This is a genomic window from Exilispira thermophila, from assembly GCF_055389015.1.
Genome location: NZ_AP042476.1, coordinates 288,357 through 346,027, shown reverse-complemented (window position 1 = coordinate 346,027; position 57,671 = coordinate 288,357). Strand labels below are relative to the sequence as shown.

Below are 57,671 nucleotides of genomic sequence, written 5' to 3'. Positions count from 1 at the left end.
TTTTAATTTAATTTATTTCAAATAATAGTTCAACTTATAGTAATTATATTTAATTTAATTTAATTTAATTTAATTATTAATATTAATTTTTATTTAACTTAATTTTTTATTTAACTTATTTTCTACCTAAACTATTTTTACATTTTTATTCAATTTCAAAAATAGGATCTCCCTTTTTAACTTTTTGTCCATTTTCAATAAGTCTTTTTTTAATCTTTCCTTTTTTATTTGATTTAATCTCATTCATCACTTTCATAGATTCAATAATACATACTATAGTATTTTCATCAATTTCATCACCAACTTCAACAAAGGGTGGTTGGCCTGGAGCAGGAGAAGTATAAAAGGTACCTGTAATAGGGGCTAAAATTTTATTTGTTTTATCTTCGTCTAAATTTTTATTAGTTTCTTTAGTTTCATTAGCTTCATTTTTAAATTCTTTATAAACATATCTTGAATTTTCAATTTTGTCTTTATCAAATTTTTCTAAAGTAATAGAAAATTCACCACTTTTTAATCTAAATTGTTTTAAATTATTTGTATGAAATATTTTAAAAAATTCTTCTAAATCTTTTATTTTTATTCCTAATAATGATCTGGATTTTTCAAATTTTGGAAAGAATTTCATTCTTATTCCTTTTTATTTTTTTCTGCTTCTTTAACTTTATAAAATGTTTTATTAAATTTAATCTCTTTTTAATTTTCGTCAATTTATAATTAATAAGCTAAATACATCATTAAATAAAATATATCATTAAGTATATTTCAAAAATCTATTTAAAATCTGAAAAATATTAGAATGTTATTGAAATAAAATGTTTGCAAAGCTTTTTAATTGTATTTTTTTACTTTTTCTATCCACTTATTTTGAAATTGAAACCAATTGATTTTTTATTAATTTAATTTAAATTAAGAATGTATGAATGAAAATATTTCATTATTAATAAAGTCATTATATAATTATTTGCCTCCTTTAATTGTAGCATTATTTTTTTTGTTTCTGGGTATTTTTTTAAGAAAACTTATATTAAATAGAATTTTTAAAAAAGCTAAACAACCTTTAAAAAGATTTGAAAAATCCATAAAAGACCTTTTTGTTTTTCTCTTTTTTATTTTTGGGATATATATTTCTACATTAATTTTAACACTAAATCCAATTACAGTTAAATTTGTTAATTCTTTATTATCCTCTATAACTATTATTTTTATAACTATCTTTACTGCTAATTTTTCTACTTTTTTAATTAAAAATCAAAAAAGTAAACTTGCTGAAGTCTTACCCTCTACTTCAATTGTTTCAAATATTGTTAAAATAACAATTTTGATTTTTGGAGGTCTTTTACTTTTACAAAATCTTGGAATTTCAATTACTCCTATCCTTACAGCATTGGGAGTTGGTGGTCTTGCTATAGCTCTTGCATTACAGGATACCTTATCAAATCTTTTTGCTGGTATTCAGATTATGCTTTCTAAAAACATTCAGGTAAATGATTATGTTGAACTTTCCAGTGGTGAAAATGGTTTTGTTCAGGATATTAACTGGAGAAATACAATTATAAAAGATTATAGTAACAATTATATAATTATTCCTAATAACAAACTATCCTCAACAATAATAAAAAACAATACATACTTTGAAGCATTTGTAAATGTTTATATTGACATAGGAATAAGTTATGACTCTGATCTTGATAAGGTTGAAAAAATATGCATTGAAGAAGCTAATAAAATTATAAAAGATTATTCTGATATAGTTACAAATAACAAGCCAATAGTTAGATTTAAAGAATTTGGAGATTCAAGTATTAACCTATTTGTAAGAATTACAGCTAAAACTAAAGATACTTCTTTTGAAGTAAAGCATTTATTTATAAAAAATATTTATAAAAGGTTTGAAAAGGAAGGTATTGTAATTCCTTATCCCCATACTACTGTTGAGTTAAAAAATAATAAAAACAAGGAATAAATAAATGAAAACCAAAAGTACAAATAAAAAAAACAAAGAATTTAAAAAAGATTTAGGGTTACTTGTAGTTTTTAGTATAGCAAGTGGCGCAATGATATCTTCAGGTTTATTTGTACTTCCATCAATAATATATTTAAAAGCAGGTCCATCAATTATACTGGGATATATTTTTGCAAGTTTGCTTGTAGTTCCAGCAATGTTTGCTCAAACAGAACTTGCTACAGCTATGCCTAAAGCTGGAGGCACCTATTTTTTTATACATAGAAGTTTTGGATCTTTATTTGGAACTTTTGCAGGATTAGCTAACTGGTTTTCAATAAGCTTGAAAAGCGCTTTTGCATTAGTAGGAATAGGTATTTTTCTGGAACCTCTTGTAGGAATATATACTCAGGATACTATAAAAATAATTGCCCTTTCCTTTACAATTTTTTTTACAATACTAAATATTTTAAGTGTAAAAGAAAGTGGTAAATTTCAATTTATACTTGTTACATTTTTACTTTTTATCTTATCTGCATATATATTTCTGGGATTTAACCATATAGATATAAATAATTATACTCCATTCAAGATAGGTGGGTATAGAAGTATTTATACTATTACAGGAATGATTTTCATATCTTATGGTGGCCTTACAAAAATTGCATCAATTGCTGAAGAAGTTAAAAACCCTGGAAAAACTCTACCAAAAGGGATGTTTTTAGCTTTCTTTATTGTTTCAATAATTTATGTTCTTGTTGTTTTTGTAACTGTAGGGATATTAAATAAAACAGACTTTTCTTCTACTCTCACTCCAATTTCAGAAGGAGCATTAAGATTTTCAGGACAAATTGGTTATATACTTTTAATGGTAGCTGGTTTGCTTGCTTTTTTAACAACTGCAAATGCCGGGCTTCTTTCTGCTTCAAGAACACCTATGGCCATGGCAAAAGATAACCTTTTACCTGATTTTTTTTCAAAAATTTCTTCAAAATTTAGAACCCCTTATATTTCTATAATTTTCACATCTCTTTTTATGATACTTATTATAGTTTTTTTAGATACTGAATCACTGGTAAAAGTTGCTTCAACAATGATGTTGATCCTTTTTGCATTTGTAAATATCTCTGTAATTTTAATGCGCGAAAGCAAAATTGTTTCATATAAACCTTCTTACAAAGCTCCTTTATATCCTTACTTATACGTTTTAGGAACAATTTTTTATATTGCACTGATAATTGAAATGGGTAAAATACCATTAATTATTACTGGAATATTTTTTATTGGCTCTTTTCTATGGTATATTTTATATTCTAAATCCAGAAACACAAAAGAGTCTGCTTTAATCCATATAGTTGAAAGAATAACATCAAAAGAGATAAAGTCTGATAACTTAACAAGTGAATTAAGAAATATTTTAAGACAAAGGGATAACATAATTGAGGATAGATTTGATAAAATTATAAAACAAGCTCCAATTATTGATATTGAAAATGAAATTTCATTAGATGAACTTTTTAAATTAATTGCAAATACATTCGCAAAAAAATTTAACCTTCAAGAGGATGATATTTTAAATTTACTATATGAAAGAGAAAATGATTCAACAACTGCAATTCATGAAGGACTTGCTATTCCACATATAATAGTTCCAGGCAATAATAAATTTGATATAATATTAATAAGATCGAAAAAAGGGATCTTTTTTCCAAAAGCAAATAATAGAGTTAAAATTGTTTTTGCATTAGCTGGTACAAAAGATGAAAGAAATTTTCATTTACAATCTTTAATGGCAATTGCTCAAATTTTTCAAAATAAGGATTTTATTAAAAACTGGTTAAAAGCTGATACAAAAGAAGATTTAAGAAATTTAATTTTAATTGCTGAAAGGATTCGAGAAGGGAAAATATAAACCTTTATCAAAACTTAATTCTATTCTTACCTGTATAAATATTAAAACCTTTGTCTCTAAAAAATCCGATTAAAGTAACATTAAATCTTTTTGCTAAATCATATGCAAAAGTTGTTATTGAGGATATTGCAACAATCAACTCAATATTTGCTCTTATTGCCTTTGTTACCATTTCAAAACTAACCCTTGAAGACAAAAACAATATCAAACCACTTTTAATATTTACGCTATTCTCCTTATCTCTGATTATTTTTCCAATTGCTTTATCCAGAGCATTATGTCTTCCAATATCTTCTGAAAAAGAAAGCAACTTTAAATTTTTATCAAAAATTGATGCAGAATGCATACTTCCAGTTATTTTAAAAACTTTTTGATTCTTTTCAAATTTTTCTTTTAAGTAATATAGCCGCTCAATTTCTATTTTTATATTATTACTAACTTTTTTTAATATATTAATATTCGAATTTATATCAATTTTACCACATATTCCACAACTGGATTGATTTATTTTATATCTGGAGTCTTTTGTATTATTTATGTTATTTGAAAAATTTATATTTCTTAGTTTTTGTTTGGAAAGAAAGACATTTATTCTATTATCCTCATTCAAACAGAATTCAATTTTTTCAATATCATCTTTTGAATCAATTATCCCTTCTGTAAAAAGATATCCATAAACAAAATTAAAATCCTCTTCTTTATCTGGGGTTCTCATTGTAATTGAATGTAAATTACCATTAATATAAATTTTTAATGGTTCTTCTGTTGCAATAAAATCCTCTTTTTTAATTAAAGTTCTATTAAAATCATTATCTTCTAATTTATTTTTTAAATATTTGTAAATATATATATTTTTATATTTTTCCATATTTTTTCCATTTTATTTTTTAATTTCTATTTAATTAAAGCTATATATTTTATAAACAGGATTTTCAAACTTATAAAAAAAGATTATTATAATATATTAAATTATCAATTTTAAATTTTTTTAAAAGATTAAAATCTCTATTTTATTAATTATTTTAATAGTTTTTTATTTGAATTTACCTTTATATTACTTTAAAACAAACAACTCTTCCTTTCACATTTTTTTATAATATATATCATTTTTTCTTATTCATTTTTATCCAAATTTTTTAATCCTTTTTAATGTTTTTAGTTTATCTTTTTTCGTTTTTTCTTTATGCTTTTTCTTTATGTTTTTTTTATTTATGTTTTTTTTTATTTATGTTTTATTTCTTTTAATTGAACAATAATAGATTATTCCTTTAAAAAAATTTTAAAACAAAAAAGTATATTTTAAAAGTATATTTTATTTAAAAGAGATCTTCAGGAGTTTACTATCACTGAATATCAAAAAGGATGGCTTTATTTTTTTATAACAATCTTCTTTTTCAGTACAATAGAAGTTGTTACTAAACCATTTTCTTCTACATTTAATCCTTTTCAACTAACTTTTTTAAGATTCTTTTTTGGTGGAATTTTTCTTTTATTAATACTTGCTATTAAAAAAAAGTTATATTTATTAAAATTACCTTTCAAAACTATATTAATAATTAGTTCAATCGGAGCAATTAATTCTATTATTGCAATGTCCTTGTTACAGGTTTCAGTAAAATACTCAAGTTCTTCTACTTCTGCTATTTTAGTGAGTGCTAATCCAATTTTTGTTATTTTCCTTGCACCTATCATTTTGAAAGAAAAAATAACATTAAAAAAAATATTTGCTTTATTATCTGGAACTACTGGAATTATATTAATTCTTTTAGCAAATAATCCTGGAGATAGCATTAAAGGGATTGTTTTTGGAATTATAGCATCTTTTAGTTTTGCTTTGTATACAGTTTTAGTTAAAAAGATTTTATTTAAAATAGATACACTTGTCTTTCAAACAATATCATTTTTAGGTTCATCTATTATATTTTTTATAGTTCTAAATATTTTTAAAGTTCCAGTTTTTAATTTTACCATTAATTTTAATAATATTTTCTTATTAATTTACATTAGTTTTTTTATTACAGGTATAGCATATATTACCTTTTTTAAAGCTTTGAATATTCTTGAAGCATCATTAAGTTCATTTTCATATCTTTTAAAACCTGTAATATCTGCAACATTGGCATATATTTTTTTAAATGAAAAACCTAATTCTTTAAAAATATATGGGACAATTTTTATTTTAATGGCTATTGGTATAATTTTATTTAAAAAACCTGTAAAACAATTATCCATTACCTCTACAAAAAATGAAAAGACAAATTAAAACATTAAAAAAAATTAAATATTAATAAAATTGAAAAAGTCATAAAATAAAAAATTAAATATTAATAAAATGGTTCTCTTTCATAATGTATGGGTAATTATTCTAAGCCACTTGTAATTTGTTATATTTTTAACATAACCTAATCATTATCTTTAAAACTTTATCTTTTTTTAATTATGCTTTTATTATTGTTTTCATTAATTTTTTTATTATATTATTTAAACCTTGTTACTTTATTATTAGATATTGGGTATATCTTTTTTACAAATATTTTTAAATTTTTATATTCACTTAATAAAAACATATTCAATCGGTTTAATAGTATTTTTAATTTTTTTTTAATGTATATATTTTGTTAAAAAAAACTAAAAATTTATTTTATCCACACATTTTGAAATTGAACCAATAAAATTAAAAAAAATAAAGTAATAAAATTTTTTTATTTAAAAATTGTTATTTTCACATAAATATTCTTAATATTAAAATAATTTGAAATATAAATTAAAAGATAATTATATTTATTTTTTTATATTATTGTTAAATTTAAACTTTTTCTTTTTTTCTTTTAAAATTTCAATAATATTTATGGAAGGTAAAATAAATTTTCCATAATTGTAATTACCAGTAATTTGGGATATTATTCCTCTTGCAATACCATATAAAATTGAAGGAGCATTATATGAAATTGTTTTTTGAACATATTCTTCGTCTACTTCTTTTGGGTAACTAAAAATACCATTTAGTTTTATTATAATATAATAAGGATAATTATCTAATTTTTTATTACTCTCAATATTCATAACTATTTTAAATAATAATGGATTTTTATCATTTTTAAAAATATCAAAATCAATAAATAACTCACCTTCTATATTTTTTTCTATATTAAAATCTGGATTAGTTTTTATTAAAATTTCTTCAAGAAAATAATCTTCAATATTAAGCAATGCCTGCATAAACATCCTCATCTTCTATAGTTTTAATAGTAGTTTTAAAATCAGAATTATTAATATCATTTATTTTTGGTATATAATATTTTATAGAATTATAATCTAAAGGACATAAATCAATATCAAGTTTACAATCTAAAGCTTTAGCTAATGCAACCATTGTTTTTATTGTTAAGTTGGAATTACCATTCAATAATTTTGTAATAAATGCTTTTGAAACACCAAGTTTTTTTGCAAGTTCAACTCTTTTTAGATTCATTTTTTTCATTTGTTTTACAATTTGTTCATTAAATTCAATAATCAACTCTTCAGTTAAAAACTCTGTATCAAATTTAAATTCTTCTAAATTTTTAATAAACCATTCATTAGTTTTCATCTTTCCTGTCCTCATAATATTTTTTCAACAACCTTTTAGCTCTTTCTTTTTCTCTTTTTGGAATTTTATTGCTTTTTTTAACAAATCCACTAATTAATAAAATTACTTTATTATTTTCAAAAGTACAAAATAATCTAACCTGATATGATTTAAATTCATATAATTTATCTTCTATTTTTTTAAATTTTTCATGATTCTTTGGAATACCTTTATTTGCTGCTCTTTCTAATAAAGCAAATACCTTTTTTTTTGTTGATTTGTTAAGATTTTCAATAAAATCTTTAATATAACATTTTTTGTTTTCATTTAATGCATAAATTTTATAAACTTTTCCTTCATATAATTTTTCGGTTTCTATCATTTAAAAGTTAACCTTTAAGTTTACTTCTGTCAAGTTTTTTTTATAGTTTTTTGAATTTTTTAATAAATAAACCCTACAAAATTATATCAACATCTTTACCACATTTTGTACATTTTTTATTTTTAATCCCTGTAATTTCTATAGAATATCCATATCTTTTTATTAAAACATTTCCACAATATGGGCATAAGGTATTCTGACCATTAGTATAAATATTACCTGAATAAACATATTTTAAATGTTTTTTTGCAATTGCAACTAATTTTTTTATAGTAGAATCTTTAGTTGGTGCTACTGATAGTTTATATGCAGGAAAATATTTTGAAATATGGTATGGAATTTTATCTGAAAGAGTTTTTAAAAATAGTGCAATTTTTTCTATTTCTTCTTCTTTATCATTAAATCCAGGTATAACTAAAGTAGTTACTTCAAGGTGAATTTTATTATAAACATATTTAATAAAATTTTTAACAGGTTCTATTTTTCCCTTGCATAATTTATCATAAAAATCATTATAAAAAGCTTTTAAATCAACATTTGCTGCATCAATAAATTCAATTAATTGGGAAACAGGTTTTAAATTAATATAACCATTTGTAACTAAAACTGTTTTTATTGCAGGATCCATTTTTTTCAAATATTTTGAAACATCATAAACATATTCATACCAGACTAATGGTTCAGAATATGTATATGCAATCATTTTCAAATTTTTTGATTTCATATAATTATAGATCTCTTCTTTAGAAAGATATTCTGTATGAACATCTGTATATTGAGAAATTGAATAATTTTGACAAAAAAGACAATGGAAAGAACATCCAACTGTTCCTAAAGAAAGTATCCCTTTTCCTGGATAAAAATGGTATAAAGGTTTTTTTTCAACAGGATCAATAGCTAAAGCAGAAATAGCCCCATAAAAAGGAATTTCCAATTTCCCATTTTTATTAACTCTTACTTTACATGAACCAAACTCATTATCATCTAAAATACATAAATTTGGGCATAATAAACATTGAACTTTTTTACCATCAAGTTTTTTCCAGAATTCTGCATCTCTTTTCATATAATAATGCTACAATTATTATTAATTTTTTCAATATATATTAGTATATTTTTTTGAATTTTTATATTTATATTCTATTCTATTTAATTTTTATTTCTTTATTTTTTAAATATATATTAAACTTGCAAAAAATCATTAAAAATTTACTTTTTATACAGCAAACATAGTTTGCTCAAAATACTAATCATTTAAGCAGAGGAAGGTATTAAATATATTTATGATAATAAATAAAATCAGTATTATGATAATTGTTTTTACTGGAATTATAGTTGTTATTAGCATTATAATATCTGGATTAATAATCTGGCGAATTAATTCTTTTATAAATCAGATTACAAACATAAGAATCGAGAAGAACAGTGATTTAATACAGAAATATTATGACAAGCTTGATAGAATAGAAACAAAAACATCTGATGGGATAAAGATTAGTGCATGGAGATTTAAAGTACCTGAACCTAAGGGTATAGTGATTGTGCTACATGGGATGCATGGAATGGATGCTTCAACCTTATTAGACTTTGGCAACTTTTTCAAAGAATCTAATTATGAAGCTTTTTGCCTTGATATGAGAGCTCACGGATATAGTGAAGGGAAAAGAATTGGACTTGGATATACTGAAGTTAAAGATGTAAGTGCTTTATTAAATTGGATAAAGGAAAAACCAGAATATAAAGACAAAAAAATAATAATATATGGTATATCAATGGGAGGAGCTACTGCTATTAATACAGCTGTTGAACGCAAAGATATTGATATGATTATAAGTGTAAGTTCTTTTAAATCTGTTGAGAGTGTTTTTTTATATTATATGAAAAAAGAAAATACACCAGAATTAATATTAAAAATGTTTAAACCATGTATTAGACTTATACTATCATTGAAATACAAAACTAATTCTATAAAAAATTCTCCTATAAATAAAATTACAAAAATTACTAAAATACCAATATTATTAATACATGGTGATAAAGACGAGCAAATACCAGTTCAACATGCCGATGATTTAAAAAAGGCTGCAGGTGATAATGTTAATTTATGGATAGTTAAAGGAGCAAAACATATGGTAGTAACTGATATATTAGAACCAAATAAAAGCTGGTATAGAAAGAAAATATTAAATTTTATTAATAGTAATTTAAATTAGTATTTTTTGTTTTAATAATTTATGGTTCTACTGAAAAAGATATAATTAAAGCTTTCTTCTTTATGCAAAGTCCCCATGACCCTGATGCAACATATAGAAAAGAAGATAATATTAAAAGTAATGGGTATGCTATAACAGTTATAGAAATATCTCAAGATTTTGCAGCCTTTATATTCAACCACTTTTCGTTCCATTTTGCTTCTCTTTTTAATCGTCGCGTATATTCCTTGCTATATGATATTTCCTGCCATGCAGGGTAAACACCGCGAAATATTTTTTATCTCTACATGGTAAACCATTTAGGTACGACTGAATTAAAATATTCATAATCAGAAAATATCATTTCTGCTCGTTCCAACATTCCTTTAACTTCTTCTTCTCCAAAAGGAATAGCCCAAACAACTGAAAACAGTATCACATCTGCAATATATAATGCAAGTATCTCAAAAAAATCATCAGGAATTTTATCCTTAAAATACCCTTGAATTTGTCCAATTGCAAATGGTATGCTTAACTCCCTGCTAAATAGCATCATTTTGTAAAAATCCTCATATGGATCTCCAAAATCCCATCTATTAAAATCAATAATACCTGGTGTATTATCTGAAGTTACTATAAAATTTCCAATATGAAAGTCGCCATGATGAAAAGTCTGTGGACGATTTTTTAGCAAATGCAAGTTTTCGTTAATATACTTTATTGCTTGATTATCATTTGCTACTTTAATACCACAAGCTTTATATTTTTCTAAATGATAATCAAATTTTTTTAACATTCTTTGTTCCCAATCTTCTTGTTCATCAGGAGCAGAAATAGAATGTAACTTTTTAAGTATTAATCCTGCTTTAATTCCTAGATTATATTGTTCTTCTTCAGAAAATGTTGTAATTATCTCATCTGCTGCCGTTCCTTCAATCCAGGACAAAAGTAAATATACATATTTATCATTATTACATTTTCCAAAATCAATTGGTGCTGACATATTTATATCTAAATCAAAAATTTGTTTCATTATCATAAATTCTTTTTTCTTAACATCGTAATATTCTATATCACTAATCCTCAGTAAAAATTTTTCTCCAGCTTCATTCTCGATATAATATTTTTCATCTTTTGACCAGCCTTTATTCAACTTAAATACTTTTTTGTAATCACTAAGCAAAGGCACATCTTTAAGTAAATTTTTTACTTTGTCTATTTTCATATGTTACCACCTTTAAACAAATATAATAATATGCCCATTAAAACCCATTATCTCAACTAGATAAATTTTTTGCAGGAAATGTCATATAACCTTTTGCGGATATGTGTAGTTCACCTCAAGCAAATTTGAGTATGGCTGAGCGAACTACATACCCCCTGTTAATAGACCCGAAATGTGAGCAACTAAGTTGCGAAGAGTTCCTCACGATGCTTAATTTAATTAAAAAAAATTATGCTATGTCATGTACTACCTTCTTCTTTCTTTTCCTGCCAATTATCTGCAATTTTTTTCCAATTTATTTCTCTTTTTTCCTTATTAACCCAGACATCCCAGAACTCTGGGTCTTTTGATTTAGGTCTATGACTTTCAGGTAGTTCATTTATTTCTACTAATACTGGTATGGGGGTTGCCCAGCCCAATAAAATAGCCTTCCGCGAAGGTAATACGGGCAAATCATTAAGTATGCCTCCTATTGTATCAGGAACTAATTTTTTAACCATTTCCTGATCTCTATCACTTACAATCCTGTGTAATAAAAAAGTATTACATTGAGATAATACCGTTTGTGAAAGTTCTGAAGGCCTTTGAGAGGCCAAAACTAACCCTAAACCAAATTTCCTTCCTTCCTTGGCTATTTTTTCAAATATCTGAGTACATAACCTTTGTGATGAAATATTTTCATCTTCGGTGTTGTATCTCTTAATAAGATTATGCGCTTCATCAACAACCAGAACTGTTGGTAAAGTGTGATCAGTTTCTTTTTTATATCTATGATGAGCCTCAAAAATAATACGAGCCATTACAGAAATGACCAAGTAAAGAATTTCTGAAGGTAACAAAGATAAATCTATAATCGTTATTGAAGGATTGTTCTCTTTATCTCCGACATAGTCCTTAAGCCATTGCTCCAAGGTAAGTTCTTCCTCAGTCTCTATATTAATAACTGACGCTATTCTTTTATCTTTAAATAAGCTTTCCACTCTCATCAAAAAGAAATCGAAATATTGTTGTTGATTTTTTTCCTCTGCTAATCTTTTAATATGTGGTAAGAAATCCTCATTCTTAAAAAAGACCGGTGAATCTTCGTCTGGACCTTCATAAGGAGTTAATTGACCAATATTTTCTTCAGATCTTTCTAATTTTTGTAAAAGCGGATTTACTTCATCTAAAGAAAATGGTGGAAAATATTTACCATTGTCCTTAGGATGTGATTCTAAAAAATTATCAATTTTCTTTATTAAATCATTTCTTATATCTTCATAATTATTAGTTAACTCAGTAAAAGTTTCTAAAGATTTTTTAATATTTTCAAGAAATTCTCCATAATTTTGTTTTCCTGGCCATTCTGAAAGTTTTGCACCATCTTTCCGATAATTAATCAAGCTAATTTTTAAACTTACAAGAAAATTTTTAAATAAAATGTTAGCATTTTCCTCTTTTGATATTTCTGCATTTTTTATTTCCCTCAAAGCCCTTCTTAAAATGGGACGTTGTGTTCGAGCACTTGCCTGGGCAATAGAAATCCACTCCCAACTATTCCACATCCATGAAGGTACTTTAAGTTGTTTAATCATACCATCTTCCCTAATCTTTACTTCAAATTTTTTAATATTTCCAAGTCCTTCAAAACAACTACCATATTCTCCATTCGGATCCATAATAATAAATCTAGCATTGACTTCATCATCCTTTCTAGTTTCTTGTTTTGCAGATTCTATTGACCATCGAATAAGTCCGGCAACTGTGCAGGATTTACCACTGCCCGTGTTTCCAAGAATTGCTAAATGCCTACCGAATAGTTTATCCGGGTCAACATAAATAGGTGCATTAGCAGCCATAGGAGAATTACCTAATTTTACTCTGGCATTTTTATCTTTGTTTTGGACAATAGCTTTAAGTTGATCTTGCGATGGAACAATGACTACATCTCCAATGGATGGATAGCTATAAACACCTCTGTCAATTTCATATCCACTTTCTACTTTTTTCAGAATTCCTACTGGAGAAAGCGACAATTTTCTCAAGGGAAAGGGTAAATCTACCAGATCAAAATCTTTATATCCTTTTCTTTTAGGATAAGGAGAATACTCTATCCCTATCCATATTATCATCCCAATTAGAGACCCTAATTCATTAGGAATAAGTAAAAATCCATTTATACGAGGGAATTGTTGTGGAATACCACTATTGAGGGAAGTATTTAGCGGGGCATCAATATCCAATAAAACTTTAATTTCTTTAGGAGAAACAGATTCTACGGTTCCAACAGTGAGATGTCTGATTTCATCAAAATTATGGTTCATCATTTTTATCAAATCCCTCTTTTTGATTTTTTAATGGAGCCCTTTTTTCTTGTAATTTTGCCAGTCTGTCAGAAATTCTATCAATAGCAGGTTTTGGTAAATAATAATTAGTTAAATTCTCTATATTTCCAAGTTCACTTCCTATTATTAGGGTTAATTGGGACTCATTGCATTGTTCAACGAATTTTTTAATTCTACCGTCTGCCAAATTATATGAAATAATCACCATATGAGTTGAAGAAATAGTTAACATATCTTTAATTATTCTGTTAATATGAGAATCCCCAAAACCGTATCCATAGGTAACTAATACAGAATTAGGACGGCAAATAGCTGTTGAAAAATCTCTAAACAGTTCTGAATATGGGAAGAAACTTGTTTCTATTGCTTTAGAAGAATTAGGATAAATAACAACTTTATCAAAAGGGTCTTCAAAATATTTTTCCCCTATTTCTGCGCCGAATGGAATGGGCATTTTTATAATCCGTTCACCATCAAATTGCCAATCAATTGAACCATGTAACTTTGTAAAACGAACCACACTTTCAACATAGCGCGGTTCTCCCCTAATTCCAGGAGGATTATAATGATAATCCAGGTCAATTCTATGAAATCTCATAATAGGTTTAATTTTGCCAATAAATCTATCAAGGATTAATATCCCAGCCTCATCCAACCCAAATTCGATAAACCTATCGTAATTTGTAGTAAAAATATTTAATCTGTCTCTTGTGGCAGTTCTTGTTGAAAAACTAAGTAAGAATTGTTGAAGTATTAATAATGGAAATTCTCTTTCCTTAAGTGATTCACCTTCTTTACTGGTTGATTTACCTTCTTTATTTTTATTTAATTTATCTAAAAATTTCCTTTCGTTGTCGATTATATTATTTGCTAAATTTGTAAGGTTATTATTTATTTCTTCTCTTAGTCGTTTTGAATTTTCCTCATCACCAATAATGTCATATCCTTTTAACAATTCAATAGCAACTCTTAAATCATCTTCAAAGTTAGCTTTACCTCTACCTATATTTTTTGCTTCATTCTCTGCTGTTTTTTTAATTTTTTCTTTATAATCACCACTAAATTCAATCCTTGACATCATTGAACCATTATCAACTAACGCAATTGGTAATCCAGAACCGACAAGTAAAGATAGATGTTCGCTCTGAAAAACCGCAGTAAGCCACGGCTCAACTTTTTCCCTAATTTTCTGTCTGTCAAAATCATTATTTTTTTTGAATTCACTGGACTCAATATCTATATCTATTTGTTCATTTGAAATAAATAAAATATTATCGTTTTCAAAATTTATTTTTGTTTTCATCATACACCTTCTTTATTTGTTTTATTATCCACACACATCTTCTACATATATAAGGGTGGTGTACAGGATTTCTGTTAACGGGCAAGTGTATGAGCAGTGGCGAGATATTCAGCACTTTGTTTCATATTTACACTGCTGTTAATTTTATTCATATTCGTTTCATTTATTACACTTGACCCAATATTGCTTATATATAATGTTCTGCATAATTATTTTATCACTTCTTCAATTATTTTATCAATTTTATTTCTCTCTTTTTCAATTTCTTTTTCAATTTCTTTTTGATTATCTAATTCAGTTTTTATTTCGTTTACTATTCTTTTTTGTTCTGTTAAAGAAATATCTGGTATGTCAAGTTCAGAAATTTGGTTCCAATATAAATGTATTTGATTAGTTGCTCCTGTATAATCTCTTTCTATTTGAAAAAATCCCAAAATACTTCTGAAAAAATATGTAAAAAATAAAGGGTTGTATTTATTTTTATCTATTCTTAAAATATAGTTATCAACTGTTGTTATGGCTTCTTGTGTATCTTCAAAAATATCAATCTTACCAAGAGATATTTTACCTGTCGCACAAATAATTATATCATTTTTTTTCAATTTCTTTTTATCATCAAGTTTGTCAAAATATATACGTGTAACTTTTTCGTTTTCAGAGAAATCTATATGCCCATTTTTTAAATTTGCTATTTTTATAACTGGAATTTCACCGTCTGAATTATATATAGGTTGAACACCTTTTTCGTAAGTTTTAATAATATCTTTAACTTTCAGAGTTTTAATGTTATCCATAAAATCCATTAGCTCTTTTGTCGGTGGATTATGGAAACGGGTAGAAAAACGAAAAATACTACTCCGTGAAAAATCTTGAAAATCGGTCTCAAATACTCTTAATTTTTTGTTTTGTGCCATTTGTGTCCCTGCTGTCATTCCTTTGCCAAACTCATTGTATAAGTTTTCATCAAACCCAAATTCTCTTGCAAAAACTTTATTGATAATCTCTTGCGGTTGTTTAATTTGGCTTTTTAACTCTTTTATTTTCTTTTCAATCGGCTCTATTTTGGCAATTATCACGTTTTGTTTTTCTTCTAATTTTTTAATAATTGTTTTATCAAATTTTAGAGTATATAAATCATCTTCTTTTAATGTTGGATAGCCTTTACCTTGCCTTGAAATAGCCATCAAATTTTTGTAAAAAATTGTTCTAAATGAATAGTAAAAAACTTTATTCAGTTTTTTAGGCTTTAAATTAATGAAAGCAGTTGTATAAAAATATTTCTTTTTTTCATCGTCAATATATAAATATTTTTTTAAATTTGGTCTAACTTTTGCTAATAATATATTATTTAATACAACTTTTTGTATATCTCCCTTTTCAATTTTTTTAAAATAATTTTCGTTTAATTCATTTCTGTCATTGAAGTTTAATTTTAAAGGATTAACGTTTCCTTGTTTAGTGACATTTCCAATTTCTGAATAATAAAAATCATTGTCTCCAATTTCTTCTATAAATTTTAATCTTTCTTTTTTTTCAAAATTTTCTATATCAAAAAAATCTTTAAATGAATAAGCGGTCTTATTTTCAATTCGATTGAAATCAACAAAATCAACATCAAATCTAAATGTTATTTCTTTTGCTAATTCACTAAATTCTATTTCAAATATATTAAAAGCCATATTAAATATTTTCCCGTTGTATTTTTACAAGATATATTTTTTGAAAACCAAAGGCTTCAAGTAATTTTTTTTCATTTTTTAAATTTACCTTACTAAAAAACGGAAGATTTAAATCTCCCTTATATTCACTAATTATGCCATAAATTATTTGGTAATCATCAGGGTTCGGTTTATTGAGAGGATTAAATGGTAGTTTATTTTCCATATCTTTAACCTTTTGTCTAAATTTTTCATCGTTTAAAAATAATTGTCCTGAAACTCTTCCTTGTGCAAAAAGATGACTTAATGCACTGGAACCATAATAATTTTTTACGTGAATAAAACGATTGTTTTGTGTATCAAAAACGTCACAAAATTCAATGGCACTTGCACCACCACCATAACGAATATTCTTTCTATCCATTAAAATAGCACTTGGTAATGTATTTGCTAAACGCTTATTATATTCATTTTCTTTTTCATTTTTCTTTGCTGGTATTAATGTTAGAGTAGAAGAATTATTTTTTATTTCTGTAAAATTATTTTCAATTTCTTCTACAAAATCTTGTGCAATTTCATACCATTTACCATTAGTTAAGACATATGTTTTATTATGTTCTTTTATTTCACAATACAAACACTGAAAGGCTGACCAATTCTTGTATTCATTGTTATCTGTATTTTTAAAAGCAACTATTTTTTTAAGTCTTAAAAAATCTATATTAATATTTTCAATTTGTTCTACAGTTAATGAATTTTTAAAATCATTGTAAGTAATATCATTTGACAAATTTTCGTTTTTTCCCGTAAAAGAGAAACCTGAAATATTTTCCCATTTAATTATTTCAGGAATTGCCATCCATAATTTTACATCTGGGATATTATCATATTTTATTTTTTCTAATAATTTATCATTTAGAAATTCATTATCCTTAATTTCTTTCACTTGATCAATGAAAGAGAAATTGTTTTTATAGTTATCTTTTTGATAATACTCAAAACAAATTTTTAAAAATTCATCAATATTTTCAATATTTACTTTTTTTGAGATAGTAAAAGCTATTTTTCCAGTAACAAGACTTTCAGAAAATATATCTTTTAAATTATCTTTTGGTTTGCCGGTAATTTCTTCTACTAAATCTTGTTCTATATCAATACCAAAATCTGATATTTCACCGATTTTACTTAATTGTTCAATTGTATTTTTGGGTTCTGAAGATAAAGTTCTTTTTCCAATCTTTCGAATGCTATTTCTATCAACGATATTAAGAACTAATTTCAAACCAAAATCTTCAACACAATTTATTTTATTAATCATTGAATACCCATAGCCAAAAGGTATAGCGAAGATTTTTTCCTCGTCATCTATAATTATTTTACTAAATAATATTGCTTTTGATGACTGATTAAATAAATTTACACCATTTAGCTCATTATTAAAAAAATTATTAATCCATTTGGGTTGATAGCTATGAGAAGTTCCGTAATAGAAATATTTGTTTTTAAAATTATCTAATGTTATTACTTTGTAATTATCATTACGAAAAGTCTCTTTTATTGTCTTACCATTTTTCAAAAGATAAATTGTTATTTTATTTGTTTTAATATCTGTCATAACTTAGTCCCATTTAATTTTTCTCATATAATCAAGAGCTGTTTTATATACACCGTCTTCATCAGACAAAAGAACACCTATTTTTTTTGTTCCGTCCGGATATTCAATTTCACCTTCCCGATAAAGTTCGTTTGGCATTGGTTTTTCTCCTCGTTTGGTGCGTTTGTAACCAACATTTTCAACTTCTGCCATAAATATTTTGTAATTCAATTCTTTTGCAACTTCGCCAAAAACCCACCAAGTATTTACAAATCCGAAAACATCTTTTGTATCTTTGTCATATTTACAAAGGCCTTTTAATTCGTCTTGGTATTTTTCTGTTAATTTTTTTGCTGATAAATTTTTATCTTCATCTTCTTTGTAATCTTTAAGCATTCTCAACAAAATCTCTTTTTCTTCTTGTTTTGTTAGGTTTTTAATTGAAGGAAATTTGTTTTTTTCTTTTTCGTCAATATAAACTTTCAAAATGTTTTCAACTCTTGTTTTCAGTTTACTCCATTCATTAGAATATTTAGTCCAGTATTTATTCCATTCTTCAATTTCTTGTTTAGTTTTCTTTTGAGCAAAAAGCAAACTTGTTTTTGTAGATGTAAAAGGCTCAAATGTTAGTTGTGGTAAAGAAACAACTGCTTTAACTTTGAAATATTTATAAATAAATAAACGGATATATTTGTTTTCAGTTGTATCAAAAACGCTTTCGGGTAAAACAACGCCAAGTCTTCCGTTTGCTTTCAAAAGTTGATACCAGCGTTCAATAAATAAATTTTCAGAATTCTTTTTACCTCCGAAAATAAATTCTTTTGTTACATTCTTTTTTGTTTCATTATCCAAATCAACACTAAAAGGCGGATTTGTAATAATCACATCAAATTGTCCGTTTACTTCTTTTTCGGAATATAACGGGTCGTGTTCAAATTGTTTTAAAAAGTTTGGTGCTGTTTCTTTATCGTAAAATTTAAAAGGCAATAAACCATCTTTTACAAAAATGTTTGTAGAACCATCACCGTGTAAAATCATATTTACTTTTGTAGCAGTTCCAAGATTAAAATTTATTTCAATACCATAGATATAATCTTTTGCCCATTTATTTTCTCTGTGGTCAGGCAAAAACCATTGATAAAATTTGTCTTCAATATCTCTTGTGTCATCAAGTTTATCCCGGAAACGCCTTTTTAAGTTTTCCGTGATAAATTTCATATATTCTATTAGAAAAGTTCCGCTACCAGCACTTGAGTCAATCAAATAAGGGATTTCCAAATCTCGATTTACTCTTTCAATGGCAAGTTTGTCAAGTTGTAAACCCCATAAAATAAATTTTACAATGTTTATATGTGTAAAAAATTGGCCTTTTGATTGTTTAAAACCCTCTCGAATAATTCCTTCAAAAAAATCACCTAAGATATCTTTTCCGTCAAAACTATTTTTCCCATCAACAAATGAATAGCGTTCTAATTGAGCTACGGTGTATTTAAGTTTATTTAAAGAAAACTTGTTTTCGTCAATTACAAATGATTTTTTTAGCTTGTTTTCATCAATTATATTTAATCGCTTTTTTAAAGCTCTGCGGTATAATTTGTTTATTCTTTCAAAAAGTTCTTCGTTTGTCTCGAAACTTTCTCCATTTTTATATGTAAAAATTTGAAAATCGTATTTTTCACCTTTTTTCTTTTCGCTTTCGTCTTGAATTTTTGCTAAAATGATATTTACTAATGATGAAAAAACATCGTTATCGTCAGTTCCACCACCACCCCAAAGAACATTATGTAAATTTTTACGAAGTCCATATAATTGTTCATGTGTAAAATTGGTTTCTAAATCTTTTTTACCACCTTTTACAAATGGTTCTTTTTGAGCTTTTCCATATCGTGCAGGTAATTCGTCTGCGAAGTTTCTAACTTCTGCCCAACTATCAAACGAAGTGAATTTTTCGTAATCAATAACAATGCATTTATCTGTTATTTCTTTATCTAATTGTTCAATCGTATATAAAACAAGATATTTTACATTTTTTCCTTGTCCTTTTTCTTGACTTGCAAGATTAAAAAGTTGTTTCTCAATTACTTCGTCTTTATCTTTTTCATAATCTTGCGGACTTTTTAATTCAATATATAAAAATATGTTTTCAGTTTTTTCATCTCTTACAATTATGTCAATTCTTGGTTTGTTTACTTTTGGTCTGCCAATATCATATTGTTTTTCAAGTTCTATATTTTCAGGTTTGTAGCCAAGTTCATTAACAAGCTTTGCAAGAATGAAAGCTCTTACAACTTCTTCATCTCCTCTAAAATTTTCAATTTTCCAACCCTTTATTTTTTCAGAGTATTTTATTTTCTTTTTTGCAAAGTCGTATTCTTCTACAACTTTGATTTTTTGATTATCCAGATATTTCTTTATGTTGTTATATTCCATATTAGTTTGTTACTTCCTTTTCGTTTCTTCTAATTTCGCCTAACGTTTCCAGCGTATGCGACGTTTGCCGAAGTGCAACAGAGGCAAATATGGCTAAGCCCAAAGCGACCGACAAGGAGCGAAACACATACGCTGTATTTTGCGCCGTTTCCAAAATTAAATCACTGATATTTTATGGTTAATAAAAAATATAATAACGATTCCATTCTTTGCAACATTGATTTTAATTGCAATTCAGTATAAGACCCAATTAACGAGTGTGTACCTTCTTGAAATAAGTTTAAAAATTCAAGAGTTAATTTAATGTCCATTTCTACAAATTTTTTAAATGGTTTATTATTAATTGAGCTATATAAAAATTCTAGTCTTGCTCGTCTTGTTAGTTTGCCTTTATCATAATATTTTGGATCATTACTCCATTTCATTACTTCGGAATCTGGTGCGATATGATGAATTATATGAGTAAAAAGTTCTCTTAAAGAAACAGAAAAATGCCTTATTCTATCAATATTATCTGATTTTAACGCTTCTCTTGCTCCATACAACAGTTTTAATAAATTTTTATCAATTTTCACAAGAAGATCATCTAATGATATTTCATTTTCTGCTTTTATATCTTTTAGTAAATGTTCTTCTTCTCTGGAATACTCGATGCTTTCATCATGATAACTAAATGTTTTTGAAAGAAATGCAGAATTATAAAATTCAGTAGCAGGTATAATTGTTTGATTCGAAGGTAGAGTATAAAAGGAAATTGATTTATTATCATAATGCTTAAATAACATGGAAAAGGAATTCGAAAAGTTGAGTTGACTTGTTAATAGTTTTTTTCTTATTTTTGAGGATTCTACAAGTGAAGCAAAATGGTCATTACTTAAATGTTTTAAAATTGATGATGATAAATATATTCGTTCTGATATTTTTGAGAATTGTAATGCAAAATCATATTGGATTTTTAACAAAGGGCCAGCAGCACCCAAATATTTCTCTCGCCATTCTTTTGACATCTTATCAAATTCTAATGCTGTTTTTGTAAATGAATTTAAAGGCAAAGAAATATTTTTTAATGATTCTTGAATGCTTAACAATTGTGAATTAAATGGAAATAAAGAACTTTTTTTTATTTCTATTGGCAATTGAGAAAATTTATCAAAACCTACAAGAATATTTCTTAATTGCTCAATTGATTTTAACATAAAAGGAGAATTTAATGATTTAAAAATATTTTCATATTGCCCCATAATGCCTTTATTTATATGTTTGAATGATTCTAATGATTTAAACCAGTTTTCTAGTTGTTTATCGGAAGGCATAATCTTACTCCTTCGAAAAAGTTATTTTGATAATGGCACCTAACTCAGTTATATCCGAAGTTATTTCGGATATCATTCTAATTTGGTAATATATGTGAAACTGATTCAGATATAACTTCCTTTCTCTATAAGGGACTTCCCAAACCTTGATTGCATGAACTTTGTATTCTCCTGTCATCTTATAAACAATCTCCTCAAAAGTCATTATTTCTCTGAAACCTTCCATCAAAGATTTGCCTTATTTTGAGCTAATCAAAGTTTATAATTATTTATTATCACACAATTATTATATCAAATATAATAACAACAAAAAGAAAGTCAAGTTTCCCCAATGCTTTAAAAAAATAATGTAATAAAAACATTACCAAATAAATGATATGCTTATAAATTTATAACTATAAAGATAATGATAATTTTAAATTAAAAATATTACAAATTGCAGGCGATTTAGAATAAATATCCATACATTATGAAAGAGAACCATATTTAATTTACTTTAATTTTTTATTTTTATTTATTGGCATTATTTATTAATTTTATATATACTTTTTATTTACACCACACTTTTATATATGTCATTTATTAAGAAGTAAAAATTACTGATTCTAATTATTTGTTATTTTTTATCTTTCATAAATTGCAATCATATTATTTTTAAAAGTATCTTCACTAAAATTATTTTTCAATCTTTTATATCCATTTTTCCCCATTGTATTAATTTGTTCTCTATTTACATAAAATTTTTCAATATATTTACTTAATTTTTCAGGGTTATCATCATTATAAACAAACCCGGTAAGATTATGGATATTAATTTCTGGTAATGCTCCGCTTTCTGAAGTGATAACAGGTTTCTTATATTGAAAAGCTTCCAATACAATTAAACCAAATGCTTCTTGCCAGATATGTAGAGAAGGAACAACAAGAAAATCAATATTTTTATAAAATTCCGACTTGTTTTTAACAAACCCTTTAAAATAAATATATTTTCTTATTTCTGCTTTTTCAATCATCGCTTTTATATATTTTTCATATTTTTTATCACTAAAATTACCTGCAACTATAAGTTTTATATCTTCCTTATTATTAACCTGTATTTGATTTAAATCATTATGCAAATTATTGTCTTTTTCATTATTAATTTTACCTATATTATTAAGAAAAATTTCAAATCCTTTAATTAATATATGCAATCCTTTTTGATAGGTAATTCTTCCAATAAAACCAACATAAAATTTTTTAAAATTATTATTTAATATAATTTCATTATCATCTAATTTAATTTTATCTTGCTCCTTTGTATTCTCTAAATTTTCTGTTTTGTTTAAATTACTATTTACATTAAAACTATTATTATTGAAATCAATAATCTTTTTTTTTATTTTATTATTAGTGTTAAAACTATTATTAAAATCATAATTTTTACTTAATGAATTATAAACTACACTAATTTTGGGACTTAGAAACTTAAATTGATCTAATAAACTATTTTTAACATAATTTGAAATCGCAATTATTGTATCGCATCTTTTTAAAAAAATAGCATTAGGGATATAATTAAGTTTAAAACTATTATGCCTTGTAATTATAAGTTTTACATTTTTCTGAACAAATAAAGTTAAATAATAATCAGAAGCTGTATGAATATGAACAATATCTATATTATTTTTAACTAAAAACCTTTTGAATACTATTATATTTTTTATATAATTATTCAAAAAATATAACCTATTCTTTTCAGGAATCTTTTCCTCATTCAAAACATTTCTATCAAAATCTGAGCCTTTTCTAATAGCAAAGTAAAATTCAAATTTATCTTTTAAAAGATTATATAAAGTTAAGCAATATTCATCTACACCGCAATGAGTAAAAGAAGTGTTAACTATTAATATATGTTTTTTAATTTTCTCCATTTTTAAATCTCATGCACCCCATTTTATAATATAAGCTATTCACATTTTATAGATAAGATTAAAACATTGGACAAATTATTTTATAATATGGTTATATCCATTTTTTTATATAAATTTTATCTGCAAATATTTATTTTTTATATTCAATGCAATAAAACCTGTTATAAAACCTGTAATCAATGATAAAAGAAAGGTAATATATATTAATGAAACTACTGAAATATCATTAATTATTATAATAGCATAAGCAAACAATTGTAACAAATTTGAAAAATAAGCAATAATGATAGACTTTGTAACAATCGTTAACCCTTTTATCCTTTTTAATAAAATCATTATTAAAAAAGCCCCAAAATTTCCTGATAAAGACATTAATACAGTTGGTGAGAAAAGTAATCCTGAAAAAAATAAAGAGATAATAGATTTAAATAACACAATTAAAAATAGTTGTGAATTTCCTATATCTTCAAAAACTAACAGTATAGGAATATTACCAATACCAATTTTAAAAAAGATGAATATTCTGGGTAAAAAATTTTCAATAAAAGACAAAATTCCTGAAACAGATGCAAAAAAGTAGATAAATTTATTATCTTTTTTTTTAAATTCTATTATTTCCATAGTTCTTAAATTATTTGCTTATTGAATCGTATTTCACTTTCCTTCCAATTATCTTAACTATCAATTTATTTGGAATACAAACAATTATTTGATTTGGTTTAGAGATCCATCCTGTTAATACACAAATTTTTTCAGGGCAATCGCTTTTCTTTACCCTTACCCTATTTGATTTGATTTCAATTACAATATTTCCATTTTTTAAATTAACAATACGATCTTCGTTTAAAGGAAATCTATACACATTATTTTTATATTTAATATAAACAATAAGAAAGTTGCTTACCTTTGATGTTGAAAAATAAAAAATTAATGTTGACAATAAAAAAAGAATTAAAATTGCAAGAAGATCATTTTTTTTATATTTAATTAGATTTAAATATTTTTTCAAGATTATCCTCAAAAAATTCAATTTTCGAATTTTCCATAAGTTTTTCAACATAACTATAAAATTTATCCATATAAATCTGTTCTTTTAAAGATTCTTTAAGTTTTTCTTTGATCTCATCAAAACTTTTTTGTACATTAGTTTGAACATCTTCAAGTTTGTATAATAAGTATTTATTTTCAAATTTAATAAAATTCGAAATTTGCCCTATACCAAGCTTTAAAAGTTCTTTTTTTATATTTTCTTCAAAAGCATCAATTGGATAATAGCCAATATTTCCTCCATCATCTTTATATTGATCAATTGAATACTGCTTTGCTAAATTGCTAAATTTTGCACCTTTTTTAAGTTTATTCAAAATCATATTTGAAAATCGAGTAAATTTCTCTTCATCAAGAGTAATCTGGGAAAGTTTATAGAGCTTTTTAGGAGTTAAAAAATCTTTATTTGTTTCATAATACTTTTTTAAATCCTCTTCAGTAAAATCAATTGGTTCAATAACTTTTAATTTCAACATCTTTTTTAAAAGTAATTCTTCCCTTAATTTTTTAATAAAATCATCTTCATTTAAACCTTTATCATCCAGAGCAATTAAATATTCAGTTTCATGTTTAAACTTTTGCATAAAATTTTCTTTTTCCTTTTGCAATTCTTCATCACTAACAGTTAATCCTTCCTTTTTAGCCTGTTGAATAATTAATTTTTCATAAATAATTGAATAAAATGTTTCAAAAAATAACTCCTTTAACTCTTCAGAAGATATTTTATCTTCAGGGTAGTCCTTATAATAATTATCAATCTCAATATTATAAATTGCATCAAGTTCTGCATAATAAATTTTTTCTCCATTAACCTTACAAATTGGTAATTTTAACAAATCTTTTTTATTCATATCTACCTCATAAATTAAATTTTAATTTTTTATTAATTTATATTTTCTATATTTATTAATAATAATTTAGTTTCTCTATATTATTTTTTTCTTATATTTTTTTAATAATAATTTGATTTCTATATTATTATTCTTTCTTATATTTTTTAATATAAATGTAACTTCCATTTTATTATATATTCTTAATATCTTCTATTTATAAAATCATAATTGGGATTGTCTAATAATTCTATTATAGTTATTATGGTTACATTGATTGTAATAATATTTTATTATTAAAAAATTTATATATTACAATTTATTTTTATTAAAATATCTTCGCGCTATATCAATAATTGAACCTGCTCCTATAAAAAGTATAACACTTTCTGAAAATTTTTCTAAAAAATCAAATAACTGCTGTTCTATATCAAAACAATTCACTCTATCTCTCTTCTTTGAAATTTCAAAACATAAATTATTATGAGAAATCCTTTTAATATCCTCTTCAGTATCTCTTTGTTTATAGATAGGTAGAAAAATAACATGATCAGGTATATTAAAAGAGTTTATAAATCCTTTAAACAAATAATATGTTCTTGAATATTGGTGAGGTTGAAATATAGATATTGTTTTTTTATCTGGATATTTTTGTTTCACCATTTTTAAAAATGTTTTTATTTCTGAAGGATGATGAGCATAGTCATTAATAACAATATTTCTATTTTTATCAATTCCCATAATATCAAATCTACGTTCTATTCCTTTATATCCTTTAATTAAATCAAATATCTTTTTTTTTGAAAACCCCAATGTCTTTAAAAATATATAAACTGAGGTAATATTTGCTGCATATTCCTTAGATGGAAAAGGGAATAAAAGTTCTGTTTCTTTTTTATAAAATTCTTTATAATTAAATATTTTCTCTTTTTTTAATTCTTTTAAATTTTTTATATATTTTAATGCATTATTTACATTTTTTACCTTATAAACTTCTGTTAAAAATACTTTCTCACTATTAAAAATTTTACTTTTTCCTTTATAATTATAAAAATATAAATGTGATAGAATTTTTTTTAATATATCTATATTAACCTTTTTAGAAAGAATATTTATAAGTTCATGAATTTTCATAAAATCAGAATAAAAATAATAATTTTTTATAAATGGTAAAGAAACTATAAATTCTAATAATTGAATTTCTTCATAAGTAGAAACATGTAAAATTATTTTATTTTCCCCTTTTAAATGAAGAATAAAATCTTTAAAAGCATTTAAATAATTTTTTTTATTTTTATAGTAATCAACATGATCCATCTCAAGAGAAGGTATTATAATTGTATCTGGATAAAAATTTGAAAAGGTTTCTTTGTATTCACAGGCTTCCCCTATAAATAAAATCCCTTTAAAAGCTCCATTTTTTTTTGTCTTTTTTACATTGGTACCAACCAGATAACTTATCCTATCAGTATCCCACAATGAATCTACTAAAATACCTGAAACAGAACTTTTTCCATGAGTACCTGTAATAGCTACAGATTTAAATTTATTGAAAAAGAAAGATAATCCTTCTCCATAGGTAATTATAGGAATATTCAATTTTTCAGCAGTAATAATCTCAATATTATTATCAGGAATTGCTTCAGATTTAATAACCAGTTCAATGTCTTTACTTAAATTTTCTACTTTATGTCCAATAAAAACATTTACACCTTCACTTTTTAAACTCTTTGTCTGGTCATTTTCTAAATCAGAACTTCCAGAAACATGTTTTCCTATCCCTTTAAATAACCTTGCTAAAGCAGACATTCCAATCCCTGAGATTCCTATAAAATATATTTTGTGGCTTCTTTCAATTAAAGAAATTATTGAGAGGTTTTCATTTATCTTTTCAACTAAAGAAGAGCTAAATTTATAATTCATTTTTATTATCCATAAATAATTATTTTGCTCTCAAATATAAAGCACTTCCTATAAATTCTCTTAGAATTGAGGTTGTAGGAACAAAATCAGCAGGTATTGGTAAAAAATGTAAAATAAATTCTGATAAAAAATTAGCCATTGGATAGTTTGGAGAATCTTTCTTAATTGATTTCAATAATGGTTCTGCAAAAGGTCTTAAAACTGATAATTCATAAGGTAAAGCAGAATTAAAATATTGATCAGCTTCATTTTGAAATGGGAAAATATTTCTTTCCTCTCCTCTTCGAACAGAAGGCCATCTTGAAAGTGTTTCATCAGCAGATATCCCTCTATATCGATAATCCCTTACAAGTCTTCTAAATAATCTTGCTATTGTTGTTGGAATTCTAACACTATCAGTTATATTAACCTGAGTTAAAGGTGAAATATAAATTTTAAATTTAAATTTATTATCAACATCATAAGTTAATCGTGGATTTAATCCATGAATTCCTTCAATAATAATTATCTCATCACCTTTTGGTGTATATTCAATATATTCATTTGACCTTCTTCCGATTTTAAAATCAAAAATAGGTAATTTAGTTTTTTCTCCGTTTAAAATACTATTAAGATTTTTATTAAATAATTCAATATCAAGAGCTTCTAGTGCTTCAAAGTCATAATCTCCATTTTCATCTTTTGGAGTTTGTTCTCTATTTAAAAAATAATTATCTAGAGAAATTGCATATGAAGAGATTGATTCTGACCTTAAATAAACCATTAACTTTTTAGAAAAAGTAGTTTTTCCAGATGAGGAAGGCCCAGCAATTAAAACAATTCTTGCATTTTCTTTTTTCTTAATGTCATCAACAATCTTAACTATTTTTTTATTTTGTAATGCTTCAGAAATCAAAATAACTTCTAATGCTTTTTTATTAACAATCAATTTATTTAACTTCCCAAGGTTTTCAAACCCTAAGATTTTTCCCCAATCTTCCTGCTCTTTATATACATAAAATAATTTTTTTTGATCAACAAATTCTGAAAATTCAGGAAATTCATTTCTTTTAGGATACCTTAACAAGATTCCATCTTTATATAAAGAAAGTTTAAAATATTTCAAAACGCCAGTATTAACAACAAGAGGTGTTAAACTAATATCATAAAAATCTTTAATATGAGAAACCAAGACAGCATTTAATGAGGAATATTTTAAAAAGTTGTATTTATCTCTATATTTAATAAAATTATTTAAAGCTTCATCTTTTTCCCAGAATTCAATATCAATTGGTAAATGTATATCAACAACTTTTTTCATAAAAGATTCTATTTGATTTACCATCTCTTCTGTTACTTTTTCATCATTATATAAATAAAAGTATAAACCATCAGAAAGAGAATGTGAAATCACCAATCTCTTTTCAGGGTAAAAATGGTAAAAAGAATGGAAAAGTAAAAAAGTTAGAGAATTTACATAAATTCTAAATCCAAATTCATCTTTTGGAGTTATTAATTTTACAATACTATCTGCTTTCAATTTATAATTAAGAGAAACAACTTTATTATTTACTTTAGCAGCTACATAGTTATCTATCTTTTCAAGAGGAATATTTAATTCATCAGTTAACTCAATAACTTTTGTATTAGCTGGCACAACTAATTTTTTATCGCATATTTCAATATTAAGGTTTCTTAACATAAATAACTCCATAGAAAAATATACCCGGGTTAACGATCCGAAAGAGGGAATTGAACCGTTTAGGTTCAAGTGGGATCTCGCACCTCTGCTTCAGGAAGTTATTCACCTCTCATCCACAGAGGATATAAAAATCCCCTACTATAAAAGTGTCGGTTTCAATTATAGTCTTTCTTCCCGTTAACCCAGGCATAAATATAGTAAAACATTATGAAAAATTTACAAATAATTTTTTAGAACTTCCAAATTTAAAGCTTTATGTTAAAGCTTTTGGTGAAACTTTTTTTGGTGGAGAAGATAATTCATACAATTTTTTAAGTAAATCTTTCTCTTGATAAGATAAGTGTGCTGGTACATCTATTTCAACTTTTAAATATAGATCACCTTTTCTCATTTTATGTATATCATATATACCTTCACCTTTAATTCTTAACATTGTACCATTTTTAGTATGAGGGGGAATTCTAACTTTAACTTCCTTTCCCTCAATTGTTTCTATATAAATAGTATCTCCAAAAATTGCTTGATAAAAAGAGATTGGAACAATACTATATAAATCTGCACCTTCTCTTTTAAATTTTTTATTTGGTTTTATATTGATTATAATATACAAATCACCATTAATACCACCATTAATTGCTTCTTCACCTTCTCCAGAAATTTTTAATTTAGTATTGGTATCAACCCCTTTTGGAATTTTAACTTTTACTTTTTTATTTTGCTTAATTGTACCTTTACCTTTACATTTAGTACAAGGATGTCTGTTAATAGTTCCTGAACCATGGCATGTTGGACAGGTTGTAGATACAGTAAAAAATCCCTGTCTTGTAGTATATTGACCAGTACCATGACATGTTGGGCATGTTTCTAAAGTAAACCCTTTTTGTACACCTGTACCACCACATTGTGGACATTTTACATCTTTATAAAGCTGAATTTCAACTTCTTTTCCTTTTGCTGCATCCTCTAAATCTATAGAAAGTTCATAATAAAGATCAGCTCCTTTTTGTCTTCTATGAGTTCTTGTTCCACCCCTTCTTGATGAGGAAAAACCTCCACCAAAAAAAGATGAAAATATATCTGAAAAATCTCCAAATAAATCATCAAAATCAGAAAATCCTCTTCCTCCACCAGAAAAAGGATCATATCCAGCTCCATTAAAATCTACATGGCCATATCTATCATACATAGCTCTTTTTTCATCATTCGCTAAAACTTCATAGGCTTCAGTAATTTCTTTAAATTTTTCTTCAGCCTCTTTATTACCAGGATTTCTATCAGGATGATATTTCATTGCTAATTTCTTATATGCTTTCTTAATTTCCTCTTTAGAAGCAGTTCTTGATACCCCTAAAATTTCATAATAATCTTTTTTCGCAGCCATATATGGTTATCCCATCCATTTTTTATTCATAAATTTAGTAAATAATAAAGAGGGGAAAATTCCCCTCTTTTTAAAAGTATTAATGTTTATTTATCTTTCTTATCATCATCAACAACTTCATAATCTGCATCAACAACATTGTCATCTTTTGATTTTTCTTCAGTAGTTGCACCTTCTGCATTTGCTTGTTCATCAGGTTTAGTTTGTCCTTGAGTTCCAGTTCCAGCACCTGCTGTATTTGCATTTTGCCCCTGAGCTGATGCTTGTTGATACATCTTTTCAGTAATTGAATAACTTACTTTTTTTAATTCTTCCATTGCAGTTTTAATAGCCTGTACATCATTTTCATTCATTTTGGATTTTAAGTTGTCAATAGCTTTTTGTACTGGTTCTTTTTCAGCTGCAGTTATTTTATCACCATATTCCTTTAAAGTTTTTTCAATAGAATAAATTAAAGTATCAGCTTCATTTCTTGCTTCTATAAGCTCTTTTTTCTTTCTATCTTCTTCTTTATGGGCTTCAGCTTCTTTAATCATTTTTTCTATTTCTTCTTCTGTTAAACCTGATTTAGCTTCAATTTTAATTTTTTGTTCTTTACCAGTAGCTAAATCCTTTGCTGAAACATGCATGATACCATTTGCATCAATATCAAATGTAACCTCTATTTGTGGTACACCACGTGGTGCTGGAGGAATACCTACAAGATCAAACTGGCCAAGTAACTTGTTATCTCTAGCCATTGGTCTTTCGCCCTGGAAAACCCTTATAGATACAGCTGTTTGATTATCTTCTGCAGTGGAGAATATTTGAGATTTTTTAGTAGGTATTGTAGTATTTCTTTCTATAATTTTAGTAAATACTCCTCCTAATGTTTCAATACCCAATGATAAAGGTGTTACATCAAGTAAAAGAATATCTTTTACTTCACCTGCTAAAACACCTCCTTGAATTGCTGCTCCGACAGCAACAACTTCATCAGGATTAATTCCTTTATGAGGCTCTTTTCCAAAAATCTCTTTTACAATAGATTGAACTTTTGGAATTCTTGTTGAACCCCCAACTAAAATAACTTCATTAATATCAGAAGGAGATACACCTGCATCCTTCATTGCATTTTCACAAGGAATTCTAGTTCTTTCAACCAGGTCATCTATTAATTGTTCAAATTTAGCTCTTGTTAATTTTTTATTTAAATGTTTAGGGCCTGATTGATCAGCAGTAATATAAGGTAAAGTTATATCTGTTTCCATCGTAGATGATAACTCTTTTTTAGCTTTTTCAGCTGCTTCTTTTAATCTTTGTAAAGCCATTTTATCTTTAGATAAATCTATTCCTGTTTCAGATTTGAATTCATCAATTAACCAATTCATTATTCTCTGGTCAAAATCATCACCACCTAAGTGAGTATCACCATTTGTTGATTTTACTTCAAATACACCGTCACCTATTTCAAGAATTGATATATCAAAAGTTCCACCACCAAGGTCATAAACAGCAATAATTTCATTAGATTTTTTATCAAGACCATAAGCTAATGCTGCAGCAGTTGGTTCATTAATAATTCTTTCAACATTTAAACCTGCAATTTTTCCAGCATCTTTAGTTGCCTGTCTTTGTGAATCGTTAAAATATGCAGGTACTGTAATAACAGCTCTATTTACTTCTTCACCAAAATAATCTTCAGCAATTTTTTTCATTTTCATTAATACTCTTGCTGAAATTTCTGGGGGAGAATACTGTTTACCTTTAATATTAACTCTTACATCACCATTAGGACCCTGTTCTATTTTATATGGAACTGTTTTTATTTCTTCACCTACTTCAGCATATTTTCTTCCCATAAATCTTTTAATTGAGAAAATAGTATTTTCAGGATTAGTAATCATCTGGTTTTTTGCTGGAATACCAACTAAAATCTCACCATTATCTAAAAATCCTACTACTGAAGGGGTAGTTCTCAATCCCTGTTCATTGATAATTACAGTAGGTTCTCCACCTTCCATTACTGCAACACAAGAATTGGTAGTACCTAAATCAATTCCTATGATCTTATTTCCCATAAACTAACTCCTATTTTTTTTATATTTTATTTTACTTTGTTTTATTTATATTATTAAAATATTTTATTTTACAATATTATGTTTTATTAATATCTAGATTTATTCTAACTTTTAAACTTTTTTACTTTTTTTTTTCATAATCTTATTATTCTATAATTTCTTTAATTAAGTTTTTTTATATCTTTTTTAACTTATTATCTTTTTTTTATATAATTTTAGTTATAAACTTTTATTTTTTGTCTATATATCTTATTCCTTACTATTTCTATTCCTTAATTTTATAATTAAATTCTTAATTTTAATTAAATCTTTTTATTCTTATTTATAACTAATTATAAATTAATAAATTTTATTATAAAAATAAATAAAAATTTTTAATAATTTAGATTTTTTCCCATTTTCTCTTTATTAAAAATAAATTCTTCTTCCAATTAAAAATCCATTTTTTTAATAACAAATTTATAAAAATAGAATATATTTATTTGATCTCTTCTTTACTATCATTATCATTTTTATCATTATTATTAATATTATCTTTCTTTGTAGAATCTAAAGTACTGCTATTTTTACTACTATCTTCTGCTTTTTCTTTTTTTCCACCATTAGCGCCTTTCATCCCTTTTCGAACAACAACCTTAGCAGTTCTTATAACTCTATCTGCAAGTATATAACCTTTTTGTATAACTTCCTCTATAGAAAGACCATCAGAATTTTTATCTTCAACTATTGTAATAGCTTCATGATATATTGGATTAAATTTTTCACCTTTTTTTCCAACACTTTTTAGATTATATTTTTTTTCAAGTAGGTCATAAAAAGATCTCTCAATTAATTTTATCCCTTCAAAAAATGGATCATCTTTTTCTGATTCATTCCCACTTGCAATAGCTCTATCAAAATTATCAAGAATAGGTAAAAGATCTTCAATTAATTTTTGAGTAGAATATTTTGCAAACTCTTCTTTTTCTCTTCTCATTCTTTTTTTATAATTTTCAAATTCAGCTTTTAGTCTCAATAAAGATTCTTTGAAATCATCTCTTTCTTTACTAACTTTTTCTAACATTTCACTTTTCTCATCAAGAGCTTGTTTTAGCAAAATTAACTCCTCAATTGCATTATCATCTATATTTTTTGAAATTTCTTCTTTTAACTTCTTTTTCTTTAAAACTTCATCATTTGACTCAGTTTTAGAATTTTTAGTTTTTTCAATATCTTCTTTTTTTACATTTTCATTTTCTTTCTTCATTTTTCTCCTTCCATTTATAAATTTTTAATTTTAATTCATTTTCATTTTATTTATTTTCATTTAATTTTAGAATTAATTTTTATTATAGTTATATTATTTTTTTCTATACAATCTCTTCAATATACTACAAAAAAATATCTAATATTAAAAAATGCAGTAACAAAAAATCGAGATTAAATAATTTGCTTTAAATTAGATTTCTCCTGTGCTATCATAAGATAACAAAATTATATTTAATGGTCAATAATATTTGGCAAATATAATTAAAAAATAATTAAATTAATTTGCTGATAATATCATTAAAAAAAATAAAATATTCTGGGACAATTTTTAAATAATTATCTATTATTTTTACTTTTTTTTCTTCCAGTAACTCATTTAAAATAGTTGCTTTTTCTTTTATAAAATTTTGATGAAACCTTTTTTCATATTCTTTTAATGAAAGACCTTTATTTAATCTTAAAGAAAGCATGATAAATTCTTCTTCAACTTCAATTTTTGTAAGATTTTCAATTTCTGAAAAATAATTTCTATTTATATTATAAAAATTTAAAAATTCTTTTTTATCTTTACAACTATTTTTGAAACTATAATTTTCAATAATTTTGTTTTTTTTCTCATAAAATGAAATATATTTGTTTAGCAACCCATTTTTATATCTAATATTTTTAAAAAAACCAGATGCAGAAGGCCCAAATCCTAAATAAGGTTTTCTTTTCCAGTAAACAATATTATGTTTTGAAAAATAGTTTCTATTTTGTGCAAAATTTGAAATTTCATATTGTTTGTATCCATTTTCTTTACACCACTTCAATGCCAGTAAATAATCATTAACTGTTTTTTCCTCTATTTTATCTATTTTATTTTTTATCAAAGAGTATAATCTTAAATCTTTGTAAATAGTTAACATATAAATTGAAATATGCTGAATCTTAAAAGTTTTTAATATATCTAAGTTTTTTACAACTGAAGAATACGGTAATCCAGTAATTAAATCACACGAAATATTATCAAAATGTTTTGTTGCAATCTCAATTGCATGTAAATTTTTTTTATTATTTCCTCTTCTTTCAAGAAATTCTAAATCTTTGTTTTCAAATGATTGAATACCAATAGATATTCTATTTATACCTGATTTTTTATAAAATGAAATTTTTTGTTCTGTTAGATCTTCTGGATTTGCTTCAATTGTTATTTCACATTTTTTTTCAATTTTAAATCTTTTATTAATATGAAGCAGGATATGTTCAATAATATGAGGATCAAGTATTGAAGGTGTACCTCCTCCAAAATAAATTGTTTTTATTTTGTAATTTGAAAAAAAAATACTATAAAAATCTATTTCATTTTCTATAGCATTAACAAAAGATTTTATTATTTCATTTATTTTGTTATTTTGAAATTTTTTACTAGAATTGCTTTTTAATAAATTAAAAGGTTTTAACCCAATTGAATAAAAATCACAATAATTACATTTGTACAAACAAAACGGGATATGAATATATATAGATAAACTTTTATAATTATTTATTATTTTATTATCTGAGTTTATATTATCTTTCAATATACAATTTTACCTGTAATATTTTTTTTGGATAAAGAACCAATTACAAAAGAATCAAAGTAATCATTATTATCAATGGAAATACAAAAAAGCTCATTATCAAAAAGTTTAAATTTAATGTTTTCATAATAAATTGGTAATTTTATCTCTTTAATAAATTTATTATTTATAAATAACTTACCTTTTTGAATAGTGACTACATCTCCACTTTTCCCTACAATTTTGTATAAATTTAAATGATATTTTTCATCAAAATTTTTAATAAATAACCCAAATGATATTCTATTTAAAATTCTATCAAAATAATATTTTTCAAAAGAAAAAGATGAATTAGAATAGATTATAATGTCATTATATTTAGTTGTTAAGTTAACAAGACCATTATTATAAATTATAATAACTTTACCATTTAATTTACCAGTATTATTGTTTATAACTCCAAAATCCATGAAAAAGAAAACAATACAATATATTATGAAAAATAATAATAATGAAGATAAAATAAAAATAATTAAATTTGGCTTTTTTTTCGATTTATATACAAAACCTCTCTGAATATACCCCATAAATTTTATTTCTCTCTATCTTAATTTAATACATTTAAAATATATAAACTAATTACTACAATACTGATTACTTAAAATTATAAAAAAAGATTTAATTAAATATTTATAATATGAAATTTTTAATAATATTTCTAGAATATTTTTTTATATAATTTTTATATTACAATTTTTTGATTTAAAATTTATTATAAGAAGTTATTGTATAAAGTTTTTTTACATAATTTCTTTTAATAAATTACTTAATTTTGCCCTATCAATAATCTCAACTGGTCTTGACAAAGCAAGATTTTCAACTTCAGGTAAAGCAATGGTAGGAGCAATAATAAATGTTTTTGCTGCTTTTGCATATCTCATTTTTAAAAGAGCATCTTCAACTAAACGGGAATTAATAGGATTATTTAAATCTCTATAAATTATATAAAGTAGAGGTAATTTATCCATATTTTTCCATCCCGAAGGTGAACCTATTGCATTTGCTTCAATATATTTACCATCATCTTTAAATTCAATTTTGATAATTTTTGCTCCAAAATGGTGAATTAAATTTTTACAAATCTCCATAAAATCTTCATTTTTAGCTATAATAAACTCTTTGATACGATCATCATTTTTAAGATATTGGTAATTTGATAATTTTATAACCACATCTTTAAAACTTTTATTTACAGCATATATTTTTTCCCAGATATCTATAGCTTCTTCAATTTTATTAAAATTTTGATAAGCATCAGCTAAAAGATATAAAATATTCAATGCTGATTTAGATTTTTTATCAGGTACAAGAGCATATGCATTTTTAAGATATTTAATAGCGTTTTCAAAACTTTTTAATTTATAATATATCAATCCTAAATTAAAATTAGCATTTAACCCTAATTTTGGATGTTCAGTTGCTTTTGATAGATAAATAGTTGCTGATCTTAAATCACCCAATTCTTTCAATGTAAGACCATAAAAATAATTAGCTTCAGGTGAATTTGGAGCGATTTTACAGGCAGCTTGTAAATATTTTTTTGCTGTAGCAAATTGTTTTTTGTTATATAAAATTTCACCAATTGAATATATAGCATTTAAATTAGTATTTTTAATTTTTAGTGCTTTTTGATAAAATCCAAGTGCATGATCCCATTTTCCCTTTAGTTTAAAAAGATCTGCAATTCTTAAACAGGTATCTATATCATCAGGTTTCTTTTGATAAATTAACAATAATTCTTTTAATGCTTCATCAGTTTGCTTGTTGTTTAAATAAATTTCAGCCAATTTATACCTGACTTCAGTTTCATCTATATCATAATTTATTAAATTAAATTTAAAAAGTTGATTAAATTCACTTTTTGCTAAATTATAGTTTTTCAGATAAAAATATGCTAACCCAAGATAATAATGCGCTACAGGATCATCCGGTCTTTTTTCAATATATTTTTTTAACAAAGATATAGCCTCAGAAAACCTTTTCCCATCAATAAGAGTTTTTATTTTAGATAATTTAATAGGATTAAAAAAGATTTTAATTATAAAGAAAGTTGAAATAGTAATTATACCTGCTATTAAACCTATCATTATTGCAAAGTTTATACTCATAACAAGATAAAAATAATATTTTTTTTTTATTTGTAAAGACTTCAATTTTATTTAAAAGGTAAATAGATGTTGAGCCAGTATTTTTTATATTTTTTGGTTCATCTTTCATATTGTATTGATAATTATTCTAAATCCCCTGCAATTTGTAATATTTTTAATTTAAGATAATCATTATCTTTATAACCATATTCTCTTTTTAGTAATGTTTTTATTAGATTATATTAATATTTTTTATAACTTCATTTTTTCCCCCTGTACTTATTTTTTTAGTTTTTGGATAAATTATTTTTTTAAAGATTTTTTTATCCATTCATTTTGAAATTGAATCAAAATATGCAAAGTTAATTCACTTTAACTTTAAACTAAAATAAATATCAAAATATGGATTTAATACACCTTCAGTTAAACTGTTACTTATACTTAAAGTTATGCTGTTATCTTCACTTAACTTTATGCTAAATCCTGCTTTTAATATTATCTTAAATATATAAACCTCTTTATCTTTTACTTTAAATAATTCTTTGTATTCTGGTAATATGAAATTAAACTTTAAATGAATAAAATAACTTAAAATATAGTTTAATACTTCTGTGTAACCGATATTACCATTAAAGATTAAACTATAATAAAAATCATTTCCTTCTTTATACAATGAACAGGGTTTAAAGCTTAAATTTAATCCTGCTCCATAATTTAAAATTATTGGGTCTGTTATTTTGCTTGAATTTATACCCGATGATATATTAAAATAACCATTACTTATTGAATTATCCAAATTATTTCTATAATAAAACATTGGAAAATATCCTGATGGAATAGATAAATTGAAATAAATATCATTTATTGTGTTTGTGTAAAATGTATATTGTATTCCAATTGATGGACTTGATAATCCACCATAATAATTGAAAACAAAATATTGCCTTGTGAATTCATTAAAATTTTCATCATAATAAGTTTCAACTTTATATATTTTTTCAAAATTAACATCAAATGGTAAATATAAATTAAACTCAAAATCTTTTTTTAGTTGAAACATAAGATAAATATATGGAGTAAAATAATAATATGTAGAATAAGAATATTGATAAACATTAAAGTTAGTTCCTGTTAATAAAGATAAACTAAACTCCTTTCTTTTAACTCTGTTAAATTCTTCTGTTTTTACAATCTTATTAAAACTTAAAAAGAATAATAAAAATATTAAAAACAATAGTAAGCTATTTTTTTATATTTAATACTCAGAAATAAACCTCTTTAAACTACTTTACTTATATTTAAAATAATGATCATAATTAATATCTCTTAGTTTATTTAAAATCTTTGGTAGTTGCTCTATATTCCTAAAATATATAAATATCATTGAATCAAGATATGATAAAATTACATAATCAAGCTTATCAAATTCTTTTGTTAGATACATATCTCTTAATTTAACAAAATATTCTCTTGATTTATATTTTGATAAAAAAGTTAGTGTTGATATATCCTTAAATTCAGGATAATTTAATGAACACAATACTATTAATTTTGGATTTATTTTATATACTCCTTTTTCTAATTTAGTTATATTTATTCCATATGTTATTCTATCAAACCTATTAAGTATTTTTATATTACTATATTTTGTTTTTTTTAGATAGTTATTTATAATAGATTTTGTAATGGGATTCATTTCTTTATCTTTGAAAAGATTAACAAAATAACAATTTGATATATTATTAATAATTGAATTTATTGGAGTGTTAATGTTTTTGTATGCTTCTTTTATATCCTGTAGTTTTAAATTATAAACATATTTAATAAAATCCTTTATTACATTTTTACCCCTATATTCTGGAAAAAAATTATAACAATAATATCCAAATGATCTAAATCTTAATAAATTAAAATATAATATTGATAATACATCCCCTTTTCTATAAAAGTAATCTTGAATTTTACCTGTTTGTTTTAAATAATAAAAGAAAAATAGATTTCCAAATAATTCATCATAAAATTTATTTGTTTCATAAAAAATAGAATAATCTGATACTGTTGAAAAAATATCATCAAAAGTATTTGTAACTTTGATTTCTTTAAATTCAAAATTAAAAAGTTTTTTTAATATATCTTTACTGTCATATTTTTCTAAATATTTATCTCCATCATTTTTATAAAATTTTTCATTATATAAAATATGCATAAGTTCAATAACAAAGGAATAATCATATATATTGGAAAGTGTTATTGTTGAATATTTATATTCATGAACCGTAAATGAAATTGGTGTAAATAAAAATACATTACTATAAAAATTATAAAAGATTGAATAATAAATTTTTGTATTATTAATATTTATTGTCGTATTATATCTTTTTTTTAAAAAAGTATTTAAATCATTTAATCCTTTTATAAAAAAATTATTTGCATCTTTTTGAATAAAATTAATTAATTTTATATATTTTTTATCTTTTCTTATAATATTAAAATAGTTATATATTGGTAAATTTGAAGAATTTGTACTCTCTTCTAAATTTAAACGATGTAAATTATAATATGTAGAAATTATTCTATTATTTTTTAAATCTAAATTTCCCTTGTGTTTAATTAAAATGTTAAAGTTTTTACCATAATAAAGTTTGTTTATTTGCTCAATTTCAAATTTATATTTTTTATTTATATATTCAAAAAAATCTATTATTTTGTTTTTATAATATAAATGTTTTGTTTGCTTTATTAATTCATTTTCATTATAATAGAAATATGTTAAAAGTGAGAATAAAAAAAGATTTTTTTCAAAAAATAGATGATCTTTTAAATCTATGGAATTATTACATTTCCCGGATTGAAAGGAAAGAAATGAAATTATTGTTATTATATAAATTAAAATAAATTTTTTAAATAATATATTCTTCATAAACACCTCTCAAATATCTTATTTCATTTAATTATTATAGTTATATATAGAGGGAATATTTCCCCCTATATATAACAAAATTATAAATGACTTACCATCTTGGTAAAAAATCTTCATTAGTATTTATATGACTTGTAACCATATCAGCAAATGCTGCAGCAATTGAGACTTTTGTTGTAACCAATGTTGCTATTAAATTTCCATTTACAGAATTATATGCATATTGAACACTATATACTGTATTACCAGCTTTTTTAATTTCTTCTTTTATATAAATACCTTTATATGAAGGATATCCAGCTGAAGCTTTACAATGAAATTCATACCTGCAACTATGTTTTGGATTTTCAATATCATAGGGTTCTCCTTGATATGTTACACCGCCAGAATATAAATTATGAGCATCCCCCACAACCTTACTCATCTCTTCCTCATTTATTTCATTATCTCCAATAATTGCATCAAGTTCTTTGAAACTATCATCTTCATTATTGTTTATTGTAATTTCATTATTTTCTATAGCTTGAGAAAATATCTTTTGTCCAATTGAAGCTTTATTAACTTCTTCCGCAAATATGTTTATTGTAGTTAAAGAAATTAACAAAATTAATGCTACAAGTATATATGTAATTTTTCTCATCATTCTCCTCCATTTTATCTCTTTAGAAATTGATATTTTTCACAAATAATATTATCTTTATATTACCCTGCAGGTATGTGTTTTAACTTCTTTTTTTGTTAATAATAAAATTAAAATTATTAAGATTATATCCTAATTAAAATTTCTCTCCTTAGTACAGTTATGTAATAATTAAATTTAATCTTTTATATTATTAATCTAAAATATTTTATTTTTCTCTTTAGCCTTTGGCAACTGTAATCCAGTCGAGAAATTTTAATTAGGATATATTTTATTAACTTAATTATTTTAATTTAATATAACAATTTCAATTTTATTATTAACTGCAACAGCCACGGAAAAATTTAATTTGTATCTTTTTTCTTCTTTTAAAATTATTTTAAGTAATTGATTATTATAGTTAACAAGATTCAAGCTAAAATCAATTAATCCTTTGCATAATTTTTTATTATTTTGTGAAAAAAGAAATGATGATGAAAAATATAATAAAAAATCAATTAATAAAATAAATAAAATTTTTTTAATAATACTTTTTTTTACCTTAAAATACATATTTGTATCCAATACTCTACTATTTTAATTTTAATTAATTATTTAATTTACTTAAAAATGATTTTGAAAATTTTTAATAAATGTTAAAAATATGTCAAGTTATTTTTTATATTTTTTATTTTTATCTTTTTTATGTTTTATTTAACTTTTATTTATCTATTCTTTTAATTTATTTTAATCTTTTTATAATTAATATTTAATAAATTGTTTTTTACCCTTATAATCTCTATAGTCATCAATGCAAATTATTCCTTTATATACTTATTAATCTTTATTGATAACACATATTGTTAAACGTTAAATATTTTTAGATGCTATTAACTGTCGGGATGGTAAAAGGATAAAATTAATTTTTGATTCTTTTTTTAGTAATGTTTTTATTAGATTATATTAAAAATTATAATTGAAATTATAAATATTTTTAATAAAATTTTTATAAGAATAAAAATAAAGAAGATTTCAAATGAAAAAAAATAAATTAATTGTAAAAAAGAAATTTTTATTATCAAGTATTGTTTTTTTTATTCTATTTGTATTAATTTCGTATCTTTCAAAAGTTTATAAAATTTATGGTGGATTGGATGCTAAATTTGGCTATTCAGTAAAATATGCATACTCATTTATTGAACATATTGGAAGAAAAGGAATTCATAACTATTACTTAATCTTATTGGTAGATTTTTTTTATTTATTAGCTTACACTTCATTTTTATATTATACTTATAATTTAATTATACTTAATTATACTAAGAAAAATTTTAAAAATAAATTTTTATATAATTATATTGCTTATATAGCTTTTTTACCTGGAATATTTGACATAATAGAAAATATATTGATAATAGTTATTCTTTATAATTTTCCCAAACATTTAAATACATTGGTTAAAATTTTAAATATAGTAACTATTTCAAAGTGGATTTTTGTAATTTTTAACATATTGGTGATAATTATATTAATTGGAATTTTGCTATTTATGAAAATGCAATTAATAAAAATCAAACAAGAATGAAAACATTTTCTTAAAATAAAAAAACAGATACAATTATTTTAAGTTGTTAATTATTTTTAATGTTTTAATTAAATATATAAATTAATCAATATATTAATTTTTTGTTAAACCTGGTATATTATTAAAAATAATTATAAAAATACTTCTTAACTAAATCAATAATAATACGAAGTCAATAATAATGAAAAAAGAAAAAAAATATTTAATTTTGTTTTTATTGATAATATCTTTTCTATTGTTTGTATTTAAAGCTAAAACTCTCTTAGCTAAAGAAGATAATTATTTTAAACTTGGTGAACAATTTTATTTTGATAAAAATTTCGAAATTGCAAAAACCTTTTTCTTAAAAGCTTTAACATCTGATTCAACAAATTACAAAATCTATTATTATCTTGGAAATATTTATTTTATTGAAAAAGAATATGAAAAAGCAATAGAAACTTATTTAGATGGCCTCAAATTTAAAAAGGATGAAAAAAATTTTTATTACAATATTGCTGCATGTTATCATGCTTTAGAACAATTTGATAAAGCAATTGAATATTATAATAAATCGATTTCTTTAGATAATTCTTTTGCAAGTGCATATTTAAATCTTGGCATAGTATATTTTGATTTAAAAGACAAAAACAATTCAATATTAAATTTTCAAAAATATGTTCAATATTCAAAAAATGAAGAGAAAAAAAATAAAGTTTTAGCTTTAATTTCAGCAATGCAAAAAGATGATTTTACATTTCCTGAAAAACAAATAGCTTCAAACAATTCTTCAAATAATAAAGATCAGGAACAATCATCAAATAATGATAATCAAAATCAGGAAGATCAAAATAATGTTAATTCTTTACTTGATGATATACTTGAACAAGCTGGATCTGCTGATATTGAACAACCTGCTGGAGAAGAAACTGAAAATGAGGAAGATATTTAATATACTTATTCATATTAATCAGGAGTAAATTAATGAAAATAAAAAATAATAAAACTTTAATCACTTTAGTTATTGCTTTTACAATCTTTTCTTTACTTGGTATAGGTGGATTTTTAGTAGTTAAGTCTTTATCACCCAGTATTGAAAAACAAATTAAAGTTGCAAACTTATATATTGAAGCAGGAGACTTAAAATCTGCAAAAAAAATAATTGAAAAAATTTTACTTAAAGATCCTGATAATAAAGAAGCTTTTAAACTATTAAAAAAAATTACTGAGTTAGAGAAAAACCCTGAACTTTTAAATAAAGTTAATGAAAATGATAAAAAAAAGGGATCTAATGAAACTATTGTAAAACCTGAAACAAAAAAAGATAAAACAAATACTAAGAATCAAAATGAAGTTAAAGAAGAGGTAAAAAAAGAAGAGAAAAAAGAAGAAGTTAAAATAGATAAAAATCAACAAACCTACGATAAACTTGTTAAAGAAGGAGAATTAGAATATAAAAAACAAAACTTCTATAAAGCAATTGAATATTTTAAAGAAGCTTTAAAATATAAAAATAATCATTACAAAGCTTATCAAATGCTTTCAAAATCTTATCTTAAAATTTCAGATGATGACCCTTCTAACCTTGATAAAGCAATTGATAATGGTGAAAAAGCAATAAAATATAAAAAAGATGATATAGAGTCATATCTGGCTATTGCTGATTCTTTTTTTAAGAAAAACCAATTTGATAAATCCTTAGATTATTATAAAAAAGCAGCTGAAATAGATAAGTTTAATGAAAAGGCTCAACAGGGAATTGCTTTAAGTTTAATAAAACAGGGAAAAGAAGATGAAGCTAAACCTGAAATTGATAGATTATATACTATAAATCCTCAAAATTATTGGGCAAACAAATATAAGGGAAAATGGTTATTTGAACAAAAAGATTATACAAATTCCATTCCTTATTTACAGAAAGCTTATGAAAAAAATGATAACGATAAAGAAAATATTTATATGCTAGCTAAAGGATATTATATAAAGAAAAAGTATAATACTGTAATAAATATTCTAGGAAAAAGTATAACTTTTGAACCACTTTATAAAGATGAATTTATGTTACTTGCACTCTCATATTGGAAAACTGGAAGTAATAATTTAGCTAAGGATATGTTTAATAGAGGCATAAATATACCAGATATGTTTGATCCAACTTATTCATATAAAATTTACTATAATTTTGGTAAATTTTTAGAGTCAGTTGGGCAATATAAAGATGCAGAAGATAAATTTTTAAAAGCTATAGAACAAAATCCTCAATATTACTTACCTTATGAAGAGCTTGGATCACTTTACGTAAATGATTTAAAAGAGTATGATAAAGCAATAAATACTTTAAAAAAAGCAATTGACTTAGGAAGAAAAAACTATACAAATTATTACAATTTAGCAGTTGCATATAAAGAAACAAAACAAACAACAGAATCTTTACAAAATTTTAAATTAGCTTTGACTGAAGCAAAAAAAATAAAAGATGTTAAAACAAGATCAGAAAACACTGCTAAAATTTTAACTTTAATTGGTTCAATGATATATGATTCTAACCCAACTACTGCATTAAATTATTATAATACTGCAATAGGGTATTCCTCCCCTTTTGCTGAAACTTATTATGGTGCATTAACAACTATATTAAAACTAAAAGACTACTCTGACAAAAATAAAATAGAGCAGATTATTGCTAAAGGGAATACCAATATAAAAAAAACTATAACAACAACATCTGGAAGTTTAAAAATTGGAAAAGGATTGTTCTATCTAAAAGCTGCGAAAATATATTCTTTGTTAGATGATTTAAACAATGCACTTGAATATTCGAAAAAAAGTATAGATTATCTTGGTAATAATCCAGAAGCTTATGACCTTTATATTGAACTTTTAATAAAAGCAAAAAAATATAAAGAAGCTCTTAGTATAATCAATGATTATATGAAATTTGCTAATGATAAGAAAAAGCAAGAACTAATTGATTTAATTACAAAAATAAAAAACTTGATGAACTCTTAAAATTTTATTAAATTATTTTTATAAAATTATTCTAAAAAATGGAAATGATTTTTATTAAGAAAAAAATTGAATTTGAGGAGTGAGTTTTGATTAAGGTTGGAAAAGATAATTTTGAAAAAGAAGTTTTACAATCAGATTTACCTGTATTGGTAGACTTTTGGGCTCCATGGTGTGCTCCTTGTAGAATGATAGAACCACATGTTGAAGAAATAGCTAAAGAATATGAAGGTAAACTAAAAGTATGTAAACTTAATACAGATGAAAATCCTGACCTTGCTATGAAATTGGAAGTTGTTTCTATCCCTACTTTGATGATTTTTAAAAATGGTAATGAGATTAAACGAATTGTTGGTGCTTTACCAAAAAGAACAATTGAACAATATATTAAAGATTTCGCATTAAATTAATTTAGTTTATTCTGATAAAATCAAAGTTAAATTAATATTTATTATAATTGACCTTAATTTAAGGGGCTGTCTTAGATCTTAAGGCAGTCCTTTTTTTTAAAAAAAATAAAAATATAAAAATTTATAAATTAAAGGAAAAAATAAAAGAATTTTTAAAAGAATTATTTAATAAATATAAAAAATAAGGTAAAACTTTTCCTTTATTAAATTTAAACAATTTTCTAATATTATGTGCTATACTTATTAATCCCCATTCTATTTTTACATTATTTATTCCTCTTAACATAAATCTCCTGAATCCCATATTGTGTTTAATATCTCCAAATACGGTCTCAACTTCTATCTTCCTTCTAAATGATAACTCCTGTCCCATTAATGTTGATAAATTCGATTTAACTTCTGATTTTAATTTTAAAAATACTGGATTTACCCATATATTCTTGTAAGGTTTTCCTTTACTACACCTATCCTGATAAATACAGCCTTTACATCCATTTGTTGAATATACTTTGTATAATTCTAATTTCTTCCTTTTTGTAGATCTTGCAGTATAAACATATTTTAATTCTTTCCCATTTGCACATATAAAACAATCTTTTGACTCATCATATTTCCAATTCTGTCTGTTTAATTTATCCTTTTTAAAACTTCTTTTACTTTCTTTAAAATATCCTGAATATTTAACATAATTATTTATTCCTCTCCTTTTTAAATATAAATAATTATAAGTAGAACCATATCCTGCATCAGTTATTAAATTTGTTGGTTTTCTCCCTGTCTTTAATATTAAACTTTCTAAATGAGGAATTAATGTGTTTGTATCTGATCTGTCTTGATGGATACTATACCATAATATAAATTGGTTTTGTGTGCCTATCTGTACATTATAGCCTGCTTTTAATTGACCATTTAACATTGCATCTTCTTTCATCCTCATAAATGTAGCTTCTTCATCTGTCTTAGAATAACTATTACGTCCTTTAAATTTCTTTTCCTGCTCTTCATATCTTTCTAATCTTGGTATATAATCCTGTTTTAACTTCTTAATACTTTTTTTTAATTGTTTGCTCTTTTTATCTTTTTTATCTTCTCCTCCTTCTTTCAATACTTCTTCTAATTCTTTTGCTATCTTTTTTAGTTTCTCTGAATCTAATACTTCCTTTTTACCTTTAGATTCTTCAGACTCTTTTTCTTCATAATATCTATCTTCTTCTTCATTTAAATAATCTATCTCTTTTAATAATTTCTTTACATTTTCTTTAAGCTTCTTTTTGTAATTTTTTATGCTCTTTGACCATACAAAACTATATTTATTCGCATTAGCTTCTATTTTTGTCCCATCTAAAAAATAATTGTTTAAATCTACATAACCTGTTTCATATAAATAGGATAATAATATACTGAATATTTCTTCCAAATGTCTTCCTAACTTCTCTTTCCTGAATTTGTTTATTGTCCTGAAATCTGGATAATTCTTCCCACTTAACCACATGAAATATATATTCTCTCTTAATGCTTTGGCTATCTTCCTTGATGAATATATTTTCTGGGTATAAGCATAAACTATTACCTTTAAAAGCATCTTCGGATGATAACTACTTCTACCTCCTCCTTTATAGCTTCTGTAAAGAAAATTTAAATCCATATTTTCTATTAAATCATTTACTATTCTTACTATATCATTTTCTGGTATATATTCTTCTAATCTTTCTGGAAATAATAGTGGTTCATCCTGTATATATCTTTTAAATACTACCTTATTATGTACTTTTGTTCTTCTCTTTTTCATAATTCAATTATAGCAAATAATTTGTAAAAAAAAAGAGGTTGTCCCCAAGTTTTGAGACAACCCCTTTTTACGTTATTTTTGCATCATTTTATTATCATTTTAAATTTTTAAATTATATTAAAATTTATAAAAAATAAAAAATAATTGACAATTTAATTTCTGCTTATAACATTTTTATTACATGAGCACAAATAGTATTTTTAGTACAAATTTAGAAAATAATTCATCCTTTCTAAATTTTGATATAAATAATTTTCAAAATTTTCCTAACATAGAAAACAATAATAATTATAGTTTAGTTTTCTCTCAAAAAAAATGTCTATTTAACTTACTTTACAAAAATAAATATCTATACCCAATAAACAACTCCAATAGAATATTAAAAGAAAAATTTCAAAATGATAATTTTTTTAATAATATAATAATTCTAACAAATGGAATAGGATTAACTGTAAAATTTATTATAGAAGAAAAAATAAAAAATATTTCAAATATTTTTTTAATTATGGTTAAACCTGAACTGGTTAATTTTTTTTTCAAGATAGTCAATCTAAAAAAAATAGAATATAATTTAACTATTATAGCACTTTATGATAATGATGATACTGTTTATAATAAAAATAATCAAAAATTAAAAAATATAACCCAGAATTTTAAAATAAAAAAAAATAATGATTTTAATAAAGTGATTTCAATAAATTTTGTTAATTCTAGAGATTTGCTATCACTTTTAGGAACTACATTTTATGAAACACATTTTATCTCTTTTAAAGTTATTTCTGAAATTATAAATACATCTGAATTTGGTATTGATAAATATTTAATATCAAAAATAACTAAATTCATTCAATATAAAATTAGTTCTTTAAATAGCATAATACACTTTTCTAAGAGATGGAAGACCAATATATTACATAATTTAAACTTTATTAATTCTTTAAAAATCAACAAAATTTCCTCTATAGAAAAGGATATTATAATATTTGCATCTTCTCCAAACACTGAAGTTTTTTTACAAACAAACAAAAAATACTTAAAAAATATTAAAAAGAAATTTTTAATTTTTTCTATTCCTTCTACATTAACATTATTAAATCTCTATAAATTAGAACCTGATTTTTTATTCTCTTTTGATGGCAGTTTTTTTAATTATTTTAATTTTCCAAAAATAGAAAAATATAACATTTTAACATCACTTCTTCTTTACCATTCAATAATCAAATCGAAAAAGGACAACTCATATTATCTTATCAATTTGCATACCCCAATTGAAGATATTATATATAAAGATTTAAAAATTCCTGATGCTACTTTTCATGGTTCAAGTGTTAATACATTAATATCTTATCTCAATCGTTATTTTAAATCAAACACAATATATATAATTGGTTCAGATTATAAAAATCTCAATCGAAGGTCTCACCATAGATATTATCAACTTTATAATTTCAGGTTAAATAATTCTACCTTTCTTAACACACCCTTAACCTGGGAAACTAAAATTTTTATTACCTCAAAACCTAAATATTCTCTATATAAAACTGAACTTGATGAATATTCTAATATTAAAATCATTAATTGGAATAATTCAAATAATGATGTTTTTATATCAAATTTAAATTTAAACAAAAATAAAACTCTTAATAATAAAAAAAATTCAAAATATAAATATATTAAAATTAATAATAAATATATTGAAAAGAATTTTAATTTATTTTCAAATAAAATAGATAAAATTATAAATGATATTTCCCAAAACAACTCTATTTCAAATGAAGAACTTAACTTATTAACTTTTTTATTTACTAAAGATATAACAACTAATATTAAAAAGAGTAACAAGATAAATTTCTTTAATCTTTTAAAAAATTTAGAAAAACTAAAATTTAAATTAAAAGGATACTAAGAAAGTATTAAAAATTAAAATGTGATTATTATAAAAATTTTATGTTTTTAAAATAAATTTATATATAATAAATATTATTAAGGAGATAATCATGAACAAACAATTATCAAATCATGAAATAAAAAATATTATAGAAAAGTATAAGGAAAAATTGATAAAATTATCTGAGAAAACCTATTCAAAGTATTCTCATTTTAGAGTTGCTTCAATTTTAATAACTGAAAAAAATGAATATTATGGTGTAAACATTGAAAATAGATCGTTTGGATTAACAATATGTGCTGAAAGGGTTGCTGTTTTTGAAGCTGTTAAAAATCAAGATTTTAATTTTAAATATATATTTGTTTATTCCCCTGATGCACTTTCACCTTTACCCCCATGTGGAGCTTGTAGACAGGTTATATCAGAATTTTCAAATGATGTTATTGTTATAATGTTATCAAAAGATTTTGATTACAAAGCAGCTTACATTAATGAAATTTACCCTTTTGATTCTTTGCATAACTTAAATTAAAAAAAATTGGGTAGGTATAAGCCGAATTCTGTTTTAAAGGGACATTTGTCTAATGCGCTCTTTAAAGCTTAAACCCGGGTGAGGCTAACTTTTAAGCTTGCTTCAAGCAGGGTTTACCTGAATTTTAAAAAATAAGGAGTTCTTACCCCCTTTTTCCACCCTTACTGAATCAAAAAGATTCAGTGGTATATTTCTATGGCACTTTCCATAAGCTTTCGCTTCAAGGTTATTAACCTCTGCTTTCCCCTATGAAGTTCGGACTTTCCTCAGAAATATAAACAATTTCTGCGTCCCTTTTCCTACCCAATTATTATTTTAACAAATAATAGAATTTTTAAGAGATTTAAATTAATTTTTTAATTATATTTAAAGATTAAAGAAAATAATATAGAAATTTTAAAAAACGCCCTGTTTATCTTCATAATACAATATTCTTGAACAATATGGGCAAAATACAATTTCTTTCATTGCTCTAACTTTGTTTACAAAAGCTTGTGGTAAAATTATATTACATCCAGAACAATAATTTTCATATAAAGGAACAATCCCTTTCATATCTTTATTTTGAATAATTCTTTCAAATTTTTCTACAATCTCTTCAGGTATCTCTTTATAAATTTTTAATTTTTCTTTTTCTTTTTCTTTTAAAGCTTTAATTTTTTCTTCCATTTTTTCTTTAATGTATTCTTCTTCTTCTTTTAACTCTTTTTCTAAATTCTCTATTAAATGCTCTTCAGATTTAATTTTATTTATAAAATCTAATTTAATAGCTTTTTTCTTTTCAATTTCTTTTTTTCTTTTTTCAATTTTTGTAATGGTTTCAGTTAAATCGTTATAAATCATTTCTGCTGCTTTTGTATCGTTCTCTTCACTTTCTTCATACATTTTTTTCTTTTTCTCTTCTTCTTGCAGCATAATTTCAAGATTTTCAATTTTTTCATCTAAAATTTTTATCTCATTTTGATAATTTTCTATATTTTTTTGTGCCCTGTTAAGATTTTTCTTTATACCTTCATATTTTTTAGGTAAACTGTCAATTTCATCCTGTAAAAATTTTATATCTTTAATAACCTCTTGAACTTTAATCAACTTTTCATAAATCTTTTTCATTTATTCTCCTTATCAAAAATTACTATTTTAACTAATAAATTAATTATTATAAATATATAGGTATTTCTCTTCCCCAATCAAATTTAATTATTTATAAAAAAATTGAAAGAAAAATATTTATTTTTTATGCAATATTTTTTATTAATTACTATTAAATCAATTATCAAGTATATGATTTATAATATATTCCAAATATATTGATCTTATATAATATCTTTAAATTCATCAATTTTTTTCAATCGATTTGGATGAGATAATTTTCTTAATGCTTTTGCCTCAATTTGTCTTATCCTTTCCCTTGTTACATCAAATCTGAACCCTACCTCTTCTAATGTTAAAGAAGCTCCATCTCTTAATCCAAATCTAAGTTCAATTACCTCTCGTTCTTTCGGTGGTAAATCTTCTAATGCTTCATAAAGTTTTTCTTTTAACATTGTAAAAGTTAGATTTGTATGTGGAGAATCCCCTTTTGTATCCATGATAAAATCGGAAAGGAATGAATCCTCATCCTCACCAATCGGCGTTTCAAGTGAAATTGGATCTTTTGCTATTGATTTTATAGATTTAATTTTTTGTACTGGAACATCTAAACTTTCAGCAATTTCTTCTAATGTAGGTTCTCTTCCTAATTTTTGAGTAAGATTTTTTGTTTCTTTTATCATCTTATTTATCTGTTCAATCATATGAACAGGAACTCTGATAGTTCTTGCCTGGTCAGAAATAGCTCTTGTTATTGCCTGTCTTATCCACCATGTTGCATAGGTTGAAAATTTATAACCTTTTTTATATTCAAATTTCTCAACTGCTTTAATCAAACCTATATTGCCTTCCTGAATTAAATCAAAAAAGTGTAATCCTCTATTTGTGTATTTCTTAGCTATTGAAACAACAAGTCGCAAATTTGCCTGAACTAACTTTTCTCTTGCATCAGTAATCTTCCTCTGACCTTCATCAATCTCAACATATTTAACAATAAAATCATTAATAAACTCACCAGTTTTTAATTCAATATCATTAATAACTTTATTGTTTTCTTCAATTATTTTGTTAATTCTAAGCTGTTCTTCAAATGGTATTTTATAAAGGTCTCTGATAACTTTGATTGCTTTTTGGTCAACTATTATACCAACTTTATTTTTAAAAGGTTCAAAATCTATTTTGCTATATTTTTGTTCTATTTTTTTTCTTGATTTTCTTTTTGCTGTTGTGTATGAATAATATAAATCTTTAAAATTTTCAATAATTTGACCCAATATCTTTTTTGATATTCTTAATTTTCTATATTGTCTTCTAAACTTTGAGAATAATTTTTCTAGTTCCTTTTCTTCTTCTGATAGTAATGCATGATTGGTTATCTTTTTTTCTATTAATTTTGTAATTGCTTTATAATTCTGCTGATAAATTTTTTTCAAATTATAGAAATTAATATCAAATTCCTTTTTTTGAGCAAGTCCTTCTTCATCATTTAATGTTATATCAATATCAAATGCGCCATAAATATCTAAATCTTTATCCTGATCAATTATATTTTCTTTAAAATATTTCAGAGTGTAATACATTGTTAAAAGAACTTTAATAACCTGCTCTTTACCATCTTCTATCTGTTTAGCTAATTTTACTTCTTCTTCAGGATCAAGAAGATTGACTTTTCCTATTTCTTTTAAATAAAGTCTTATTGGATCATTAGGTAATAAAGAAATATCTGTTTCAACATATTTTTTTGTTGCTTCTTTTTTCTTTTTTGCTTCTTCAAAGTCTTTTTCATCAAGAAACTCATTGTTAAAACCTTCTTCTAACTCATTATCAATTAAAATAGAAGATTCTTTATCTGCAAATTTTGTTCTCTCTTCAACAATCTCTATTCCATTTTTTGAAAAATAGGAAAAAAGATTATCAATCAATTTTGCGGATTGAAGGTCCTCAGGTAAACTATTGTTTATTTCATCATACGTAACTTCCTGAGTTTTTTGACCGAGATTAAGTAATTTTTTAATCTCTGGATAACTATCAAATTCACTCATAGCCCTTCCTATATTTAATTTTTTATTATAGAATAATTTATTTATTTCTACTTATTATTAAAATATTTCTACTTATCATTAAAAAAATAACAATAACTTTATATGTATATATATAACACCATCACCTCTATTTTAACATTTTTTGATAAATCATAACATTATTAAACACGAAAGAATATCTTTTAATATTAGCGAAATTTAAAAGGATTTTTCCCATATCAAAATTAATATAATTCATTTTTTACTTGAAATCAATACCTAAAATCGATTTTTTAAACGAAATTTTTTTAATTTATTTATCTGTTCTAAAATTAATTTTTTCTTTTCTAACAATTCCACTGGTATATCTCCATTTTTACTTTTAATTTCAATATTTTTATTAAGTTCATTTGCTATTTTTTTCAATTTTTTTAATTTAAAATAAGAAAGATAATCTTCAATTTGCCTATTAACATTAATTTTGTAATCTTCTTTTTCAAGATTAGTAAAAATAACCTGTTGAATTTCTTCATCAATGGAATGAAAAAAAACATCATCAGAATTATAATTTGGATATAAAAGAAGTTGCCTGTAAAATTTTTTTGCAAATGGATCTTCAAAATCTTCTGGTTTAATATATTCTTTTACATATTCAATAAAATTAAGATTATTTACAAGAAAATTACAAAAATCAATTTCCCCTCTTTTTGTTATTTCATTTTTTATTATTTTATTGTTTTCCTTATCTTTAACTATCTTTATTTTATTATTAATAACATAATCTTTATATATTTCCCTTAATCTGAATCTGTCAAATGTATCATCTATTTTTTCAACAGTATTGAAAATTAAATCTTCTTTAATAGGGTCATTTAATGATCTGACAATAGAAAAGAGATTTTTGTATATTAAATTTAAATTTCTTTTTGATTTTCCAATTTGTAAAATATGTTTCAAATAAAACTCAACACCATCTTCACTTTTCTCCTTTACTTCCATAAAATCATCATAGGAATAAATTTTAAAAAATTCATCAATATCCTTTACATCTTCTGGTAATCTTATAACTCTTATTAAAAAAGGGAATTCTAAAGAAGTCTCAATTGATCTAATTGTAGCATTAAAACCTGCACTATCATTATCAAAAAGAAAATACACCTGTTCAAACATTCTAGAAATTATTTTTGCATGTGATCTACCAAATGCAGTACCCAGAGGTGCTACAATATTTTTAATATTATTTTGATATGCAGTAATAACATCAAAATATCCTTCAACAATTATAAGTTCTTTGTTATCCTTAATTTTTCTTACATTATTTAGATTAAACAGAATATTTTTTTTCTGGAAAACAGAATTTTCAGCAGAATTTAGATATTTTGGATTATCTCTATCATATATAACTCTACCACCATATCCAACAATCTCACCCCATAAATTTTTTATTGGAATAATAATTCTATTCTTAAAAAATGGGTAAATATTATTATTGTATTTTTTTATAAAAGATATTTTAACAAGGAAATTAATATCAACATTGTACTTTTTTATAAGATAATCAACAAACTTTTTATCTAATCCTTGAGAAAATCCCAATTCAAAAAATTCAATTATCTCTTTTTTCAGACCTCTATTTAAAAGATATTTTTGTGCTACCTTGTTTGTAGCAAATGTTTTTTTAAATAAATTTAAAATTTCTCTATTTATTTTTATAATAAGTTCTTTTTCTGAAGATGATTTTCCATCAAATTTAATATTTGAAACTTCTACTCCAGCAAGTTTACCTAGCTTTTTCAATGCTTGAGAAAAATCAACATTCTCGATTTTTTGAATAAAAGTAAACATATCTCCTGAAGCTCCACAACCAAAACAATGATATAAACCCTTTTGATCATCAACAAAAAAAGAAGGGGTTTTCTCATTGTGAAAGGGACATAACCCTTTATATCTTGAGCCACTTTTTTTTAATTTTACATATGAAGAAATAACTTCAGATAATAATAACCTGGTTTTAATTTCTGTAATAATATCTTGAATATTACTCAACCTTTAACCAACCTTTTTTTCTTTTTTTTAAATTTAATCAACTTTTAAATTTTTAAAAGAGTTAATATTTATATTATAAAATATTATGTATTAAAAATTTAAATCATGATATAAATAAAAGTGTGTAAAAACATGTTTTTATTATTGAAATAATACAATATGTTTTATAATATTAGTAAGGATATTTATATGTAACAAATATGTTTAATAAATAAATTTTAAAATGATATTATTCATATATTGCATACATTATTATAACAAACACTTAAATTACTATAAGAAAACTGTTTCAAAACTAATGAAAAGGTTTTATTTTTATTTTAAAATATTACATATAAATACAAAAAGACGCTATCTCTTAAGTTTTAAAACAACTTCACTGAAAAGTATAATAAAATTTAAAATAAAGTAAAAAAAATAAATTTAAATAGGGATAATTATATGATTAAGAAAAACAAAAAGATTTATTTTTATCTTTTACTAATATTTTTCATTACAATTTATTTTCAATTGAGAATTTATTCACAATCATCAACATTTGATGTAATCAAAGTTTATGAATCTGAAAAAGATTTTAATTCACCTGAAAGTTTTCAATTTGATCCAGTTGAAAATTCTTACTTTATTTCAAATATTAATGGACAACCTTCTTCTAAGGATAATAATGGATATATTATGAAGCTAGATAAAGATTTTAAAATAATAAACAAATATTTTATCAAAAGTACAGATAACTATTCTTTGAATGCTCCTAAGGGAATATCAATTTATAAAAATATTTTAGCAGTTACTGATATTGATCAAGTTAAATATTTTGATAAAACAACTGGAAAATTTATTAAAAGTTTTAATTTAAAAAAATATGGTGCTAAATTTTTAAATGATTGCGTTTTTGATATATCTGGTAACCTTTATATATCTGATACTTCTTCAAATATTATTTTTAAAATATCTTCGGACAATAAAATAGAAAAATATATAAATATTATTTCCCCAAATGGATTATGTTATTTAGATAATGCTTTATATATCGTTACATGGAATAAAGGTAAGATTTATAAAGTTAAAAACAAAATAGTTAGCGAATTAAAATTTAATAAAAAATTTGGTAATCTTGATGGGATTGATTATATTGACAAAAATACAATTATTATATCTGATTTCACAAATGGAAATATTTTTATAATTAATTTAAACACTAATAAAATTATCAAAATAATAAAAGGGCTTAAAAACCCTGCAGATATATCATTCGATCATAAAAATAGTTTAATTTTAGTTCCTCAATTTAATAGAGGGATAGCAGTTTTTAAACTATCTAAATTAAAGTAAATTTGAATAAATTTTTACTTTAGTTTTCAATTTGTTCAATATCCTGATTTCCATTTTTCTTATAGCTTCTGAAGAATAATTAAATATTTCCCCTATTTCTTTTAATGTTAATCTTGGACGATTTTCTAATCCAAATCTATAGTATATTATTTCTCTTTCAGTTTCATTTAAATTTTCCAATAATCTTTTTAAAAAACTCTTTGTTTCATTTTCTTCAATTAATTCTTCAGGTAATTTATAATCACTTTTAATCCTATCATAATATTTTTCTTCATGTTGATTATAACAATACTCGCCCTCAATTGAAACATAAGAATAATCATATTTTAATAAATCAGTATTTATAATACTTTCAGAATTTCCATTGTCATTTGCTTTATTGGAAATATCTTTTTTTATATTTCTAATCTCTTTTGTTTTTCTTACAGGAATTTTAATTGTATTAATGTATTTTTCAAAACTTCTAAGAATTGACTGTTTTATCCAGTATATTGCATAAATTTTAAAGTTTGAACTTTTTGTAATATCATAATTTTTAACTGCATAAAAGAGTCCAATCCTACCTTCTTGTACTAAATCGTCTACATTTTTATAACTTTTTATGTACTTATAAGCAATTTTTTTAATAATAGGCTCAAAATAATTACATAAAAGATCAAAAAAATAATCATCGCTTTTAGCTTTTTCAACTACGAAATTAAGCTCTTCAGGTAAAATTTTTGTGTAACATCTTTTTTTTGTTTTTAACATTTAAAATCCCTTTTCCTTTTTTCTCATAATATATGATGCAATTTTTATGCCAACTATTTAAATTTGAAAAAGTATTTTTATGCTATTT

General features: G+C 23.8%; 46 protein-coding genes and 2 other RNA genes. 12 read left to right on the top strand and 36 right to left on the bottom strand.

The window, feature by feature from the left end:
• Nucleotides 1-145: 145 nt before the first annotated feature.
• Nucleotides 146-628 (bottom strand): biotin/lipoyl-containing protein, encoded by a 483-nt coding sequence (locus tag ACZ5EC_RS01420; protein WP_464303182.1) that lies wholly within the window; start codon nt 626-628, stop codon nt 146-148.
• Nucleotides 629-919: 291 nt separating this feature from the next.
• Here ACZ5EC_RS01420 and ACZ5EC_RS01415 point away from each other — a divergent pair, with 291 nt between their 5' ends.
• The gene (locus ACZ5EC_RS01415) at nt 920-1,966 is read left to right on the top strand and encodes a mechanosensitive ion channel family protein (RefSeq protein ID WP_464303181.1); all 1,047 of its coding nucleotides are present in this window, start codon (nt 920-922) and stop codon (nt 1,964-1,966) included.
• Between the two features lie 4 nt (nt 1,967-1,970).
• On the top strand, nt 1,971-3,857 hold the full coding sequence (locus ACZ5EC_RS01410; protein ID WP_464303180.1) for an amino acid permease: 1,887 nt from the start codon (nt 1,971-1,973) through the stop codon (nt 3,855-3,857).
• Nucleotides 3,858-3,864: 7 nt separating this feature from the next.
• Here ACZ5EC_RS01410 and fdhD read toward each other — a convergent pair whose 3' ends face one another.
• Nucleotides 3,865-4,725, bottom strand: coding sequence for a formate dehydrogenase accessory sulfurtransferase FdhD (gene fdhD, locus ACZ5EC_RS01405; protein ID WP_464303179.1), 861 nt, complete (start codon nt 4,723-4,725; stop codon nt 3,865-3,867).
• 441 nt (nt 4,726-5,166) lie between these two features.
• On the opposite strand from fdhD, the gene ACZ5EC_RS01400 reads away from it, so the two are divergent.
• Complete coding sequence (locus ACZ5EC_RS01400) at nt 5,167-6,120, top strand: DMT family transporter (protein WP_464304147.1); 954 nt, start codon at nt 5,167-5,169, stop codon at nt 6,118-6,120.
• 518 nt (nt 6,121-6,638) lie between these two features.
• On the opposite strand, the gene ACZ5EC_RS01395 is transcribed toward ACZ5EC_RS01400, so the two are convergent.
• The 4 genes from ACZ5EC_RS01395 to amrS form a co-directional block, all read right to left on the bottom strand.
• The gene (locus ACZ5EC_RS01395) at nt 6,639-7,076 is read right to left on the bottom strand and encodes a protein-export chaperone SecB (RefSeq protein WP_464303178.1); all 438 of its coding nucleotides are present in this window, start codon (nt 7,074-7,076) and stop codon (nt 6,639-6,641) included.
• A complete protein-coding gene (locus ACZ5EC_RS01390; protein WP_464303177.1) occupies nt 7,060-7,446 on the bottom strand; it encodes a helix-turn-helix domain-containing protein in 387 nt (128 codons plus the stop codon). Before ACZ5EC_RS01390 ends, ACZ5EC_RS01395 begins: the two co-directional genes overlap by 17 nt.
• A complete protein-coding gene (locus ACZ5EC_RS01385) occupies nt 7,436-7,807 on the bottom strand; it encodes a type II toxin-antitoxin system RelE/ParE family toxin (RefSeq protein WP_464303176.1) in 372 nt (123 codons plus the stop codon). Before ACZ5EC_RS01385 ends, ACZ5EC_RS01390 begins: the two co-directional genes overlap by 11 nt.
• A 73-nt stretch (nt 7,808-7,880) precedes the next feature.
• On the bottom strand, nt 7,881-8,873 hold the full coding sequence (gene amrS / locus ACZ5EC_RS01380) for an AmmeMemoRadiSam system radical SAM enzyme (RefSeq protein WP_464303175.1): 993 nt from the start codon (nt 8,871-8,873) through the stop codon (nt 7,881-7,883).
• 217 nt (nt 8,874-9,090) lie between these two features.
• Here amrS and ACZ5EC_RS01375 point away from each other — a divergent pair, with 217 nt between their 5' ends.
• Nucleotides 9,091-10,020: an alpha/beta hydrolase gene (locus tag ACZ5EC_RS01375; RefSeq protein WP_464303174.1), complete on the top strand. Its 930-nt coding sequence runs from the start codon at nt 9,091-9,093 to the stop codon at nt 10,018-10,020.
• Nucleotides 10,021-10,082: 62 nt separating this feature from the next.
• Nucleotides 10,083-10,280: a hypothetical protein gene (locus ACZ5EC_RS01370; RefSeq protein ID WP_464303173.1), complete on the top strand. Its 198-nt coding sequence runs from the start codon at nt 10,083-10,085 to the stop codon at nt 10,278-10,280.
• Between the two features lie 23 nt (nt 10,281-10,303).
• Here the strand turns inward: ACZ5EC_RS01370 and ACZ5EC_RS01365 are convergent, their stop codons facing one another.
• The 24 genes from ACZ5EC_RS01365 to ACZ5EC_RS01250 all read right to left on the bottom strand — a co-directional run bounded on the left by ACZ5EC_RS01365 (nt 10,304) and on the right by ACZ5EC_RS01250 (nt 41,729).
• A complete protein-coding gene (locus ACZ5EC_RS01365) occupies nt 10,304-11,224 on the bottom strand; it encodes an aminoglycoside phosphotransferase family protein (protein WP_464303172.1) in 921 nt (306 codons plus the stop codon).
• 239 nt (nt 11,225-11,463) lie between these two features.
• Nucleotides 11,464-13,530, bottom strand: coding sequence for an ATP-binding protein (locus ACZ5EC_RS01360; protein WP_464304146.1), 2,067 nt, complete (start codon nt 13,528-13,530; stop codon nt 11,464-11,466).
• Nucleotides 13,517-14,851, bottom strand: coding sequence for an SIR2 family protein (locus ACZ5EC_RS01355; protein ID WP_464303171.1), 1,335 nt, complete (start codon nt 14,849-14,851; stop codon nt 13,517-13,519). The genes ACZ5EC_RS01360 and ACZ5EC_RS01355 overlap by 14 nt, the downstream gene beginning before the upstream one ends.
• Before the next feature lie 209 nt (nt 14,852-15,060).
• Nucleotides 15,061-16,530, bottom strand: a complete 1,470-nt coding sequence (locus tag ACZ5EC_RS01350; RefSeq protein WP_464303170.1) for a restriction endonuclease subunit S domain-containing protein — start codon at nt 16,528-16,530, stop codon at nt 15,061-15,063.
• A 1-nt stretch (nt 16,531) separates the two neighbouring features.
• Nucleotides 16,532-18,124, bottom strand: a complete 1,593-nt coding sequence (locus ACZ5EC_RS01345; protein WP_464303169.1) for a DUF6119 family protein — start codon at nt 18,122-18,124, stop codon at nt 16,532-16,534.
• Between the two features lie 3 nt (nt 18,125-18,127).
• A complete protein-coding gene (locus tag ACZ5EC_RS01340; RefSeq protein ID WP_464303168.1) occupies nt 18,128-20,533 on the bottom strand; it encodes an N-6 DNA methylase in 2,406 nt (801 codons plus the stop codon).
• 161 nt (nt 20,534-20,694) lie between these two features.
• Nucleotides 20,695-21,846, bottom strand: coding sequence for a pPIWI-associating nuclease domain-containing protein (locus ACZ5EC_RS01335; RefSeq protein WP_464303167.1), 1,152 nt, complete (start codon nt 21,844-21,846; stop codon nt 20,695-20,697).
• 623 nt (nt 21,847-22,469) lie between these two features.
• Nucleotides 22,470-23,759 (bottom strand): glycosyltransferase family 4 protein, encoded by a 1,290-nt coding sequence (locus tag ACZ5EC_RS01330; protein WP_464303166.1) that lies wholly within the window; start codon nt 23,757-23,759, stop codon nt 22,470-22,472.
• 105 nt (nt 23,760-23,864) lie between these two features.
• Entirely contained in the window at nt 23,865-24,380 is a 516-nt protein-coding gene (locus ACZ5EC_RS01325) for a Gx transporter family protein (RefSeq protein WP_464303165.1), read from the bottom strand.
• 10 nt (nt 24,381-24,390) lie between these two features.
• A complete protein-coding gene (locus ACZ5EC_RS01320) occupies nt 24,391-24,768 on the bottom strand; it encodes a NusG domain II-containing protein (RefSeq protein WP_464303164.1) in 378 nt (125 codons plus the stop codon).
• On the bottom strand, nt 24,743-25,657 hold the full coding sequence (locus ACZ5EC_RS01315; protein ID WP_464303163.1) for a peptidyl-prolyl cis-trans isomerase: 915 nt from the start codon (nt 25,655-25,657) through the stop codon (nt 24,743-24,745). The genes ACZ5EC_RS01320 and ACZ5EC_RS01315 overlap by 26 nt, the downstream gene beginning before the upstream one ends.
• A 291-nt stretch (nt 25,658-25,948) precedes the next feature.
• Entirely contained in the window at nt 25,949-27,559 is a 1,611-nt protein-coding gene (locus tag ACZ5EC_RS01310; protein ID WP_464303162.1) for a Mur ligase domain-containing protein, read from the bottom strand.
• Nucleotides 27,560-27,578: 19 nt separating this feature from the next.
• Complete coding sequence (locus ACZ5EC_RS01305; RefSeq protein ID WP_464303161.1) at nt 27,579-29,240, bottom strand: uridine kinase family protein; 1,662 nt, start codon at nt 29,238-29,240, stop codon at nt 27,579-27,581.
• A 17-nt stretch (nt 29,241-29,257) separates the two neighbouring features.
• Nucleotides 29,258-29,432, bottom strand: a non-coding RNA gene (ssrS, locus tag ACZ5EC_RS01300) — 6S RNA.
• Between the two features lie 61 nt (nt 29,433-29,493).
• Nucleotides 29,494-30,621 (bottom strand): molecular chaperone DnaJ, encoded by a 1,128-nt coding sequence (dnaJ, locus tag ACZ5EC_RS01295; RefSeq protein ID WP_464303160.1) that lies wholly within the window; start codon nt 30,619-30,621, stop codon nt 29,494-29,496.
• 86 nt (nt 30,622-30,707) lie between these two features.
• Complete coding sequence (gene dnaK / locus ACZ5EC_RS01290) at nt 30,708-32,681, bottom strand: molecular chaperone DnaK (RefSeq protein WP_464303159.1); 1,974 nt, start codon at nt 32,679-32,681, stop codon at nt 30,708-30,710.
• A gap of 478 nt (nt 32,682-33,159) precedes the next feature.
• Nucleotides 33,160-33,927 carry a nucleotide exchange factor GrpE gene (locus ACZ5EC_RS01285; RefSeq protein ID WP_464303158.1) on the bottom strand — a complete coding sequence of 256 codons (768 nt, stop codon included), beginning with the start codon at nt 33,925-33,927 and terminating at the stop codon, nt 33,160-33,162.
• A gap of 274 nt (nt 33,928-34,201) precedes the next feature.
• Entirely contained in the window at nt 34,202-35,491 is a 1,290-nt protein-coding gene (gene hemW / locus ACZ5EC_RS01280; RefSeq protein ID WP_464303157.1) for a radical SAM family heme chaperone HemW, read from the bottom strand.
• The gene (locus ACZ5EC_RS01275; protein ID WP_464303156.1) at nt 35,488-36,057 is read right to left on the bottom strand and encodes a S26 family signal peptidase; all 570 of its coding nucleotides are present in this window, start codon (nt 36,055-36,057) and stop codon (nt 35,488-35,490) included. The genes hemW and ACZ5EC_RS01275 overlap by 4 nt, the downstream gene beginning before the upstream one ends.
• Nucleotides 36,058-36,270: 213 nt before the next feature.
• Nucleotides 36,271-37,638: a tetratricopeptide repeat protein gene (locus ACZ5EC_RS01270; RefSeq protein WP_464303155.1), complete on the bottom strand. Its 1,368-nt coding sequence runs from the start codon at nt 37,636-37,638 to the stop codon at nt 36,271-36,273.
• A gap of 346 nt (nt 37,639-37,984) precedes the next feature.
• The gene (locus ACZ5EC_RS01265) at nt 37,985-38,851 is read right to left on the bottom strand and encodes a hypothetical protein (RefSeq protein WP_464303154.1); all 867 of its coding nucleotides are present in this window, start codon (nt 38,849-38,851) and stop codon (nt 37,985-37,987) included.
• Nucleotides 38,852-38,905: 54 nt separating this feature from the next.
• Nucleotides 38,906-40,537, bottom strand: a complete 1,632-nt coding sequence (locus tag ACZ5EC_RS01260) for a hypothetical protein (protein ID WP_464303153.1) — start codon at nt 40,535-40,537, stop codon at nt 38,906-38,908.
• A 91-nt stretch (nt 40,538-40,628) separates the two neighbouring features.
• Entirely contained in the window at nt 40,629-41,177 is a 549-nt protein-coding gene (locus ACZ5EC_RS01255; RefSeq protein WP_464303152.1) for a hypothetical protein, read from the bottom strand.
• Nucleotides 41,178-41,465: 288 nt separating this feature from the next.
• The gene (locus ACZ5EC_RS01250; RefSeq protein WP_464303151.1) at nt 41,466-41,729 is read right to left on the bottom strand and encodes a hypothetical protein; all 264 of its coding nucleotides are present in this window, start codon (nt 41,727-41,729) and stop codon (nt 41,466-41,468) included.
• Between the two features lie 463 nt (nt 41,730-42,192).
• On the opposite strand from ACZ5EC_RS01250, the gene ACZ5EC_RS01245 reads away from it, so the two are divergent.
• The 4 genes from ACZ5EC_RS01245 (at nt 42,193) to trxA (ending at nt 46,136) form a co-directional block, all read left to right on the top strand.
• The gene (locus ACZ5EC_RS01245) at nt 42,193-42,741 is read left to right on the top strand and encodes a hypothetical protein (RefSeq protein WP_464303150.1); all 549 of its coding nucleotides are present in this window, start codon (nt 42,193-42,195) and stop codon (nt 42,739-42,741) included.
• Nucleotides 42,742-42,922: 181 nt separating this feature from the next.
• Nucleotides 42,923-43,672, top strand: coding sequence for a tetratricopeptide repeat protein (locus ACZ5EC_RS01240; RefSeq protein ID WP_464303149.1), 750 nt, complete (start codon nt 42,923-42,925; stop codon nt 43,670-43,672).
• Between the two features lie 32 nt (nt 43,673-43,704).
• Nucleotides 43,705-45,729 carry a tetratricopeptide repeat protein gene (locus tag ACZ5EC_RS01235; protein WP_464303148.1) on the top strand — a complete coding sequence of 675 codons (2,025 nt, stop codon included), beginning with the start codon at nt 43,705-43,707 and terminating at the stop codon, nt 45,727-45,729.
• Nucleotides 45,730-45,815: 86 nt separating this feature from the next.
• Nucleotides 45,816-46,136, top strand: a complete 321-nt coding sequence (gene trxA, locus ACZ5EC_RS01230; RefSeq protein WP_464303147.1) for a thioredoxin — start codon at nt 45,816-45,818, stop codon at nt 46,134-46,136.
• A 121-nt stretch (nt 46,137-46,257) separates the two neighbouring features.
• Here the strand turns inward: trxA and ACZ5EC_RS01225 are convergent, their stop codons facing one another.
• A complete protein-coding gene (locus ACZ5EC_RS01225; RefSeq protein ID WP_464302809.1) occupies nt 46,258-47,925 on the bottom strand; it encodes an IS1182 family transposase in 1,668 nt (555 codons plus the stop codon).
• A 181-nt stretch (nt 47,926-48,106) separates the two neighbouring features.
• Here ACZ5EC_RS01225 and ACZ5EC_RS01220 point away from each other — a divergent pair, with 181 nt between their 5' ends.
• Nucleotides 48,107-49,831 carry a 6-hydroxymethylpterin diphosphokinase MptE-like protein gene (locus ACZ5EC_RS01220; protein WP_464303146.1) on the top strand — a complete coding sequence of 575 codons (1,725 nt, stop codon included), beginning with the start codon at nt 48,107-48,109 and terminating at the stop codon, nt 49,829-49,831.
• Between the two features lie 91 nt (nt 49,832-49,922).
• Complete coding sequence (locus tag ACZ5EC_RS01215) at nt 49,923-50,345, top strand: cytidine deaminase (protein WP_464303145.1); 423 nt, start codon at nt 49,923-49,925, stop codon at nt 50,343-50,345.
• A gap of 2 nt (nt 50,346-50,347) precedes the next feature.
• Here ACZ5EC_RS01215 and rnpB read toward each other — a convergent pair.
• From rnpB to dnaG, 4 genes are all read right to left on the bottom strand, one after another.
• Nucleotides 50,348-50,652, bottom strand: an RNA gene (rnpB, locus tag ACZ5EC_RS01210) — RNase P RNA component class A.
• 89 nt (nt 50,653-50,741) lie between these two features.
• Entirely contained in the window at nt 50,742-51,455 is a 714-nt protein-coding gene (locus tag ACZ5EC_RS01205; protein ID WP_464303144.1) for a zinc ribbon domain-containing protein, read from the bottom strand.
• 203 nt (nt 51,456-51,658) lie between these two features.
• The gene (gene rpoD / locus ACZ5EC_RS01200) at nt 51,659-53,476 is read right to left on the bottom strand and encodes an RNA polymerase sigma factor RpoD (RefSeq protein WP_464303143.1); all 1,818 of its coding nucleotides are present in this window, start codon (nt 53,474-53,476) and stop codon (nt 51,659-51,661) included.
• A 258-nt stretch (nt 53,477-53,734) separates the two neighbouring features.
• Complete coding sequence (dnaG, locus tag ACZ5EC_RS01195; protein WP_464303142.1) at nt 53,735-55,501, bottom strand: DNA primase; 1,767 nt, start codon at nt 55,499-55,501, stop codon at nt 53,735-53,737.
• Between the two features lie 441 nt (nt 55,502-55,942).
• Between dnaG and ACZ5EC_RS01190 the strand changes: the two genes are divergently transcribed.
• Nucleotides 55,943-56,833 carry an NHL repeat-containing protein gene (locus ACZ5EC_RS01190; protein WP_464303141.1) on the top strand — a complete coding sequence of 297 codons (891 nt, stop codon included), beginning with the start codon at nt 55,943-55,945 and terminating at the stop codon, nt 56,831-56,833.
• Here ACZ5EC_RS01190 and ACZ5EC_RS01185 read toward each other — a convergent pair.
• The gene (locus tag ACZ5EC_RS01185) at nt 56,825-57,583 is read right to left on the bottom strand and encodes a sigma-70 family RNA polymerase sigma factor (protein WP_464303140.1); all 759 of its coding nucleotides are present in this window, start codon (nt 57,581-57,583) and stop codon (nt 56,825-56,827) included. The genes ACZ5EC_RS01190 and ACZ5EC_RS01185 overlap by 9 nt on opposite strands.
• Between the last annotated feature and the right edge of the window lie 88 nt (nt 57,584-57,671).

Coding starts and splice junctions, on each gene's coding strand:
- ACZ5EC_RS01420 (WP_464303182.1), bottom strand. CDS start 628: ATGAAATTCTTTCCAAAATTTGAAAAATCCAGATCATTATTAGGAATA.
- ACZ5EC_RS01415 (WP_464303181.1), top strand. CDS start 920: ATGAATGAAAATATTTCATTATTAATAAAGTCATTATATAATTATTTG.
- ACZ5EC_RS01410 (WP_464303180.1), top strand. CDS start 1,971: ATGAAAACCAAAAGTACAAATAAAAAAAACAAAGAATTTAAAAAAGAT.
- fdhD (WP_464303179.1), bottom strand. CDS start 4,725: ATGGAAAAATATAAAAATATATATATTTACAAATATTTAAAAAATAAA.
- ACZ5EC_RS01395 (WP_464303178.1), bottom strand. CDS start 7,076: ATGCAGGCATTGCTTAATATTGAAGATTATTTTCTTGAAGAAATTTTA.
- ACZ5EC_RS01390 (WP_464303177.1), bottom strand. CDS start 7,446: ATGAAAACTAATGAATGGTTTATTAAAAATTTAGAAGAATTTAAATTT.
- ACZ5EC_RS01385 (WP_464303176.1), bottom strand. CDS start 7,807: ATGATAGAAACCGAAAAATTATATGAAGGAAAAGTTTATAAAATTTAT.
- amrS (WP_464303175.1), bottom strand. CDS start 8,873: ATGAAAAGAGATGCAGAATTCTGGAAAAAACTTGATGGTAAAAAAGTT.
- ACZ5EC_RS01375 (WP_464303174.1), top strand. CDS start 9,091: ATGATAATAAATAAAATCAGTATTATGATAATTGTTTTTACTGGAATT.
- ACZ5EC_RS01370 (WP_464303173.1), top strand. CDS start 10,083: ATGCAAAGTCCCCATGACCCTGATGCAACATATAGAAAAGAAGATAAT.
- ACZ5EC_RS01365 (WP_464303172.1), bottom strand. CDS start 11,224: ATGAAAATAGACAAAGTAAAAAATTTACTTAAAGATGTGCCTTTGCTT.
- ACZ5EC_RS01360 (WP_464304146.1), bottom strand. CDS start 13,530: ATGATGAACCATAATTTTGATGAAATCAGACATCTCACTGTTGGAACC.
- ACZ5EC_RS01355 (WP_464303171.1), bottom strand. CDS start 14,851: ATGAAAACAAAAATAAATTTTGAAAACGATAATATTTTATTTATTTCA.
- ACZ5EC_RS01350 (WP_464303170.1), bottom strand. CDS start 16,530: ATGGCTTTTAATATATTTGAAATAGAATTTAGTGAATTAGCAAAAGAA.
- ACZ5EC_RS01345 (WP_464303169.1), bottom strand. CDS start 18,124: ATGACAGATATTAAAACAAATAAAATAACAATTTATCTTTTGAAAAAT.
- ACZ5EC_RS01340 (WP_464303168.1), bottom strand. CDS start 20,533: ATGGAATATAACAACATAAAGAAATATCTGGATAATCAAAAAATCAAA.
- ACZ5EC_RS01335 (WP_464303167.1), bottom strand. CDS start 21,846: ATGCCTTCCGATAAACAACTAGAAAACTGGTTTAAATCATTAGAATCA.
- ACZ5EC_RS01330 (WP_464303166.1), bottom strand. CDS start 23,759: ATGGAGAAAATTAAAAAACATATATTAATAGTTAACACTTCTTTTACT.
- ACZ5EC_RS01325 (WP_464303165.1), bottom strand. CDS start 24,380: ATGGAAATAATAGAATTTAAAAAAAAAGATAATAAATTTATCTACTTT.
- ACZ5EC_RS01315 (WP_464303163.1), bottom strand. CDS start 25,657: ATGAATAAAAAAGATTTGTTAAAATTACCAATTTGTAAGGTTAATGGA.
- ACZ5EC_RS01310 (WP_464303162.1), bottom strand. CDS start 27,559: ATGAATTATAAATTTAGCTCTTCTTTAGTTGAAAAGATAAATGAAAAC.
- ACZ5EC_RS01305 (WP_464303161.1), bottom strand. CDS start 29,240: ATGTTAAGAAACCTTAATATTGAAATATGCGATAAAAAATTAGTTGTG.
- dnaJ (WP_464303160.1), bottom strand. CDS start 30,621: ATGGCTGCGAAAAAAGATTATTATGAAATTTTAGGGGTATCAAGAACT.
- dnaK (WP_464303159.1), bottom strand. CDS start 32,681: ATGGGAAATAAGATCATAGGAATTGATTTAGGTACTACCAATTCTTGT.
- ACZ5EC_RS01285 (WP_464303158.1), bottom strand. CDS start 33,927: ATGAAGAAAGAAAATGAAAATGTAAAAAAAGAAGATATTGAAAAAACT.
- ACZ5EC_RS01275 (WP_464303156.1), bottom strand. CDS start 36,057: ATGGGGTATATTCAGAGAGGTTTTGTATATAAATCGAAAAAAAAGCCA.
- ACZ5EC_RS01270 (WP_464303155.1), bottom strand. CDS start 37,638: ATGAGTATAAACTTTGCAATAATGATAGGTTTAATAGCAGGTATAATT.
- ACZ5EC_RS01260 (WP_464303153.1), bottom strand. CDS start 40,537: ATGAAGAATATATTATTTAAAAAATTTATTTTAATTTATATAATAACA.
- ACZ5EC_RS01255 (WP_464303152.1), bottom strand. CDS start 41,177: ATGAGAAAAATTACATATATACTTGTAGCATTAATTTTGTTAATTTCT.
- ACZ5EC_RS01250 (WP_464303151.1), bottom strand. CDS start 41,729: ATGTATTTTAAGGTAAAAAAAAGTATTATTAAAAAAATTTTATTTATT.
- ACZ5EC_RS01245 (WP_464303150.1), top strand. CDS start 42,193: ATGAAAAAAAATAAATTAATTGTAAAAAAGAAATTTTTATTATCAAGT.
- ACZ5EC_RS01240 (WP_464303149.1), top strand. CDS start 42,923: ATGAAAAAAGAAAAAAAATATTTAATTTTGTTTTTATTGATAATATCT.
- ACZ5EC_RS01235 (WP_464303148.1), top strand. CDS start 43,705: ATGAAAATAAAAAATAATAAAACTTTAATCACTTTAGTTATTGCTTTT.
- ACZ5EC_RS01225 (WP_464302809.1), bottom strand. CDS start 47,925: ATGAAAAAGAGAAGAACAAAAGTACATAATAAGGTAGTATTTAAAAGA.
- ACZ5EC_RS01220 (WP_464303146.1), top strand. CDS start 48,107: ATGAGCACAAATAGTATTTTTAGTACAAATTTAGAAAATAATTCATCC.
- ACZ5EC_RS01215 (WP_464303145.1), top strand. CDS start 49,923: ATGAACAAACAATTATCAAATCATGAAATAAAAAATATTATAGAAAAG.
- ACZ5EC_RS01205 (WP_464303144.1), bottom strand. CDS start 51,455: ATGAAAAAGATTTATGAAAAGTTGATTAAAGTTCAAGAGGTTATTAAA.
- rpoD (WP_464303143.1), bottom strand. CDS start 53,476: ATGAGTGAATTTGATAGTTATCCAGAGATTAAAAAATTACTTAATCTC.
- ACZ5EC_RS01190 (WP_464303141.1), top strand. CDS start 55,943: ATGATTAAGAAAAACAAAAAGATTTATTTTTATCTTTTACTAATATTT.
- ACZ5EC_RS01185 (WP_464303140.1), bottom strand. CDS start 57,583: ATGTTAAAAACAAAAAAAAGATGTTACACAAAAATTTTACCTGAAGAG.